Origin of the sequence: Roseomonas elaeocarpi (genome assembly GCF_042433915.1) — a bacterium.
Lineage (GTDB): Bacteria > Pseudomonadota > Alphaproteobacteria > Acetobacterales > Acetobacteraceae > Roseomonas > Roseomonas elaeocarpi.
This window is the reverse complement of the sequence record NZ_JBHLUN010000011.1, coordinates 1-56,057: the sequence shown is the minus strand read 5'-3', so window position 1 is coordinate 56,057 and position 56,057 is coordinate 1. Positions and strand designations below refer to the sequence as shown.

At 70.6% G+C, this 56,057-nt stretch carries 48 protein-coding genes and 1 tRNA gene; 26 read left to right on the top strand and 23 right to left on the bottom strand.

Annotated elements, in window-relative coordinates; translation table 11 throughout:
• Window positions 1-6 precede the first annotated feature (6 nt).
• From ACFFGY_RS16515 to ACFFGY_RS16480, 8 genes are all read right to left on the bottom strand, one after another.
• Entirely contained in the window at window positions 7-1,002 is a 996-nt protein-coding gene (locus tag ACFFGY_RS16515; RefSeq protein ID WP_377045610.1) for an ABC transporter ATP-binding protein, read from the bottom strand.
• A complete protein-coding gene (locus tag ACFFGY_RS16510; RefSeq protein WP_377045609.1) occupies window positions 999-2,867 on the bottom strand; it encodes a dipeptide/oligopeptide/nickel ABC transporter permease/ATP-binding protein in 1,869 nt (622 codons plus the stop codon). Before ACFFGY_RS16510 ends, ACFFGY_RS16515 begins: the two co-directional genes overlap by 4 nt.
• Window positions 2,864-3,814, bottom strand: a complete 951-nt coding sequence (locus ACFFGY_RS16505) for an ABC transporter permease (RefSeq protein WP_377045608.1) — start codon at window positions 3,812-3,814, stop codon at window positions 2,864-2,866. The genes ACFFGY_RS16510 and ACFFGY_RS16505 overlap by 4 nt, the downstream gene beginning before the upstream one ends.
• Window positions 3,814-5,343 carry an ABC transporter substrate-binding protein gene (locus tag ACFFGY_RS16500; protein ID WP_377045607.1) on the bottom strand — a complete coding sequence of 510 codons (1,530 nt, stop codon included), beginning with the start codon at window positions 5,341-5,343 and terminating at the stop codon, window positions 3,814-3,816. Before ACFFGY_RS16500 ends, ACFFGY_RS16505 begins: the two co-directional genes overlap by 1 nt.
• Before the next feature lie 258 nt (window positions 5,344-5,601).
• A complete protein-coding gene (locus ACFFGY_RS16495; protein WP_377045606.1) occupies window positions 5,602-6,657 on the bottom strand; it encodes an NAD-dependent epimerase/dehydratase family protein in 1,056 nt (351 codons plus the stop codon).
• On the bottom strand, window positions 6,654-8,915 hold the full coding sequence (locus ACFFGY_RS16490; protein ID WP_377045605.1) for a glycosyltransferase: 2,262 nt from the start codon (window positions 8,913-8,915) through the stop codon (window positions 6,654-6,656). Before ACFFGY_RS16490 ends, ACFFGY_RS16495 begins: the two co-directional genes overlap by 4 nt.
• An 81-nt stretch (window positions 8,916-8,996) precedes the next feature.
• Complete coding sequence (locus tag ACFFGY_RS16485; RefSeq protein ID WP_377045630.1) at window positions 8,997-10,349, bottom strand: LLM class flavin-dependent oxidoreductase; 1,353 nt, start codon at window positions 10,347-10,349, stop codon at window positions 8,997-8,999.
• 11 nt (window positions 10,350-10,360) lie between these two features.
• Window positions 10,361-10,609 (bottom strand): hypothetical protein, encoded by a 249-nt coding sequence (locus ACFFGY_RS16480; protein WP_377045604.1) that lies wholly within the window; start codon window positions 10,607-10,609, stop codon window positions 10,361-10,363.
• A gap of 52 nt (window positions 10,610-10,661) precedes the next feature.
• On the opposite strand from ACFFGY_RS16480, the gene ACFFGY_RS16475 reads away from it, so the two are divergent.
• The 4 genes from ACFFGY_RS16475 (at window position 10,662) to ACFFGY_RS16460 (ending at window position 14,505) form a co-directional block, all read left to right on the top strand.
• Window positions 10,662-11,237 (top strand): helix-turn-helix domain-containing protein, encoded by a 576-nt coding sequence (locus tag ACFFGY_RS16475; protein ID WP_377045603.1) that lies wholly within the window; start codon window positions 10,662-10,664, stop codon window positions 11,235-11,237.
• A 234-nt stretch (window positions 11,238-11,471) separates the two neighbouring features.
• The gene (locus ACFFGY_RS16470; RefSeq protein WP_377045602.1) at window positions 11,472-13,277 is read left to right on the top strand and encodes a putative bifunctional diguanylate cyclase/phosphodiesterase; all 1,806 of its coding nucleotides are present in this window, start codon (window positions 11,472-11,474) and stop codon (window positions 13,275-13,277) included.
• 76 nt (window positions 13,278-13,353) lie between these two features.
• Window positions 13,354-14,160, top strand: coding sequence for a hypothetical protein (locus ACFFGY_RS16465; protein WP_377045601.1), 807 nt, complete (start codon window positions 13,354-13,356; stop codon window positions 14,158-14,160).
• 78 nt (window positions 14,161-14,238) lie between these two features.
• Entirely contained in the window at window positions 14,239-14,505 is a 267-nt protein-coding gene (locus ACFFGY_RS16460) for a hypothetical protein (RefSeq protein ID WP_377045600.1), read from the top strand.
• 471 nt (window positions 14,506-14,976) lie between these two features.
• On the opposite strand, the gene ACFFGY_RS16455 is transcribed toward ACFFGY_RS16460, so the two are convergent.
• The gene (locus ACFFGY_RS16455) at window positions 14,977-15,318 is read right to left on the bottom strand and encodes a hypothetical protein (protein WP_377045599.1); all 342 of its coding nucleotides are present in this window, start codon (window positions 15,316-15,318) and stop codon (window positions 14,977-14,979) included.
• A 487-nt stretch (window positions 15,319-15,805) separates the two neighbouring features.
• Window positions 15,806-15,879: transfer RNA gene (locus tag ACFFGY_RS16450), tRNA-Gln, on the bottom strand.
• Window positions 15,880-15,965: 86 nt separating this feature from the next.
• On the opposite strand from ACFFGY_RS16450, the gene ACFFGY_RS16445 reads away from it, so the two are divergent.
• The 11 genes from ACFFGY_RS16445 (at window position 15,966) to ACFFGY_RS16395 (ending at window position 29,080) form a co-directional block, all read left to right on the top strand.
• On the top strand, window positions 15,966-17,048 hold the full coding sequence (locus ACFFGY_RS16445) for a Ppx/GppA phosphatase family protein (protein WP_377045598.1): 1,083 nt from the start codon (window positions 15,966-15,968) through the stop codon (window positions 17,046-17,048).
• Between the two features lie 22 nt (window positions 17,049-17,070).
• Window positions 17,071-17,769: an RlmE family RNA methyltransferase gene (locus tag ACFFGY_RS16440; protein WP_377045597.1), complete on the top strand. Its 699-nt coding sequence runs from the start codon at window positions 17,071-17,073 to the stop codon at window positions 17,767-17,769.
• A gap of 134 nt (window positions 17,770-17,903) precedes the next feature.
• The gene (gene guaB / locus ACFFGY_RS16435; RefSeq protein ID WP_377045596.1) at window positions 17,904-19,400 is read left to right on the top strand and encodes an IMP dehydrogenase; all 1,497 of its coding nucleotides are present in this window, start codon (window positions 17,904-17,906) and stop codon (window positions 19,398-19,400) included.
• Between the two features lie 281 nt (window positions 19,401-19,681).
• A complete protein-coding gene (locus tag ACFFGY_RS16430) occupies window positions 19,682-21,061 on the top strand; it encodes an RsmB/NOP family class I SAM-dependent RNA methyltransferase (protein WP_377045595.1) in 1,380 nt (459 codons plus the stop codon).
• Window positions 21,058-21,627, top strand: a complete 570-nt coding sequence (locus ACFFGY_RS16425) for a GNAT family N-acetyltransferase (protein ID WP_377045594.1) — start codon at window positions 21,058-21,060, stop codon at window positions 21,625-21,627. Before ACFFGY_RS16430 ends, ACFFGY_RS16425 begins: the two co-directional genes overlap by 4 nt.
• 131 nt (window positions 21,628-21,758) lie before the next feature.
• Window positions 21,759-23,363, top strand: a complete 1,605-nt coding sequence (gene guaA, locus ACFFGY_RS16420) for a glutamine-hydrolyzing GMP synthase (protein ID WP_377045593.1) — start codon at window positions 21,759-21,761, stop codon at window positions 23,361-23,363.
• Window positions 23,364-23,448: 85 nt separating this feature from the next.
• A complete protein-coding gene (locus ACFFGY_RS16415) occupies window positions 23,449-24,483 on the top strand; it encodes an amino acid ABC transporter substrate-binding protein (protein WP_377045592.1) in 1,035 nt (344 codons plus the stop codon).
• Window positions 24,484-24,759: 276 nt separating this feature from the next.
• Complete coding sequence (locus ACFFGY_RS16410) at window positions 24,760-26,097, top strand: extracellular solute-binding protein (protein ID WP_377045591.1); 1,338 nt, start codon at window positions 24,760-24,762, stop codon at window positions 26,095-26,097.
• 72 nt (window positions 26,098-26,169) lie between these two features.
• Window positions 26,170-27,060 (top strand): ABC transporter permease subunit, encoded by an 891-nt coding sequence (locus ACFFGY_RS16405; protein ID WP_377045590.1) that lies wholly within the window; start codon window positions 26,170-26,172, stop codon window positions 27,058-27,060.
• On the top strand, window positions 27,057-27,971 hold the full coding sequence (locus tag ACFFGY_RS16400; RefSeq protein WP_377045589.1) for an ABC transporter permease subunit: 915 nt from the start codon (window positions 27,057-27,059) through the stop codon (window positions 27,969-27,971). The genes ACFFGY_RS16405 and ACFFGY_RS16400 overlap by 4 nt, the downstream gene beginning before the upstream one ends.
• A gap of 11 nt (window positions 27,972-27,982) precedes the next feature.
• Entirely contained in the window at window positions 27,983-29,080 is a 1,098-nt protein-coding gene (locus ACFFGY_RS16395) for an ABC transporter ATP-binding protein (RefSeq protein WP_377045588.1), read from the top strand.
• Window positions 29,081-29,151: 71 nt separating this feature from the next.
• Here ACFFGY_RS16395 and ACFFGY_RS16390 read toward each other — a convergent pair whose 3' ends face one another.
• The gene (locus ACFFGY_RS16390; RefSeq protein ID WP_377045587.1) at window positions 29,152-30,177 is read right to left on the bottom strand and encodes an endonuclease/exonuclease/phosphatase family protein; all 1,026 of its coding nucleotides are present in this window, start codon (window positions 30,175-30,177) and stop codon (window positions 29,152-29,154) included.
• A 372-nt stretch (window positions 30,178-30,549) separates the two neighbouring features.
• Here ACFFGY_RS16390 and ACFFGY_RS16385 point away from each other — a divergent pair, with 372 nt between their 5' ends.
• Window positions 30,550-32,400 (top strand): ribonucleoside-diphosphate reductase subunit alpha, encoded by a 1,851-nt coding sequence (locus tag ACFFGY_RS16385; protein ID WP_377045586.1) that lies wholly within the window; start codon window positions 30,550-30,552, stop codon window positions 32,398-32,400.
• A 118-nt stretch (window positions 32,401-32,518) separates the two neighbouring features.
• Here ACFFGY_RS16385 and ACFFGY_RS16380 read toward each other — a convergent pair whose 3' ends face one another.
• Both ACFFGY_RS16380 and ACFFGY_RS16375 read right to left on the bottom strand, forming a co-directional pair.
• Window positions 32,519-33,496 carry a nucleoside hydrolase gene (locus ACFFGY_RS16380; protein WP_377045585.1) on the bottom strand — a complete coding sequence of 326 codons (978 nt, stop codon included), beginning with the start codon at window positions 33,494-33,496 and terminating at the stop codon, window positions 32,519-32,521.
• Window positions 33,497-33,578: 82 nt separating this feature from the next.
• Window positions 33,579-34,181 (bottom strand): DUF1989 domain-containing protein, encoded by a 603-nt coding sequence (locus ACFFGY_RS16375; protein ID WP_377045584.1) that lies wholly within the window; start codon window positions 34,179-34,181, stop codon window positions 33,579-33,581.
• Between the two features lie 150 nt (window positions 34,182-34,331).
• Here ACFFGY_RS16375 and ACFFGY_RS16370 point away from each other — a divergent pair, with 150 nt between their 5' ends.
• Together ACFFGY_RS16370 and ehuD are read left to right on the top strand one after the other, a co-directional pair.
• Entirely contained in the window at window positions 34,332-35,177 is an 846-nt protein-coding gene (locus tag ACFFGY_RS16370) for a substrate-binding periplasmic protein (protein ID WP_377045583.1), read from the top strand.
• The gene (ehuD, locus tag ACFFGY_RS16365) at window positions 35,177-35,851 is read left to right on the top strand and encodes an ectoine/hydroxyectoine ABC transporter permease subunit EhuD (protein ID WP_377045582.1); all 675 of its coding nucleotides are present in this window, start codon (window positions 35,177-35,179) and stop codon (window positions 35,849-35,851) included. Before ACFFGY_RS16370 ends, ehuD begins: the two co-directional genes overlap by 1 nt.
• Window positions 35,852-35,942: 91 nt before the next feature.
• Here ehuD and ACFFGY_RS16360 read toward each other — a convergent pair whose 3' ends face one another.
• Window positions 35,943-37,241, bottom strand: coding sequence for an NtaA/DmoA family FMN-dependent monooxygenase (locus ACFFGY_RS16360; RefSeq protein ID WP_377045581.1), 1,299 nt, complete (start codon window positions 37,239-37,241; stop codon window positions 35,943-35,945).
• 417 nt (window positions 37,242-37,658) lie between these two features.
• Here ACFFGY_RS16360 and ACFFGY_RS16355 point away from each other — a divergent pair, with 417 nt between their 5' ends.
• Complete coding sequence (locus tag ACFFGY_RS16355; RefSeq protein WP_377045580.1) at window positions 37,659-38,693, top strand: ribonucleotide-diphosphate reductase subunit beta; 1,035 nt, start codon at window positions 37,659-37,661, stop codon at window positions 38,691-38,693.
• Window positions 38,694-38,851: 158 nt separating this feature from the next.
• Entirely contained in the window at window positions 38,852-39,133 is a 282-nt protein-coding gene (locus ACFFGY_RS16350) for a hypothetical protein (protein ID WP_377045579.1), read from the top strand.
• Here ACFFGY_RS16350 and ACFFGY_RS16345 read toward each other — a convergent pair.
• On the bottom strand, window positions 39,051-39,887 hold the full coding sequence (locus ACFFGY_RS16345; RefSeq protein ID WP_377045578.1) for a tRNA1(Val) (adenine(37)-N6)-methyltransferase: 837 nt from the start codon (window positions 39,885-39,887) through the stop codon (window positions 39,051-39,053). The two genes, ACFFGY_RS16350 and ACFFGY_RS16345, sit on opposite strands and share 83 nt — an antisense overlap.
• A complete protein-coding gene (locus tag ACFFGY_RS16340; protein WP_377045577.1) occupies window positions 39,884-40,111 on the bottom strand; it encodes a putative signal transducing protein in 228 nt (75 codons plus the stop codon). Before ACFFGY_RS16340 ends, ACFFGY_RS16345 begins: the two co-directional genes overlap by 4 nt.
• Window positions 40,112-40,201: 90 nt before the next feature.
• Here ACFFGY_RS16340 and ACFFGY_RS16335 point away from each other — a divergent pair, with 90 nt between their 5' ends.
• The gene (locus ACFFGY_RS16335) at window positions 40,202-41,221 is read left to right on the top strand and encodes a polyprenyl synthetase family protein (protein ID WP_377045576.1); all 1,020 of its coding nucleotides are present in this window, start codon (window positions 40,202-40,204) and stop codon (window positions 41,219-41,221) included.
• Window positions 41,222-41,253: 32 nt separating this feature from the next.
• On the opposite strand, the gene ACFFGY_RS16330 is transcribed toward ACFFGY_RS16335, so the two are convergent.
• The 4 genes from ACFFGY_RS16330 to ACFFGY_RS16315 all read right to left on the bottom strand — a co-directional run bounded on the left by ACFFGY_RS16330 (window position 41,254) and on the right by ACFFGY_RS16315 (window position 46,824).
• Entirely contained in the window at window positions 41,254-42,051 is a 798-nt protein-coding gene (locus ACFFGY_RS16330; RefSeq protein ID WP_377045575.1) for an SDR family oxidoreductase, read from the bottom strand.
• A gap of 238 nt (window positions 42,052-42,289) precedes the next feature.
• Window positions 42,290-43,156 (bottom strand): transglutaminase family protein, encoded by an 867-nt coding sequence (locus tag ACFFGY_RS16325; protein ID WP_377045574.1) that lies wholly within the window; start codon window positions 43,154-43,156, stop codon window positions 42,290-42,292.
• Window positions 43,153-45,672 carry a circularly permuted type 2 ATP-grasp protein gene (locus tag ACFFGY_RS16320; RefSeq protein WP_377045573.1) on the bottom strand — a complete coding sequence of 840 codons (2,520 nt, stop codon included), beginning with the start codon at window positions 45,670-45,672 and terminating at the stop codon, window positions 43,153-43,155. The genes ACFFGY_RS16325 and ACFFGY_RS16320 overlap by 4 nt, the downstream gene beginning before the upstream one ends.
• Window positions 45,673-45,942: 270 nt before the next feature.
• Window positions 45,943-46,824 carry a transglutaminase family protein gene (locus ACFFGY_RS16315; protein ID WP_377045572.1) on the bottom strand — a complete coding sequence of 294 codons (882 nt, stop codon included), beginning with the start codon at window positions 46,822-46,824 and terminating at the stop codon, window positions 45,943-45,945.
• A 153-nt stretch (window positions 46,825-46,977) separates the two neighbouring features.
• Here ACFFGY_RS16315 and ACFFGY_RS16310 point away from each other — a divergent pair, with 153 nt between their 5' ends.
• On the top strand, window positions 46,978-47,607 hold the full coding sequence (locus tag ACFFGY_RS16310; protein WP_377045571.1) for an HAD family hydrolase: 630 nt from the start codon (window positions 46,978-46,980) through the stop codon (window positions 47,605-47,607).
• A gap of 55 nt (window positions 47,608-47,662) precedes the next feature.
• On the opposite strand, the gene ACFFGY_RS16305 is transcribed toward ACFFGY_RS16310, so the two are convergent.
• A complete protein-coding gene (locus ACFFGY_RS16305; RefSeq protein WP_377045570.1) occupies window positions 47,663-49,456 on the bottom strand; it encodes an adenine deaminase in 1,794 nt (597 codons plus the stop codon).
• A 14-nt stretch (window positions 49,457-49,470) separates the two neighbouring features.
• Window positions 49,471-51,072 (bottom strand): ABC transporter substrate-binding protein, encoded by a 1,602-nt coding sequence (locus ACFFGY_RS16300; RefSeq protein ID WP_377045569.1) that lies wholly within the window; start codon window positions 51,070-51,072, stop codon window positions 49,471-49,473.
• A gap of 107 nt (window positions 51,073-51,179) precedes the next feature.
• Between ACFFGY_RS16300 and ACFFGY_RS16295 the strand changes: the two genes are divergently transcribed.
• Window positions 51,180-52,379 carry an amidohydrolase gene (locus tag ACFFGY_RS16295; protein WP_377045568.1) on the top strand — a complete coding sequence of 400 codons (1,200 nt, stop codon included), beginning with the start codon at window positions 51,180-51,182 and terminating at the stop codon, window positions 52,377-52,379.
• On the top strand, window positions 52,376-53,311 hold the full coding sequence (locus ACFFGY_RS16290; protein ID WP_377045567.1) for a nucleoside hydrolase: 936 nt from the start codon (window positions 52,376-52,378) through the stop codon (window positions 53,309-53,311). The genes ACFFGY_RS16295 and ACFFGY_RS16290 overlap by 4 nt, the downstream gene beginning before the upstream one ends.
• 23 nt (window positions 53,312-53,334) lie before the next feature.
• On the opposite strand, the gene ACFFGY_RS16285 is transcribed toward ACFFGY_RS16290, so the two are convergent.
• Window positions 53,335-53,646 (bottom strand): hypothetical protein, encoded by a 312-nt coding sequence (locus ACFFGY_RS16285; RefSeq protein ID WP_377045566.1) that lies wholly within the window; start codon window positions 53,644-53,646, stop codon window positions 53,335-53,337.
• Window positions 53,647-53,741: 95 nt separating this feature from the next.
• Between ACFFGY_RS16285 and ACFFGY_RS16280 the strand changes: the two genes are divergently transcribed.
• Window positions 53,742-54,485, top strand: a complete 744-nt coding sequence (locus tag ACFFGY_RS16280; RefSeq protein WP_377045565.1) for a glycerophosphodiester phosphodiesterase — start codon at window positions 53,742-53,744, stop codon at window positions 54,483-54,485.
• Between the two features lie 28 nt (window positions 54,486-54,513).
• Window positions 54,514-55,746, top strand: coding sequence for a glycosyltransferase (locus tag ACFFGY_RS16275; RefSeq protein ID WP_377045564.1), 1,233 nt, complete (start codon window positions 54,514-54,516; stop codon window positions 55,744-55,746).
• Window positions 55,747-56,057: the final 311 nt, after the last annotated feature.

Below are 56,057 nucleotides of genomic sequence, written 5' to 3'. Positions count from 1 at the left end.
CCCGGATCAGTTCAGTTCTTCGGCCCGCACGCAGGCGACCCGGGCGGCCCCGCCGAACTCGCGGAGTTCCGGCACGGTCTCGGCACAGCGGGGCTGGGCGTGGGCGCAGCGCGTGCGGAACACGCAGCCCGAGGGCGGATTGGACGGGCTCGGCGGATCGCCCGTGAGCAGGATGCGGCGGGTCCGGTGCTTCGGATCGAGCCGCGGCGTCGCCGAGAGCAGGGCGCGCGTGTAGGGGTGGCGCGGGCGGCTGAAGACCTCCTCGGCCGGCCCTTCCTCCATGACGCGGCCCAGGTACATCACCAGCACCCGGTCACAGAGGTGCCGCACCACCGGCAGGTCGTGGCTGATGAACAGCAGCGCCAGGCCGAGCCGCTGCCGAAGGTCGGCCAGCAGGTTCACCACCTGCGCCTGGATCGACACGTCGAGCGCCGACACCGGCTCGTCGGCCACCAGGAACTCCGGCCCCGTGGCCAGGGCGCGAGCGATGCCGATGCGCTGCCGCTGCCCGCCCGAGAACTCGTGCGGGAAGCGCCCGGCATGCGACGGGTCGAGGCCGACCTGCGTCAGCAGCTCCGCCACCCGGGCGTCGCGGCGCGGCGCGTCCATCAACCCGTGGATCAGCAGACCGTCGGCGATCTGCGGGCCCACGCGGCGGCGCGGGTCGAGGCTGCTGAACGGGTCCTGGAACACGATCTGCATGCGCCGGCGCAGCTGCCGCCAGTCCCGTCCCGAGGCCCCCGTCACGGGCACCCCGTCGAAGCGGATGGTGCCACCCGTGGCCGGCATCAGCCCCAGCATCAGCCGCCCCAGCGTGCTCTTGCCCGAACCGCTCTCGCCCACCACGCCCAGCGCTTCCCCGCGCCGGACGCCCGCGTCGATGCCGCGAACCGCCTGCACCGGCCTGGCGCGGCTGAGAAAGCCGCCGCCGAAGGTCTTGGAAAGCCCCTTCGCTTCGATCAGAGGCGCATCCGCGGGCGATGTCTCGATGGCAGCGCTCATGCCACGGCCTCTCTCGGGGTCAGGTCGAGCTCGCGCCAACGGACGCAGCGCACCTCGCGGTTGCCGGCGGCCTCGTCCAGCGGCACGGGCGCGCTCTCGCAGGCCGGCCGGCGGAAGCCGCAACGGGCGGCGAAGCGGCAGCCCACCGGAAAGGCATAGGGCGGCGGCACCACGCCGGGGATGCCTTCGGGCTGCGTGTCGCCCTCCGGCACGGCGTCGAGCAGGGCGCGGGTATAGGGATGCAGCGGCTGCGCGAAGACCTGCGCCACGCGGCCCTGTTCCACCACCTGGCCGGCATACATCACCGCCACCGTGTCGGCGATCTCGGCCACCACGCCCAAGCTATGGGTGATGAAGATCATGGCCGTGCCGGTGTCGCGCTGCAGCTGCGCCAGCAGGTCCAAGATCTGCGCCTGCACCGTAACATCGAGCGCCGTGGTCGGCTCATCGGCGATCAGCAGGCGCGGCTTGTTGGCCAGCGCCATGGCGATCATCACGCGCTGGCGCATGCCGCCCGACATCTCGTGCGGAAAGGTCCGGACGCGACGCTCAGGATCGGCGATGCCGACCTGCCGGAACAGTTCCAGCACCCGCTCCCGCGCCGCGGCGGCGCCGAGCCTCGGCTGGTGCGCCAGGATGGCCTCAGCCACCTGATCGCCCACCCGGTGCACCGGGTTGAGGCTGCTCATCGGGTCCTGGAACACCATGGCCATGGGACCACCGCGCAGCTGGCGCAGCTTTTCCTCGCTCAGCCGCAGCAGGTCCTGCTCGCCGAGCCAGGCCGCGCCGGCCACGGGTCGCGCGGCGGGCGGCAGGAGGCCCATCACCGCGGTGGCGGTCACCGACTTGCCGGAACCGCTCTCGCCCACCACGGCCAGCGTTTCCCCGGCCCGCACCGTGAGCGACACGTCCTGCACCGGCCGGATGGCGCCGCGCGGGGTGGCGATCTCCACCGTCAACCCTTGAACCTCCAGCACCGTGTCGGCGCGGACGGGGGCCGGCGGCACGAGGCCCGGCAGCAGCCGGTCGACGACGCGCAGCCGCGTGCGGGCTGCCGGTGTCCGCGGGTCCACCGCGTCGCGCAGCGCGTCACACAGCAGGTTCATGCCCAGGATCGTCACCGTCAGCGCGAGGCACGGCCAGAGCAGCAGCAGCGGCGCCTGTTCCATGGTGGCGCGTGCGCCGCGGATCATCAGGCCCCAGGACGGGGATGGGGGCACCACGCCCAGGCCCAGGAAGCTCAAGCCGCTTTCCAGCACCACGGCGGAGGCCACCGCGAGCGAGACCTGCACCAGGATCGGCCCGGCCACGTTGGGCAGCACGGTACGCAGCAGGATGCGCCCCGTCGGCGCGCCCAGGGCGCGAACCGCCTCGACGTAGTCGTGCGAACGTGCCGACAACACCTCGGCATAGGTCACGCGCGCGAAGCCCGGCAGGTAGACCACCGACAGCACCAGGATGAGCGTGCCGATGCCGGGGCCCAGCAGCGTCACCACCAGCAGCGCCAGGAGCACGTGCGGGAAGCACAGGATGATGTCCATGCTGCGCAGCGAGAACAGCTCCACCAGGCCGCGGAACCATCCGGCGAGCAGGCCCAGCGCCGTGCCGACGACGCCCGCGATCAGCGCCGAGGCGAAGGCGACGGCCAGCGAGGAGCGCGCGCCCCAGATCAGCCGCGACAGCACGTCGCGCCCGAACTCGTCCCGCCCCAACGGACTGCCGGGGATGCTGCCGGACAGGCGGTGGGCGATGTCCTGCCGCACCGGGTCGGGCAGCGGCAGGATCGGCGCCGCCAGGGCCAGCAGCACCACGGCACCGACGATCGCCAGCGGGAACCAGACGGCGAATTTGCGGGGCAGCCTCATGCGTTGCGGATCCTGGGATCGAGCGCCGCGTAGAGCAGCTCCATGACGAGGTTGAGCAGCAGGAACAGCGCCGAGATGGTCAGCACGATCCCCACCACCATCGGGTAGTCGCGCCCTTCCACCGCGCGCAGCAGCGGCGTGGACAGGCCGGGCCAGTTGAACACGTATTCCACCAGCACCGTGCCGCCGAGCAGCGCGCCCATCTGCAGGCCCAGCACCGTCAGCACCGGGTTCATGGCGTTGCGCACCACGTGGCGCAGCAGCACCCGCATCGGCGTCAGCCCCTTGGCGCGCGCGGTGCGGACGTAGTCGCGCGACAACGCATCCAGCACCGAGGCTCGCGTCATGCGATACACCACGGCGGCCAACCCCTTGGCGATCGCCAGCGCCGGCAGCGACAGCAACACGAAGTGCTGCGTCGGGTTCTGCAACAGCGGCACGTAGCCGCCGGCCGGCATGACGCGCAGCTGCTGCGCCAGGATCAGCACCAGCAGCGTGCCTACCACGAAGACGGGAATGGCCAGCAGCACCGCCGCCACCCAGGACGCCACCTTGTCGAAGACGCCGCCGCGGTTGAGCGCGGCGAAGATCCCCGCCGGCATCGCGACCACCACCGACAGGATCGTGCCCGCCAGGATGATCTCCAGCGTGCGCGGCAGGCGCAGCGCAATCTCCTGCGCCACCGGATAGTCGTCCACCAGCGAGGTGCCGAGATCGCCCTGCGCCAGGCCTTCCAGGAAGCTCGCGTACTGCGACAGGATCGGGCGGTTAAGACCGAGGCGGTCGCGCAGCTCCTCCACCGCGGCCGGATCGGGCGCCACGCCGCCGGAGGACAGGAGCAGTTCCGCAGGGTCACCCGGCACGAGGTGCAGCGCCATGAAGACGATGGTCGCCACCACCCAGACCAGCACCAGCGAAACCCCGATGCGACGGAGGAGCCAGAGCATCAGCCGAACACCACCTCCTCGAGCTGGATCACCGACTGTGTTCCGGCACCGCCGGCGAGGTTGGTGAAACCCTGAAGGTTCTTGACCATGCCGTAGCCCTGCGAGCGCCAGGCGAGGCCGACCATCGGCACCTCCTCCAGGGCCGCGTGCTGCATGTCCTTGTAGATCGCGACGCGCTTGTTCTGATCGAACTCGGTGCGGCCCTTGGCCATCAGCTCCACGGTGCGCGGCGCCTTGAGGCCGAAGGAGCGCCCGTGCGTCGGCGCGAGCGAGGTGTCGAGCACGGCCGACAACCCGTCCGGATCATTGCTGTCGGCCGAGGTGCCGTGGATCGCGATCTCGTACTGCCCGCGGGTGCCGAGATTCACGCGCGTCGCCCAGTCGGGCAGGCGCAGCTCGCACTGGATGCCCACCGCGGCCAGGTGCTGCTGCACCACCTCGGCCGTGTCCTTGTGCATGCCGTAGGTGGCGGTTGCCAGCAGCGTCGTCTGGAACCCGTCCGCCATGCCGGCCTCGGCCAGCAGCGCCTTGGAGCGTGCCGGGTCGTAGTTCCAGCCATGGGCCAGCTGCTCGTCGTACCAGGGCGTGCCTGGGGTGATCGGCACGCCTTCCAGCGACGCGCCGCGGCCGTAGAAAGCGGCCTTCACGATGTCCTCGCGCTTCACCGCATGGGCCACGGCGCGGCGCACGCGCGCATCGGCGAAGGGACCCTTGGAGCCGTTGAACAGGATGTCCATGAACGGCCCGTCCTTGGCGTCGAGCTTCAGGCGCGGGTCCGCCTCGATCGCCGCCATGGACTGCCAGGGCACGTACTCGATCATGTCCACGTCGCCCGACTGAAGTGCGGCCGTGCGAAGGTTCTCGTCGGCGTAGACCACGAAGCGCAGCGTGCGCAGCTTCGGCAGGCCGGGCTTGTAGAACTTGTCGAACTTCGTGAGCTCGATGGAGGAGCCGCGCTCCTGCGCCGTGACCCGATAGGGGCCGCAGCCGATCGGCTCGTTGGCCGCCGACTTCCGCCAGATGACGAAGACGTTGTAGTTGACGAACCAGCTCGGCAGCGGCGCCATCGGTTCCTTGGTGACGATCCGCACCGTGGCCGGATCGGGGATCTCGACGCGCGCGATGCTCTGGAACTGCGCGCGCATGTAGGCGGTGGAGCGTTCGCCGGCGATCTGCTCGATCGACCATTTCACATCCTCGGCGGTCACCGGCTCCCCGTTGTGGAAGACGCAGCCCTGCCGCAGCTTGAAAACCCAGGCGCCGTCGCCGTCCACCGACCAGCTTTCCGCCAGTTCGCCCTGCAGCTCTCCCTGCTTGTCGTAGGACAGCAGCGAGCCATGGGTCAGGAGCTTGATCGTGCCGGCCGAGGCGCCGGTGCTCACCCAGGGTTGCAGGTTGGGCGGAAAGGTCGAAAGGCCGAAGATCAGCGTGTCCGGCTGCTTCTGCGCGCGGGCGGGCATCCGCAGGAAGGGCAGGGCGGCCGCCGCGCCGAGAAGGCTCCGCCGGCTGGTGGTGATCCCGTTGCTCATGCGCCTCGGCCTCCGTTTCGCGGTGATCGCCGGACCAGGGTGCACGAGCGCGGACGCGGCGATGGACGCGCCGGCCGCAACCTGTTCCCCGATCCTCGCGGCGCAGCTTCCGTGAGCACTCCAGCCGCCGCAACCCGGCAGCGCCGGACAAAGCGGCCGTTCGGGCCCCGCGTGGCCGCCGCGCTGCCAGCCAGTTGAACGCTGCGCCCAGGTTTTAGGCAAGCACGAAGCGAGGCCGCTCTTACCAGCGAGCGGGCGCTACGGAGAAAGGCGGTGATATTCCCTGTACCATTGCACGAAGCGTTGCAGGCCGGTTGCCAGCGACACTTGCGGCGCGAATCCCACCGCCGCCCGCAGTGCCGAAACATCGGCCCAGGTGCGAACCACGTCGCCGGGCTGCATCGGCACGTTCCGCCGCAGGGCCTGAAGACCCGTTTCCCGCTCCAGGATGTCGATCATCTCGCCCACCGCCACCGGCGTGTCGTTGCCGATGTTGAAGAGGCGGTGGCTCGCCTCCGGGACGACCCGGCCCGGCTCGTCGGCGCGCTGCGGCGGGCAGCGCAGGAGCCGCGCGATCGCTTCCACGATCTCGTCCACGTAGGTGTAGTCGCGCCAGACCTGGCCGTGGTTGAAGACTTGGATCTCGCGCCCGGCGTGGAGCGCCTCGGTAAAGCCCCAGTAGGCCATGTCGGGCCGGCCCCAGGGGCCATAAACGGTGAAGAACCGCAGCCCCGTCAGCGGCAGGTTGAACAGGTGCGCGTAGGTATGCGCCATCAGCTCGTTGGCGCGCTTGGTGGCGGCGTAGAGCGAGGACGGACGATCCACCGGATCATCCTCGCGAAACGGCACGCGCGTGCTGGCCCCGTAGACCGAGGAGGAGGAAGCGTAGATCAGCTGCGACACCGGGTGGGCGCGCGCGGCTTCCAGCACCTCCAGGAAGCCCGCGAGATTGGCGCGCTCGTAGGCGCGGGGGTCCCGCAGCGAGTAGCGGACGCCGGCCTGCGCGGCGAGGTGAACGACGTGGTCCGGCCGGAACGCCGACCAGGCCTTGGCGAGCGCGCCTGGCTCGGCGAGGTCGGTTTCCACCACCCGGCAGAGCGGATGGTCCAGCAGCGCCGCGACCCGGGCGCGCTTGAGCGACGGATCGTAGTAGCTGTTGAAGCTGTCGAGCCCCAGAACCTCCGCCCCCTCGAGGAGGAGGCGCTGCGACAGGTGTGCGCCGACGAAGCCCGCGGCCCCGGTCACCAAGACCCGCGTGCCCGCGAGACCCCGATCCTGATCCTGGTCCTGATCGGGGCCGGCGGCCGAGGTCACGCCAGCACCGAGGCCAGCCGCCGATCCTCCAGCCAGCCGAGCCGGCTGCCCAGGTCGTCCTCGCGGCACAGCATGACGCGCTTCAGCCCCGCGCCCAGCACCCGGATGTCGTTTTCCAGCACCACCGGGGCGCTCTCGATCTCGACCCGCAGCAACCGGCCATCCGCCGGGATCTGCAGCGGCAGGACGCAGCCGCTCGGCCGGGCACCCGCGAAGCCCACCATGCCGGAGCCGACCTCCTGCCCGTCCACTTCGGCCCGCAGCCAGATGTCGCCGTCACCGGGCGGCGGCATCAGGTCCAAGTAGAGGCGCCAGCTTCCCCCCGTGCCGGACGGCAGGGGCAGGCGCAGCGTGGCCGATCCGCCGCGCGTCCAGACGCCCCAGTCTTCGGGCATGTGCCAGCTCGGGCCGTCGCGCAGCACCTGCCGGATGGCCAGCGCCGGCTGCGGCACCGTTTCCTGCCCGTGGATCATGGCGTAGGTCATGCCCGGCTCCACCGCGATCCGGTCTTCCAGGGCGAGCGGCGGCCGCGCCGCCATGGCCCGCAGGTGGCGCAGCGTCTCGTCCTTCAGCGCGTCCCAGCTGCGCAGGCCCGCACCGCCACGCAGCGCGGCCTCACGCTCCGCCACGAAGGCCGGGTCGGTGATCATGCGCTCGAGCTTGCTGATCAGGTCGGGCTCGTGCTGGGGCGCGAAGTACACCGCGTGGGGACCGCCGGCCTCCGGCAGGGCCGAGTGTTCCGGGATCACGGGAACCTTGCCGTAGGCCCGGCTTTCGGTCACCGGCAGGCCCCAGCCCTCGTAGAAGGAGTTGTACACCGTGAAGCGGCAGCCGGCGTAGAGCGCGCCCAGCACCTCATCGGAAATGCCATGCAGCAGCAGCACGTTGCGGCGCAGCTCGGCGCTGTTGTTCAGCAGCTCCAGCGCGCCCTGGGCGTGCCAGCCCGGCTGCCCGACGCAGACGAGCCGCGGCACGCGGTCGGCGCCCAGCCGCCGGATCAGCGACAGCCAGGCGCGGAACACCAGCAGGTGGTCCTTGCGGCTCTCGATCGTGCCCACGAACAGCGCGTAGGGCTGGCCCGGCCGCAGCCCGCGGATGCCCTCGAGCGCGGCAAGGTCGGGCTCGGTGCCGTCGGAATGCGGGTCGGCGTCGAGGCGCACCACCTCCATCGGCAGGTCGAGGCCGGGCAGCACGCGCCCGAGCTGCGTCCGGCCATCGCGGCGCGTGCAGTCGGAGTTGCACAGGAAGCCGTGAGCATGGATGCCCACCGCGGCGAACCATCGCGCGTAGTCGCGCACCATCTGTTCCTGGCAGTGCTCCGGCACCACCAGCGGCACGCAGTCGTGCAGGAAGGGCACGTAGCGCACCCCACGCTCCCGCTGGATCACCCGCAGGCCGCGGAAGTAGTCCGGCAGGCCCCAGGAATTGCCGAGGTTCACCAGCATCCCGCCGAGCGGGAACTGGTGCCGTGGTGCCGCGGCCAGCAGCTCATCCAGGCGGCGCAGCACGGCGATCCAGGCCGGGTCGTCGGTTTCCGCGCCGGTGTGCGAGGCGTCGATCACCGCCAGCAGCGCCGCCGCCGGCACCGCGCGCCAGGTCGCTTCCCGCAGGTCGTAGGTCACGCAGCCCAGAACCGTGTCCGTGGCGCTTTCCCCGCGCAGCGCGGCGCCGACGATGCCGCACTGGACGCGCTGGATGCCGGTGGGTGTGCGCTTGCCGCGGAAATAATCGAGCAGGTCAGTGACGTCGAAGGCGACGTCCAGCACGCCACCCAGGATCGGCAGGGCCGGGGCGGGCGGCGCTGCGGGCTGGACCGGCGGAACGGCGCGGGGCGCCGGGGCGGGCTCGGGCTGGAACACGGCCGGGGCCGCGGTCCGGTCCGAGGTTGCGGCGGGCGGCTGCATTCGGGACTGATCCTCGGCCCGCTGGCGAGCCGGTGCCGCGGCGGCGGGCACCTCGGCCGCGCGGCCGAAGCTGGCGCCCGGGTTGAGCCAGCGCAGGGTCACCGCGATCTGCCGCTTCACCTCCGGGTCCATGGGCGCCAGGGCCTCGGCGGCGCGGTAGCAGTCGAGTGCCGCGCGTGCGTCCCCGGCTTCGCGCAGGCAGTAGCCCTGCTGCATCAGCAGCGGCCAGGCATCCGGACGCAGCGCCGACACCGCTCTGTAACGATCCGCGGCTTCCCGCCATTCCCCGGCATCGCGATGCGCATCCGCTTCCGCCAGCAGCAGGGCTACCCTGCTCGCCTGATCGCCCGACATCCATCCTCCGCCCGCGCGTTCGCCCAATGCCTATGGCGAGCCGGCGCGCGACGCCAGGGGGGATTGCGCTGAAACCCCGTCTCAGGAGCTATTCCGTGCACGAAACAACGCGGCCGGGTGCGGCGGGCGCAGCCGGGCATCCCCGCCGAACAGCTTCTCGCGATAGGTTCCGGGCGCGTAGCCCTGCTTGAAGGCGCCGCGCCGCTGCAGTTCCGGCACCAGCAGATCCACAACATCCTCCAGGCATTCCGGCACCACGGTGCGCGACAGGTTGAACCCGTCCACGTCCGCTTCCGCCACCCAGCGCATCAGGATGTCGGCCACCTGCGCCGCGCTGCCCACGATTGGCGGCTGCCGACTGCCCAGGACGAAGCTTTCCTCCATCCGCCGCCGGGTCCACACCGAGCCGGCCGCCCTGCGCTGCGCCTCCACGTTGGACCGGATCGCCTCGGTCTCCCCGGCCTGGATCGGCTCGTCGGGGGCGTAGCGGCTGAAGTCGATGCCCAGCGAGGCCGAGGCATGGGCCAGCGCGCCCTCCACGCTGGCGTGGCGACGGTAATCCTCCAGCTTGTCCCGGGCTTCTTGCTCCGTCCGGCCGACGATCACCGTGGCGCCCACCAGCACCTGGATCGGGCGCGGCGCGGCCCGTTCGCGGAGGTCGCGCACCAGGGCGGCCACCTGCGCCATCGCGCCGCCGTTGACGAAGACGCATTCGGCATGGGTCGCGGCGAAGCGCCGCCCGCGGTCGGAAGCGCCGGCCTGGAACAGCACCGGCGTCCGCTGGGGCGAGGGCTCGGCCAGGTGCATCGCGTCCAGCCGGTACTGCCGCCCTTCGTGCCGCACCCGGCGGACCTCCGCCGGATCGGCGAAGATCCCGGCCTCGCGGTCGCGCCGGACGGCCGCGTCGGACCAGCTGCCTTCCCAGAGCTTGTAGACCAGCTCCATGTACTCGTCGGCCATGTCGTAGCGGTCGTCATGCGCCATCTGCCGATCGAGCCCCATCGCGCGCGCGGCACTGTCGAGGTAGCCGGTCACGACGTTCCAGCCGATCCGCCCCCTGGTCAGGTGGTCCAGGGTCGAGATGCGGCGCGCGAACAGGTAGGGCGGCTCGTAGGCGAGGTTGCAGGTGATGCCGAAGCCGAGATGTTCCGTCACCGCCGCCATGGCCGGCACCAGCAGCGCCGGGTCGAGCAGCGGCACCTGCACCGCGCCCCGGATCGCCGCGTCGGCATTGCCACCGTACACGTCGTAGATGCCCAGCACGTCGGCCAGGAACACGCCGTCGAACGACCCGCGCTCCAGCGTCCGAGCCAGCCTGATCCAATGTTCGAGCGTGTTGTATTCCACCGAGTGGTCGCGCGGGTGGGTCCACAAGCCTTGCTGGATATGCCCGACGCAGGCCATGTCGAAGGCGTTCAGGCGGATCTCGCGCACCGAAGCGTCGGTCACAGGTAGCGTCCTCTTTCCAGGATCTCCAGGGTGTACTCCCGGTAGCTCATGCCCAGCTCCTCGGCCCGCGCGAGCCGCCGCAGCAGGACTTCCCGCGGCGGCGTCTTCCAGGCCCGGCGGTGGGCCTGCTGCCAAAGGAGACGTCGCGGCGTGGCGCCGACCTCATGCTCCTCGAGTGGCGGCCCGCCATTGTGCCCGGTTGCCGGGACGGGAAGGGGCATCGCATCCGAGTCGTCGTCGGCCATGCCGGACTCTTCCAGTTGGTGTACGGAGAAAGGGTGGTACTATCTTGGAACCATGTCCACCATGAAAGACGAGGCCGCGCTGGCCGAGGCGCTGGCGCAAGGGTTGCGGGCGGAGCGGGACGCCCGCGGCTGGTCACTGGCGGAGCTGGCCGAACGCTCCGGCGTGTCCCGCGCCATGATCAGCAAGGTCGAGCGCGGCGAGGCCTCGCCCACGGCCGCGCTGCTGGGCCGTCTGGTGGCGGCCTTCGGCATGACCCTGTCCACGCTGCTCGCGAAGGTGGAGGGTACGGCGCCCGGCAGCCGACTGCGGCGCCGGCCGGACCAGCCCTGCTGGCGTGATCCGGCCACGGGCTACCTGCGGCGCGCCGTCACCATACCCGGGGCGGAGCCGGAGATCGTCGAGGTGCTCCTGCCGGCCGGAAAGCGCGTGGACTACCCGGCCGCGACCTATGCTGGCCGTGCCCATGCCCTGCTGGTGCTGGAAGGCCAGCTGCTGTTCCATGAAGGCACCCTGCGCCACGGCTTGGGGGCGGGAGACTCGCTCGTACTGGGGGCGCCCGCGGACTGCGCCTACGAAAACGCGAGCGGCGCGTCCTGCCGCTACCTCGTGGTGCTGAGCCGCCGCTGAGACCTGGCGGCACCAGGGTTCCGCCCCGGAGCCGCCCGACCGGGAGCCCCTCATCCAGCCGCCGATCCACGCAGCGCTCAAGGGCAACCCGCCCGGCCGGACTTCTGCCCAGATGCTGCTTCATCCCACCCCCGCGCGACGCGGTAGGCTGCGGCCGCTTCTGCAGGGTAGAACGGCCCCATTGCAATACTACTATAGGTAGAGTTCCCTCGGACGAACTGTAGAGATCACCCGATGACGGCCCCCGCGATCCCCTTCGACGAGGCGCAAAGACTGGCGGCGCTGAAAGCCTGCCAGATCCTCGATACCCCACGCGAGCCGCGCTTCGACGCGCTGGCCCGACTGACCGCACGCCTCTTCGGGGCGGAGCTCGGAACCGTGTCGTTGATCGACGAGCACCGGCAGTGGTTCAAGGCCACCACCGGGGCGGAGCGGCTGCCCGACATCCCGCGCGAGGACTCGCTCTGCGCCCATACGATCCTGCAGCCCCGCGAGGTCACGGTGGTGGAGGATCTCAGCCGCGATCCCCGCTTCGCCGACAATCACCTCGTGACGGGGCCGCTCAAGGCTCGCTTCTACGCCAGCGCGCCGCTGCTCGATCCGTCCGGCTACGCGGTGGGCACGATCTGCGCCGTGGATCCGCATCCCCAGCGACCGGAACCCTCGGCCGTGGCGGCCATGGCCGACCTGGCGGCGGCGGCCTCCGCGATGCTGCAGCTGCATCGCCGGATGGCGGAGCTGCGCGACATGGCGGACCTCGACCCGCTCACCGGCCTGCTGAACCGCAGCGGCTTCTCGCGCGCGCTGGAGGCCCGGCAGGGCAGCGCCTTCAGCCTGTTCTGCTTCGACCTCGACCGCTTCAAGGAGGTGAACGACCTGTTCGGCCACGCCGGCGGCGATCAGCTGCTGGTGGAGTTCAGCCGCAGGCTTCGCGCGGCGCTGCGGGCCGAGGACGTCATTGCCCGCTTCGGGGGCGACGAGTTCGTGGCGATGATCACCGCCCAGCTCACCGATGCGGAACTCGGCGCCATCGCCACGCGCATCCTGGCAGACCTCGCGGCACCGGTCAGCATCGCCGGCCAGTCCGTGCCGATCCTGGCCTCGATCGGGATTGCCCGCGCCCCGGCCGACGGTTCCGACCCGCTGGCGCTGCTCCACAGGGCCGACGTGGCGCTGTACCGCGCCAAGACCTCCGGCCGGCGGCAGTTCCGCTTCTACGACGCTTCGCTGGAGGCGGACGACGCGGCCGAGGAAGCCTTCCGGGAAGCGGCGCGCACCGACGCCTTCGCGCTGGAGTTCGACCCGATCATCCGGCTGCGCGACGGCGCGGTCACGGGCTACGAGGCCCGTGCCGTCTGGCTCAGGCCCGGCGGGGCGCGGCTGACCGCGGAAGAGTTCGCGCCGCTCGCGGGGCAACAGGGGCTGCTGCTCGGCATCGAGAACCGGGAGCTCGCCCGCGCCTGCGCCGCGGCGGCCGGATGGCCGGGCGGACAGCGGTTGGTGTTCAGGGTGTCGCCGACGCAGCTTCGCTCGGAAGGCTTCGTCACCGTGGTGGCCACGGCGCTGGCCGACGCGGGCCTGCCGCCGGAACGGCTGGAGCTGACGGTGAGCGAGACGATGCTGTCGCAAGGGCCGCCGGAGCTCGCCGAGCGCCTCCACCGCCTCCAGGCCCTGGGGACCGGCCTGTCGATCCATGACTTCGGCGCGAACCAGGCACCGCTCGGCGCGCTGTTCCGTCACAGCTTCACCAGCCTTCGCCTGCCGGCCGCGCTGATCTCCGCAACGGATGCGGCGCCCGGCAAGTCCGCGCTGCTGCAGGCCATCATTCCCCTGTCGCGGGGCCTGTCCCTGGAGCTGGTGGTGCTGGGCGTCGAGACCGAGGAGCAGCGCCAGTCGCTGCTGGCCCTGGGCATCGACGCCGTCCAGCCCCTGACCTTCGACGCACCGGCGGAGCTGGCGATGCCTCGGCCCACCCTTGCGGCAGCCGTGAAGGACTCCTTGGCGAGCGAAGATGGCGTTAACGGTTCCTTAAGTACTTAACGGGATATGAAGACCCGGGCGGGATGGGTCCGGACAAAGGCTCCGGGCGCGGGGCCGGTACAGGGAGCGCGCGTCGATGCCGAAATCCTCCGTCATCTGGGAGCCGCTCTTCCTGGCGGAGCCGCAGCGCTTCAGCCGCATCCTGGAGGAGCCTTCGCTGGAGCAAAGGTTGCGGCGATGGCCCGGCTACGAGGACATGTTCCTGGGCGAGGCGATCCGCGCCGGCGTGATGCGGGATGAGGCGGCACGGGACAGCCTGCTCGAACTCTACCGTTTCGGCCTGAGCAACGGCCTGCCGTCGCGGACGCGACGCGACGCGGTCAGCGGTTTGCGGCTTTACGCGCGCGAGACGTCGCGCCTGCCGGACACGATCTGGCGCCTGTTCCTGGAGATGGACCCCGACCGCCAGGTTGCCGCCGAGGCGGCATCGGGCTGGTTGGACGCCGAACCCTTGGAACCGGTGGCCGGGGCGCTGGCGCGGTTCCTGGCCGACGGCGGCGCCGCGTCCAGGGGTGGCGCGGTCGGCGCGCTGCTCCGCCGCGGGCCGCCGCGCCTTCCGGCGCTGCTGCAGGACCTGCGCGACAGTCTGGAGCCGCAGGAGATCGAGGATGCGCTCTGCTGCTGCGACGGCGCGATGCCGGCCACGACTCGGGCCTTTCTTGCTCACTGGCTCGACAGCCTCGGCGAGGAAGACCAGCTCCGCCGCGACCTGCTCCATCATGCCCTGCAACGACCCGATTCGGAGCAACGCGACGACCGCCACGTGGCCACCCGCTTCCTGCCGCACTCGGCGCAGATCATCCCGATCCGGCAGGCGGCGCGGCGGGGGCCGGCCCGCAAGCCTGCGGGGGAGAACAGGACGCCTAAGTCGGACGGCCACTGAGGCAGGCGGATGGCCGAGGTTTCATGTGACCGGGGCCGCGTCCCGGGCGTTGGAGCGGGTAGTCAGGAGATTGAATCGATGCTGCCGCGCCTTGTTGCCACCACCCTGTTCCTCGGTGCCCTTTCCGTCGGGGGTGCCATCCTCCCCGCCCAGGCCAAGGAAGGGGGCTGCGTCAAGGACGGCGCGGTGGGTGCCGTGGCGGGTCACTTCGTCGGCAGCGGGCATGCCGTGGCCGGCGCCGCGGCGGGTTGCGCGGTGGGTGTTCACCGCCGCCATCAGGCGGAGCAGCGGGACGCCCAGCAGCAGCAACAGCAGCAGAACAACGGCAACAAGCCTCAGAACTGAGGCTCCGGCGCTTTCGCCTCAGGCCGCAGCGAAGCCCTGGTAGCCCTGCCTCGGCCATGACCGCTGAGGCCTCCAGTCCGGAGCGGCGCATTCCTCATCCTCCGCCGCCGGCAGGAGAGGGGTGACCAAGCGGCGCCGTAGTTCCGGATCGGGCGGTGCCGGTCGGTATTCGCTGCGTCCGGCCGGCAGTGGGAAGGGCTGCGCCTCCGATCGGAAGACCTCCCGCTCCGCGATTCGCAGGATCGTCGAAGCATCTCGGTCGGGATGGGCCGCTGCCACTGACCGCAGAACCGCTTGCCTGGCGTCGGCACCCGAGGCGCCATTCCGCAGAGCCTCGGCGTAGCGCCGGGCAATAACCCGCAGGGTCAGGAGGTTCAGGAAGGGGAATGGGGAGAGAGGGTCGCGCATGCCAGGAGTCTAACAACTCCTGAACAAAACAAGAACATTAATCTCTGGCGTCGGCCGGTGTTCTCAACCGGCCTCCACAGGTCCCCGCCACGCCAGCTTCAATGACAGCACGAAGGCCGCGCAACCGTGGCGCAGCCGCTGCAACAGGGTGAAGGCCGGCGCCGGGGTGCCCTGAGGCTCCGCCGGTGGCTCCATGGCATGGATCATGGCCGCCAGCGTCCGCACGCTTTCCTGCTCCAGCAAAGCCGCCGACCAGCCGGGGTGATGCTGCCGGAACAGGCCCACCGCCGCGGCCCACGCCGCCGGCCGCGTCGATCCCGCGGCCACGAGCCGGAGGAACAAGGAGGCAGCCGCACGGGCCGCAACCACGTCGAGGTCAGGAGGAGGAGGGGCCACGTCGTCCATGCCTGGATGTTAGCGCATCCTGGAACGTAAAGGGAACATTAACTCTGCTGCGGGCAATTCGGAGGCCGGGCGGTGTGGCGCCGCTGCACGGATGCGAGGATGGCCGGGATCAGGCTGCGTGCTGTTGCCAGGTCCGCCCGAAGGAAGCGGCTTAGCCAATCCCACGAATCGACGTCCGGCAAGGCGGGATCAGGCGAGTCATGGGTGATCTCCACTGCAGCTTTCGGAAAGCGCATCTGCGAAGGGTTCAGGACAGGACGGAGATTTCCTGCCGCCATGTTCCCTCCATGCGAAGAAGCGCTCCGTGCCGTCGCAGGGGCCAGACTTCCCAGATCGACCTCATCCTGGCCCGGACGAGCGTAAACCAATGCTGGTGTCGGTCCGGGCTCGCGTTTTCAGGTAGTGAAAGGGCGCTGGAGGCGCAGCACAACAATCCGGTCCGGCCGGGGCTGAAAACATTCCGCGCGATCATACATCTGAGGAATGTTGGCTGGGGAACCTGGATTCGAACCAAGACTGCCCGAGTCAGAGTCGGGAGTTCTACCGTTAAACTATTCCCCAGCACCGTCAGGGGTGTTTCCCCGTGCTGACGGCGCGCCGAATAGCATGCGTTCCCGCACCCCGCAACCACCCCCGGACGAAAGCTCTTGCCGTTCGAGGCAGGGGAACGGATCATCGCCCACAGCACCATCATGATGAGCCAGATCACCTCGTCCAGAACCGAACCGGCGGCCGTCCACGCGGCCCTGGACCTGGGCACCAACAACTGCCGTCTTCTCGTGGCCACCCCCGGCGGCCCGGACGGATTCCGGGTTCTCGACAGCTACAGCCGCATCGTGCGCCTGGGTGAGGGGCTGGGGGCGACCGGCGCGCTCAGCCCGGCGGCGATGGACCGCGCCCTGAACGCCCTGGCGGTCTGCCAGGGCAAGCTGGCCCGGCGTCCTCTCCGCTCGGCCCGCGCCGTGGCCACCGAGGCCTGCCGCCGCGCCAGCAACGGCGCCGCCTTCCTCCAGCGCGCCGAGGAAGCCCTGGGCCTGCCGATCGAGGTGATCACCCCGCGCGAGGAAGCGGCGCTGGCGATGGAGTCCTGCGCACCCCTGTTGCGGTGGGGCGACCGGCGGGCGCTGCTGTTCGACATCGGCGGCGGCTCGACCGAGATCGCCTGGATCCGTGCCCCGCAGGAGCCGGACGACCTCCCGTCGTTGATCGGCTACATGTCGGTTCCGGTCGGCGTGGTCACCGTGTCGGAGCAGGCGGGCCGCTTCTGCAACACGCCGGACGGGTTCTCCGCCCTGGTGGAGGAACTGGCCAGCCGGCTGGAGCCCTTCGACGAGGTCCACCGTATCCGCCAGGAGATGCGCGCCGGCGGCGTCCGCCTGATGGGCACCAGCGGCACCGTCACCACCCTGGCCGGCATCGTGCTGGACCTGCCGCGCTATTCCCGTCCGCGGGTGGACGGGCAGGTGTTGCACTGCTGCGACGCCGACGCCGCGCTGAAGTGGCTGCAGGACACCGGCCGCAAGGGCATGGCGGCACACCCCTGCATCGGCTCCGAGCGTGCCGACTTCGTGTTGCCCGGCTGCGCCATCTTCGCCGCCATCCGCCGGACCTGGCCGACCGCCAGCCTGACGGTGTGCGACCGTGGCCTACGGGAAGGGATGCTCCTGCGCATGATGCGCGGGAATCGCGGCCAGCCGGCGCGGCGCGACGCAGCCTTTGCGTCCGCCTGAACGGCGTTCGATAAGCCCCCCGATGAAACCTCCCGTTGAACGCGGCCTCACCACCCGCCTGCGCACCGCCAAGAGCCGCAGCACCTCCTCGCAGCGCTGGCTGGAGCGGCAGATCAACGATCCCTACGTCCGCGCCGCCAAGGCCGCGGGCTGGCGCTCGCGTGCCGCCTTCAAGATCCTGGAGCTGGACGAGCGCTTCAAGCTGTTCAAGCCGGGCCAGCGGATCGTGGATCTCGGCGCCGCACCCGGCGGCTGGACCCAGGCGGCCAGCAAGGTGATCGGCGACCGCGGGCGGATCGTGGCGCTGGACCTCCTGCCGATGGAGCCGATGGCCGGCGTCACCATCCTGCAGGGCGACTTCTCCGAACAGGCGGGCGAGGACGCCGTGCTGGAGGCGCTGGCCGGCCCGGCCGACCTCGTGCTGTCGGACATGGCGCCCAACACCATCGGCCACAACGCCACCGACCACCTGCGGATCATGGCGCTGGTGGAGCTCGCGGCCGACTTCGCCCGGCGCGTGCTGGCACCCGACGGCGCCTTCGTGGCCAAGGTCTTCCAGGGCGGCACCGAGCGGACGCTGCTGGCCGACCTCAAGCGCGACTACGCCCAGGTGCGCCACGCGAAGCCGCCCTCGAGCCGCAAGGACAGCGCCGAGGCCTTCGTGGTGGCGCAGGGCTTCCGCGGCAACAATGCCGCTGGCCGCGACCCGGAGGCCGGCTGAACAACCCCTCAGGGAAGGCGCTGTTGCGGGGCTGCCCTGCGCGTGCGCAACGGCGCTTGCCACGACGCGGGGGAGGGGCGTAGGAGGGCTCGCCAAGGTCGCGGCAGCGCCCGCCCCACGAGAGGCCCCCGCCCATGGCATCAGAGACACTTCCCCGCATCGAGACGCGTCACCGCTTCGAGGAGGCCTTCGCCTTCGACGACGTGCTGCTGGTGCCGGGCTATTCCACCGTGCTGCCGAACCAGACGGACACCCGCACCCGCCTGACGCGCGAGATCGGGCTGAACATCCCGCTGATGTCGGCCGCGATGGACACCGTGACCGAGAACCCCATGGCCATCGCCATGGCCCAGGCCGGCGGCATCGGCGTGATCCACAAGAACCTCTCGATCGAGGAGCAGGCCGCCCAGGTCCGCCGCGTCAAGAAGTTCGAGAGCGGCATGGTGGTGAACCCCGTCACCATCCACCCCGACCAGACGCTGGCCGATGTCCGCGCCCTGCAGGACCAGCACCGCATCAGCGGCATCCCGGTGGTGGAGCGCGACAGCAAGCGCCTCGTGGGCATCGTCACCTCGCGCGACGTGCGCTTCGCCAACGACCCCAACCTGCGCGTCTACGAGCTGATGACGCGCGAGAACCTCGTCACCGTCCTCAACGACGCCACCCCCGACCAGGCCCGCGCGCTGCTGCACAAGCACCGCATCGAGAAGCTGCTGGTGGTGGACGATCAGTACCGCTGCGTCGGCCTGATCACCGTGAAGGACATGGACAAGGCCCGCACCAACCCGACCGCGATCAAGGACGCGCTGGGCCGCCTGCGCGTCGCCGCCGCCACCGGCACCGGCGAGGACGGCATCCGCCGCGCCGAGGCGCTGGTGGCCGCCGAGGTCGACGTGATCGTGGTGGACACCGCCCACGGCCACTCGGCCGGCGTGCTGCGCTCGGTCGAGCGCGTCAAGCAGATGAGCAACAGCGTCCAGGTCATCGCCGGCAACATCGCGACGCCTGAGGCCGCGATCGCCCTGATCGAGGCCGGCGCCGACGCCATCAAGATCGGCATCGGCCCGGGCTCCATCTGCACCACCCGCATCGTGGCGGGCGTCGGCGTGCCGCAGCTGACCGCGGTGCTGGAATCCGCCGCCGCCGCGCATGAGCGCAACGTGCCCGCCATCGCCGACGGCGGCATCCGCACCTCGGGCGACATCGCCAAGGCCATCGCGGCCGGCGCCGACTGCGTGATGATGGGCTCGCTCTTCGCCGGCACCGACGAGGCGCCGGGCGAGGTCTTCCTCTACCAGGGCCGTTCCTACAAGTCGTATCGCGGCATGGGGTCGCTGGGTGCCATGGCGCGCGGCTCGGCCGACCGCTACTTCCAGGCGGAAGTGTCCGACAGCCTGAAGTTCGTGCCCGAGGGCATCGAGGGCCGCATCGGCTACAAGGGCCCGGTGGGCGCGGTGATCCATCAGCTCGTGGGCGGGCTGCGCTCGGCCATGGGCTATACCGGCAGCGCCACCATGGCGGAGATGCAGACCAACTGCCGCTTCCGCCGCATCACCAACGCGGGCCTGCGCGAAAGCCACGTCCACGACGTCGCCATCACCCGCGAGGCGCCGAACTACCGCGCCGAGTAAGCCTGGGAGGGGCCGGGCCAGTCACGGCCCCGCCCTGGTTCTTCCGGCCACCATCAGGCGGTGGCGCCCTCGCGCGTCGGGCTGAGCCCGGCGCCAGGACCGCACGCGGCGCCCCGCCGGCGCCACCTGCCGCCGCAACCGGGCCGCCCCACCGCCACTTTCACCGTCGCGGACCCGCCACCGTCCGGCCCTGAACCTTGACGCCCCGGCACCGGTGGCCGGGCGGAACCCTCCGCCCGTCCACCCGTCCGGGGTGTTCCCATCATGAGCAGCACCACCGCATGACCCCCGCCGCCCGCCTTGCCGCCACCGTCGCACTGTTGAGCGCGATGGAAGACCAGCCTCGCCGTCCGGCCGACGCGGTGGCCAACGAGTTCTTCCGCGCCCGCCGCTACATCGGCAGCAGCGACCGCCGCGCCGTGTCGGAGCGCGCCTGGGCCGTGGTGCGCGAACGCCTCCGCCTCGACTGGCGGCTGCGCAAGCTGGGCGCCGAGCCGACCGCGCGCCTGCTGGTGGCGGCGCAGATGGTGCTGATGGGCGGCGGCTCGCTCCAGGGCGTCGTGGCCGCCTTCAGCGAGCAGGGCCCTTATGCCGAAGCACCCCTCGATGCCGAGGAACGCCGGGTGTTGGCCGCGCTGCGCCCGCCGCTGGTGCGTGCCGAGATGCCGGAGAACCTGCGCCTCAACCTGCCGGACTGGGTGATGCCCGGCTTCCAGGCCCGCTTTGGCGATGCGCTGCCGGCCGCGGCCGAGGCGATGGCGGAAGCGGCGCCGCTCGACCTGCGCGCCAACCTGCTGAAAACCACGCGCGACGGTGCCCTGGCGGCCCTGGCCGCCGAGGGCATCCCGGCCACGCCCACGCCCTTCTCGCCCTGGGGCCTGCGCATCGCCGACCGCCGACCCATCCTGGCGAGCAAAGCCTTCCGCGACGGGCTGGTCGAGATCCAGGACGAAGGCTCGCAGCTCATTGCCCTGCTGGCCGATGCGCGCCCAGGAATGCGGGTGGCCGATTACTGCGCCGGTGCGGCCGGCAAGACGCTGGCCATGGCGGCCAGCATGAACAACCGGGGGCGCATCACCGCCTGCGACGTGTCCGCCCCTCGCCTGACCGGTGCCGCCCAGCGACTCCGTCGCGCCGGTGTGGACAATGCCGAAACCCACTTGCTCGAGGCCGGTGACCGCTGGGCGAAGCGCCGTGCCGCCCAGTTCGACCGCGTTCTGGTGGATGCACCTTGTACGGGCACGGGGACATGGCGCCGCAACCCGGACGCGAGAATCCGCACGGGTGAATTTGACCTTAACGAGCTTGTCACCAAACAGAGAGCAATCCTGGATCGGGCTGCTTCCCTGGTGCGCCCCGGCGGAAAGCTGGTTTACGCTACCTGCTCCGTGCTCCCCGAAGAGGATGAGGCACAGGTGCAGAACCTGCTCGAACGTCGCCCGGAATTCCGTGTCGTGCCGCTGCAAGAGGCCTGGAAACAGAGCCTTGCGGCACTCGGTTCGGTAGTGGACACAGCGCCGGGAGAGGGCGATTTCATGGCGCTGGCGCCGCACAGCCATGGAACGGACGGCTTCTTCTGCGCCGTACTTGAGCGTACCGAAGTTGCCGTTCCCCGGTCCGATACCACAACCCGTGCGAGCAGCGATCCCGCAGTCACATGAACACCTGCATCCGGCGCGCCCGTCCCGAGGATGCCGCCGCCATCGCGGCGGTGCACGTCGCCGCCTGGCAGGATGCTTATGCAGGCCTCCTGCCACATGGCTACCTGGCCGAGCTTTCCCAGCGCCGCATCGCGGCCGGCTACGGCCACGGCATGCTGACCCGGCGCGGCGAGGAAGCGGTGTTCGTGGCGGAAACCGCCGCCGATCCGCGCCGGATCGTGGGCTTCGCCTCCGCCCGTAAGGTCCGCCGGACCGGCCTTGGCGGCGCCGACTTCGCGGAGGGCGAGATCGAGACGCTCTACGTCCTGACCGACTACCGCGATCGGGGCATCGGGCGGCGCCTGATGCGCGCCTCGGCGGCCCACCTCGCCGCGATCGGCTGCGGCTCGGCGATGCTTTGGGTGCTGTCGGGCAACAATGCTCGCTTCTTCTACCGCCACCTGGGCGGGCGGCCGGTGGCACGCGAAGCCATCCAGGTCGGCGGCGAGGCGGTGGAACAGACCGCACTGGCCTGGAACCCGATCGAAACGCTGCTCGCGGCCACAGCCTTCACGCAGGAATCCTGAGGCCAGCCCGGCACCTTTTCCGGTGTCTCGTGGCCGCTACCGGGTGCTTCACGCCCGCTTGACGGGCAGGGCAGGGCTGTTCTGCCGCCGAATGGCTTGACGCTGCCGCCCCGGACATGCTTCGCGCCGCCATGGCCGACCAGACCGCGACGAATCCCACCGCCCCCGTTGCCGAGCCCGCAGCGGGCGGGCACGACCGCATCCTCATCCTCGACTTCGGCAGCCAGGTGACGCAGCTGATCGCGCGCCGCGTCCGCGAGTCCGGTGTCTACTGCGAGGTCTGGCCCTTCACCGCCGCGCCCGAGCGCATCCAGGCCTTCGCGCCGCGCGGCATCATCCTGTCCGGTGGCCCCGCCTCCACCGTGGATGAGGGCAGCCCCCGCGCCCCGCAGCTGGTGTTCGAGCTGGGCCTCCCGGTGCTGGGCATCTGCTACGGCCAGCAGACGATGTGCATGCAGCTCGGCGGTAAGGTCGAGAAGAGCGACCACCAGGAATACGGCCGCGCCTATGTCGAGGTGGCCGAGGCCTGCGCCCTGACGCAGGAGGTCTGGTCCCCCGGCGCGCGCGAGCAGGTCTGGATGAGCCACGGCGACCGCGTCGCCGCCCTGCCCGAGGGCTTCCGCATCGTCGCCACCAGCGAGGGCACGCCCTTCGCCATGGTGGCTGACGACAGCCGCCACTTCTACGGCATCCAGTTCCACCCTGAGGTCGTGCACACCCCGCACGGCGCGCAGCTGCTGCGCAACTTCACCCACGCGGTCTGCGGCTGCGCCGGCGACTGGACCATGGCGGCCTTCCGCGCCGAGGCCATCGCCCGCATCCGCGCCCAGGTCGGCACCGGCAAGGTGATCTGCGGCCTCTCCGGCGGCGTCGATTCCTCGGTGGCCGCGGTGCTGATCCACGAGGCGATCGGCGACCAGCTCACCTGCATCTACGTCGACCACGGCCTCATGCGCGGCGGCGAAACCGAGCAGGTGGTGTCCACCTTCCGCGACCGCTTCAACATCAAGCTGGTTCACCGCGACGCCTCCGACCTGTTCCTGGGCCAGCTCGCCGGCACCACCGACCCGGAGGTGAAGCGCAAGACCATCGGCCGGTTGTTCATCGAGGTCTTCGAGGAAGAGCAGGCCAAGCTCGGTGGCGCCGACTTCCTGGCCCAGGGCACGCTCTACCCGGACGTGATCGAGAGCGTGTCCGCCACCGGCGGCCCTTCCGTCACCATCAAGTCGCACCACAACGTGGGCGGCCTGCCGGAGCACATGCGGATGCAGTTGGTGGAGCCGCTGCGCGACCTGTTCAAGGACGAGGTCCGCGCCCTGGGTCGCGAGCTCGGCATGCCGGAGGCGATCGTCGGCCGCCACCCGTTTCCGGGGCCTGGCCTCGCGATCCGCATCCCGGGCGAGGTCACGCGCGAGAAGGTGCAGATCCTCCAGAAGGCCGACGCGATCTTCCTGGGGGAGATCCGCTCCGCCGGCCTTTACGACGCCATCTGGCAGGCCTTCGCGGTGCTGCTGCCGGTTCGCACCGTGGGCGTGATGGGCGACGGCCGCACCTATGACCAGGCCTGCGCGCTTCGCGCCGTGACCTCGACCGACGGCATGACGGCGGATGTCTACCCCTTCGAAGTGGCCTTCCTGTCGCGCGTTGCCAATCGGATCGTCAACGAAGTGCGCGGGATCAACCGCGTTGCCTACGACGTGACCAGCAAGCCGCCCGGCACCATCGAATGGGAATAATTTAGGCACTTGTGAGCCGAGCTTCGCGAAAGCGAACCTTGCCCCCAATGGTTCCGATTTCCGGAACCGCCGGGGAGTGACCTCCATGCGCCTGATCAAGGCTGCGACGGCCGCCATCGCCGTCGCTCTGGCCGCCATTCCCACCATGCGCGACGCGGCGGCGCAGCAGCCGGCGGCCGACACGATCGGCGCCATCCGTCAGCGCGGCCAGCTGCTCTGCGGCACCGCCGGCAACAATGTCGGCTTCAGCCTGCCCGACAGCCAGGGCGTGATGCGCGGCATCGACTCCGACACCTGCAAGGCCGTTGCCGCCGCCATCCTGGGCGATGCCAACAAGGTCCGCTTCGTGCCGACCACCACGCAGAACCGCTTTACCGCGCTGCAGTCCGGCGAGGTGGACATGCTGGTGCGCTCCACCACCTGGACGCTGGGGCGCGAGGCGGCGCTGGGCCTGGAGTTCGCGGGCGTCAACTTCTACGACGGCACCGGCTTCCTGGTGAAGACGAGCTCCGGCGTCACCAGCGCCAAGGCGCTCGACGGGGCCACCGTCTGCGTGCAGCCGGGCTCCACGACCGAGCTGGCGCTGACCGACTACTTCCGCCTCAACAACATGAAGTTCACCCCCGTGGTGATCGAGAACCTCGAGGAAATCCACAACGCCTTCATCACCGGCCGCTGCGACGCCTACACCACCGACGCTTCCTCGCTCGCGGCATTCCGCTACGCGCAGGGCCCGAATGCCGGGCAGTACACGCTGCTGCCGGAGATCATCTCCAAGGAGCCGCTGGGCTCGATGGTGCGCAAGGGCGACTGGAAGTTCTTCGACATCGTGCGCTGGACGCATTTCGCGCAGCTGACGGCCGAGGAGCTGGGGATCACCTCCAAGAACATCGACAGCTTCATCGACAGCAACAACCCGGACGTCCAGCGCTTCATGGGCAAGACCGGCGACCTGGGCAAGATGATGGGCGTCGATCCCGCCTGGGCGGTGAACGTCGTGAAGCAGGTCGGCAACTACGGCGAGGTCTGGGACCGTAACATCACCCCGATGGGCGTGCAGCGCGGCCCGAACAACCTGTGGAACAAGGGTGGCCTGCAATACCCGCCGCCGATGCGCTGATACTGGATCGCTGAAGCCGGTGCCCTGAACGCGGGGTGCCGGACATCAGGGTGCCGAGCACCAGGGTTATCGAACCCGGTGCTCCGAACCCGCTCCTCCGAACCCGCTCCTCCGAACCCGGGGGCGCCGAACCCGACGGCGGCGGCCAGGCTCCGCCGCCCGGCACTATCCCCCTGTCACAGCCCGGTTATCTGTCATGGGAGCGTCATAGCGGCGCAACAGAAGCATCATCACTCATCGCTAAGCACCGCCCCGATTGTTAACGGGGATTCTCCGATGTTGCGTAGAACCGCTCTGGCGCTCGGCGTCGCCATCACGGCGCTGGCCGCGCCTCATGCCGAGGCGCAGGAGCGCCAGCGCTTCACCTTCTGGTACGGGCTGAGCGGCCAGTTGGGCGACGTGGTGCAGCAGGTCTGCAAGCGCTTCAACGACAGCCAGCGCGACTTCGAGGTGTCCTGCGTCAGCCAGGGCGACTATCCCCGCACCCTTCAGAACGCCATCGCCGCCTTCCGCGCCGGCGAGCAGCCGACGGTGGTGCAGGTCTACGACATCGGCACCGCCGACCTGATGCTGTCCGGCCAGTACGTCCCGGCGCGCGAGCTGATGGCTGAGCAGAAGCGCAACGTCGACTGGAACAACTACCTGTCCCCGATCGCCGCCTACTACGCGACGTCAAAGGGGGAGATGCTGAGCTTCCCGTTCAACTCCTCCACCGCGGTGATGTACTGGAACCGCGGCGCCTTCCGCGACGTCGGCTACGAGAAGCCGCCGGAAACCTGGGAAGACGTCGAGAAGGCGCTGCGCGCCCTCAAGGCCAAGGGCCATGCCTGCCCGATGGCCATCAACTTCGACAGCTGGCCCTGGCTCGAGCAGTTCGCCTCGGTCCACAACCTGCCGATCGCCAGTGAGGATAACGGCTACGGCGGCCTCGACGCCAAGCTGGTGTTCAACGACGGGCTGATCCGCAAGCACTTCAACAACATCTACCGCTGGTACAAGGAAGGCCTGCTGGTGGTGAAGACGCCTGAGACCGGGCAGATCGCCACCGCCGCCTTCGCCGACGGCACCTGCGCCTCGATGTTCAACTCCATCGCCGACCATTCCACGGTGCGGCTGACGGCGAAGCAGGGCCTCGACTGGACGCCGGCGATGCTGCCGCTCTACGCCGGCACCACCCGCACCAACTCCCGCGTCGGCGGCGCCTCGCTCTGGACGCTGAAGGGCCGCCCGGCCGCTGAGTACCGCGGTGCCGCCGCCTTCTTCGAGTTCCTGGCCAAGCCGGAATCCGAGGAGTTCTGGTCCACCAACACCGGCTACATCCCGGTGACGCGCGCCGGCTACGACAAGCTCAAGGCCGAGGGCTTCTTCCAGCGGCCGCAGAACGTGGGCCGCGAGGTCGCCATGGACAGCCTGCTGGTCACCGAGCCGACGCAGTACTCGCGCGGCCTGCGCCTGGGCGGCTTCACCCAGATCCGCGCCATCTACGCCAACGAGATGCAGGCCGCTTTCTCGGGCCAGAAGACCATGGACCAGGCCCTCGACACCATGGTCGAGGAAGGCAACCGTGTGCTGCGCCGCTTCGAGCAGACCTACCGCGGCAAGCAGCTGCCCTGACCGCTTGATCGCTGACCTCGTGATCGCTCCGGCCGCCGCGACGCAAGCGGCGGCCGGACGCGGAGCCCACGCATGAGCAACACCCGACGCGCCCTGTTCCGCAGCCGCTGGCTTCCCTGGGCCCTGGCCCTGCCGCAGCTGCTGGTCATCTTCGTGTTCTTCTACTGGCCGACCGGCGAGGCCTTCTACTGGGCCTTTACGCTCGAGCAACCCTGGGGCGGCGGCAACGCCTGGGTGGGCTGGGAGAACTTCCGCAACGTTTTCGCCGACACGAACTACTGGAACTCGGTCGCAGCCAGCATCCTTTACGCGGCCGCCACCACGGCGCTGGCCATCGCCGCCTCGCTGGTGCTGGCCATGTTCGTGGATCGGGAACTTAAGGGAAGCCGCGGCTACTGCCTCGCGCTGATCTGGCCCTACGCCATCGCGGCACCCGCCATTGGCATCATCTTCCGCTTCGTGTTCGACGCGCGCTCGGGCGTGTTCTCCTTCCTGAACGCCGTCTCGCCCGGCCTGTGGAACCCGGGCCTCAACGGTGCCCAGGCCATGACCATGCTGGTGATCGCCGGCGCCTGGCAGCTCGTCTCCTACAACTTCGTGTTCCTGCTGGCGGGGCTCCAGTCCATCCCGCGCGGCCTCGTGGAGGCCTCCGCCATGGACGGCGCCGGGCCGGTGCGGCGGATGCGCGACCTGCAGATCCCGCTGCTCACGCCGACGCTGTTCTTCCTGGTCATCATCAACCTGACCGACAGCTTCACCAACAGCTTCGCGCTGGTGGACACGATGACGGCGGGCGGCCCCGCCCACGCCACGGAGATCATGGTGTACCGGATCTACGCCGACGGCTTCAAAGGCCTCGACTACTCGGGGGCTGCCGCGCAGAGCATCGTGCTGATGCTGCTGGTGGTGGCGCTGACCTTCGTCCAGTTCCGCTTCGTTGAGCGTCGGCTGCACTACAAATGATCGAACGCCGCCCCTTCCTGAACCTCGCGACGCACGCGATCCTGCTCGCCGGCGTCGTCTGCTTGATGGTCCCGCTCTGGCTCGCCTTCGTGGCCGCCACGCAGGATCTCGCCGGCGTCAACAGCACGCCGATCAACTGGCTGCCCGGCTCCCACCTGCTGGAGAACGTCGCCACCGCCTGGGCGCGCGGCGAGTTCGGCGCCCGCATGGCCACCAGTCTCATCGTCGCGATCGGCGTCATGGTGGGCAAGATCGTGGTCGCCATGCTGGCCGCCTTCGCCATCGTGTTCTTCGACTGGCGCGCCAAGACGGTGGTCTTCTGGATCATCTTCGTGACGCTGATGCTGCCGCTCGAGGTCCGCATCGTGCCGACCTACGCGGTGGCGGCCAATGCGCTGCGGCCCTTCCAGGTGATCCTGGACATCACCGGCCTCAGCACGCTGATCAACATGGCCACCGGCGTCACCGTGTCGCTCGACTGGCGGATGCTCAATTCCTACACCGGGTTGATCCTGCCGCTGGTCGCCACCGCCACCGGCACCTTCCTGTACCGCCAGTTCTTCATGACCATCCCGGAAGAACTGGTGGAGGCCGCCCGCATGGACGGCGCCGGCCCCATCCGCTTCCTGCGCGACGTTCTGATCCCGCTCAGCCGCACCAACATCGCGGCACTGGCCACAATCATGTTCGTTTACGCCTGGAACCAGTACCTCTGGCCGCTGCTGGTCACCACCGATCCGTCGCGCGCCACCGTCATGGTGCAGCTGTCGCGCATGGTGCCGCGCGCCGACGGCGTGCCGGACTGGAACGTGCTGATGGCCGCCGCCCTGATCGTGATGCTGCCGCCGCTGGTCGTGGTGATGCTGATGCAGCGCTGGTTCGTCCGCGGCCTCGTCGCAACCGAGAAGTAGAGGAGGCCACCATGGCCGCCATCGAGCTGCGCGACCTGCGCAAATCCTATCCCGGCGCCGCGGCGCCCTCCGTGCGCGACATCTCGCTCGACCTGCCCGAGCGTGCCTTCGCGGTGATCCTGGGCCCGTCGGGCTGCGGCAAATCCACCATGCTGCGCATGATCGCCGGGCTGGAATCCGTGACCGCCGGCGAGGTCCGCGTGGCGGGTGAGCGCGTGAACGAGCGCGAGCCCAAGGACCGCCACTGCGCCATGGTGTTCCAGAACTACGCGCTCTACCCGCACATGACGGTGGCCGCCAACATCGGCTACCCGCTTAAGGTCGCGGGCGTGCGGCGTGCCGAGCGCGACCAGCGGGTGCGCGAGATCGCCACCACCCTGGCGCTCGACACCCTGCTGGACCGCAAGCCCGGGCAGCTTTCCGGCGGCCAGCGGCAGCGCGTGGCCATGGGCCGCGCCATGGTCCGCAACCCGCGCGTCTTCCTGTTCGATGAGCCGCTGAGCAACCTCGACGCCACGCTGCGCACGCAGATGCGGGTCGAGCTGCGGCGCCTGCATGACCGGCTCGGCGCCACCTCCATCCTGGTGACGCACGATCAGGTGGAGGCGATGACGCTGGCCGACATCCTGGTGGTGATGAACGCCGGCCGGATCGAGCAGGTAGGCGACCCGCGCGCCGTCTACGATCGCCCGGCGACCCGCTTCGTGGCGGGCTTCCTCGGCGCCCCGGCCATGAACCTCCTTGATGGCCGCGTGTCCGGCAACGGGACTCAGGTCACGGTGGGCGAGGGGCTGGTGCTGCCGCTGCCCGCGGTGTTCGAGCCGGGCCGGGCCGTGACCGTCGGCATCCGGCCCGAACACGTGGAGGAGGGGGCGCTGGAAGCGCGCTGCGAGCTGACCGAGAATCTCGGCACCAGCCAGCTCGTCCATGCCCGGCTGCAGGGCTGCACGATCCTGCTGCACCGCCCGCCCGAGCATGTCGTGAGCCGCGGACAGTCGGTGATGCTGTCGCTCCCGCCGCAGCGCCTGCACCTGTTCGACGCTACGACCGGCGCCCGGCTGGAGCCGGAAACGGCCCTGGCCCCGGCACGCAACTACGCCCTGGCCTGAAAGACGGAGGCCGCGACCCAAAACCCGGGGGCATGAGATCGGGGGCCGGGACGAACCGGCCCCCGTCGCGGTCAGAACCGCAGGGTCAGCAGGATCAGCTCGTGATCCGTCAGCACCTTGCCATCCTCGCTGATCGACGGGATCACCTCCGGCGCCTCGACCTCCAGCCCGCGCGTGCAGAACCAGTCGAGCTGCCGCGTTCCGGCCCCGGTGCTCCAGGTGCTGCGCCGCGTCGTCGGCCAGGCGAGATTGCAGCGGCTCCAGTCGTAGCCGCGCGCCGCACTCTCCGCGAACAGCATCTCCCGCGCATCGCCGTGGCCGCCGGCCTGCACCACCGTGTTCAGGTCGCCGCCGATCACCACCGGCAGATCCCCGGCATAGCGGTCGAGCTCGTCCAGTAGGCGCCGCATCTGCGCCGCGCGGCCCTCGAAGTCGCTGTTGCTCTCCAGATGTACGGAGCAGCCCACGAATTCCTGCGTGCCGTGCCGGAAGGTCGCCGCCACCGCCATGCGCGTGCCGACCCGCTTCTGCCCACCCTTGGCCGCGACGTACCAGTCCGCGACCTCGTCGAGGCGGATCACCACCGGGTCGCGGAAGGGCAGGGCGGCAGTGAAGGCATTGCCGTGGAAGCCCATGCGGTTGCCGGGCAGGTCGTCCTCGAACACCACCGGTGCCGGCATCGCCGCCAGTTCCAGGAACTCCAGCGCGTAGCCGTAGCCGTGCCCGAGCAGCCGGGCGAGGTCGCGCGTGGTATGGCGCTGCCCCGTGCGGCGCATCCCGGCATCCATCTCGCTCAGCAGCACCAGGTCCACCGCGTGCCGGCGCAGCAGCTTGGCGGCCGCATCCGGGTAAAGGCAGCGCTCCAGGTTCCAGGCCGCGACGCGCAGCGTTCCGCCCGAGGGGCCGGTCTCCGGCACGTTGCCCACCTCGACCTGCCGCATCGCCGGGACGCGGCTCATCAGCTCGGCATGGGCTTCGCGCGTGGCGGGCGCTTCCAGGAAGCGCTGCCGCGTTTCGGCCGGCACGGCGGTGAGGGCGAGGCTGCGCTCCCGGAAGCTGCCGAGCATCGGCGCCATGGTGAAATTCTGGTCCAACATCCTGCCTCCGGGCAGCCCGCAACAATCGGCCGTGCCCCCGACGGGCAGGCCGCGTGACCCCGGCTAACCATCTCCACCAAGACAGGCCAGTGAAGCTTCGATGGCAGTCGCCGCCCCCGAATCACCCCCTGTGGATTACGGGGAAAACGGGGATGGGTGGGCTCACCGAGGGGAGCTCGTCCGGTCCACCCAGGCCGAAAAGGCAGGTTTTCCAGCGAGTCGCCGCGGCGCACGGTTTCGTGGCTTCCCACACCAGTTCTGGTCGGACTTCATTGGCGCTCCACCAGATGTGGTGCTAGGGAAGCTCTCCGCCCAGACGAAGGGCACCCCCACCGCCGCGTGCTGATGCCCAGCTACAGGGAAAGGAAAGTCATGTTCGACGCCGTTCAGCTCGAGGGTCATGGCCAGGTCCAGGTGGACCGCTCCCGCGACGCGCTGCTGACCGATTTCGGCCGGGCGACGCTCGACGACCGCTACCTGATGCCGGGCGAATCCTACCAGGACCTCTTCGCCCGCGTGGCCAGCGCCTACGGCGACGACGCCGCGCATGCCCAGCGCATCTACGACTACATCTCGCGCCTGTGGTTCATGCCGGCGACCCCGATCCTGAGCAACGGCGGCACCACGCGCGGCCTGCCGATCTCCTGCTTCCTCAATGAGGCGAACGACAGCCTCGACGGTATTGTCGGCCTGTGGAACGAGAACGTCTGGCTCGCCTCCAAGGGCGGCGGCATCGGCTCCTACTGGGGCAACCTGCGCTCGATCGGCGAGAAGGTCGGGCAGAACGGCAAGACCTCGGGCATCGTGCCCTTCATCCGCGTGATGGACAGCCTGACGCTGGCGATCAGCCAAGGCTCGCTGCGCCGCGGCTCGGCCGCCGTGTACCTGCCGGTCTCGCACCCGGAGATCGAGGAGTTCGTCGACATCCGCCGCCCCACCGGCGGCGATCCGAACCGCAAGGCGCTGAACCTCCACCACGGCATCCTGATCCCCGACGCCTTCATGCGCGCGGTGGAGGCCGATGAGGAATGGGCGCTGACCTCACCGAAGGACGGCGCCGTGGTGCGCAAGATCTCGGCTCGTTCGCTGTGGATCCGCATCCTGCTGGCCCGCATCGAGCAAGGCGAGCCCTACATCATCTACTCCGACGCCGTGAACAACGCGCGCCCCGAGTACCACAAGCTCGCCGGGCTGGAGGTGAAGACCTCCAACCTGTGCTCCGAGATCACGCTGCCAACGGGCCGCGACCAGCACGGGCAGGACCGCACCGCCGTCTGCTGCCTGTCCTCGCTGAACTTCGAGACCTGGCACGAGTGGAAGGACGATCCGCGCTTCATCGAGGACGTGATGCGCTTCCTCGACAACGTCCTGCAGAACTTCATCGACACCGCGCCCGACAGCATGGCCCGCGCCCGCTATTCCGCGATGCGCGAGCGCTCGGTGGGGCTCGGCGTGATGGGGTTCCACTCCTTCCTGCAGGCCAACAACATCCCCTTCGAGAGCGTGATCGCGAAGGTCTGGAACAAGCGGATGTTCAAGCACATCCGCGAGCAGGCCGACGCCGCGAGCCGCACGCTGGCGGCCGAACGCGGGCCTTGCCCGGACGCCGCGGAGTACGGGTTCAACGAGCGCTTTTCCAACAAGATGGCGATCGCGCCCACCGCCTCGATCAGCATCATCTGCGGCGGCGCCTCGGCCGGCATCGAGCCGATCGCGGCCAACGTCTACAACCACAAGACGCTGTCGGGCTCCTTTATCGTGCGCAACCCGCACCTGAAGGCGGTGCTGGCGAAGCACGGGCGCGACGACGACGACACCTGGACCACGATCACCGTGACCAAGGGCTCGGTGCAGCACCTCGACTTCCTGACCGAGCAGGAAAAGGCGGTGTTCAAGACCGCCTTCGAGCTGGACCAGCGCTGGGTGATCGAGCACGCGGCCGACCGCACGCCCTTTATCTGCCAGGCGCAGTCGGTGAACCTTTTCGTGCCGGCCGACGTGCACAAGCGCGACCTGCACCAGATCCACTTCCAGGCGTGGAAGAAGGGGATGAAGTCGCTCTACTACTGCCGCTCGCTCTCGATCCAGCGCGCCGACACGATCAGCGAGAAGGTGGCCATCCGCCCGAGCCTTTCGGCGGCCGAGCCGATCAACATCGTGGCCACGCCGCGGCCGGTGGCGGCGGAAACCACGAACTACGAGGAATGCCTCGCCTGCCAGTAAGGGCAGCTGCCCGACGGGCCGGGCTTGTCGGCCAGTCGGGTTTCGGGGGCGCAGACCGCCATCAGGCGTCGGCTCCGGGGGCGGAGCGCCGCTTCCCGGATAAGGCCAGTCCCGGCGTTCAGCGGCCCGCTTCCCAGGCCACCAGCGCCTCGGCGTAAAGCTTCAGGAACGCCGCGTTGTCGGCCTCGACGCAGACCGACTGCGACGGCAACCCGTCCCACGGCCCCGGCGGGTAGCGCACGCCCTCAACGCTCTGGATCGTCTGCCCGGTCGCGATGCCGTCGGTGACCACGCGCACCGGCCCGCGCCGCTCCCGGAACAGCGCCGGCTCGATGGCGCGTGCGACGGCCAGGGCGTCGTGCGCGTTGATCCCGTCGATACCGTCGCGCGTGCGATAGAGATGCTCGTAGAAGCGCGTGATCTCCCACAGGAAGCCGCCGACTCCCGGCGCGCGGTCGCGCAAGCCGGCCATGTAGTCCGGCCCCATCACGCAGAGCGTCGTCACGTCGAGGCCCACGATCCGCACCGGCCAGGGCGCTGTCAGCACCCGGTCCGCGGCATCCGGGTCGTTCCACACATTGGCTTCCGCCACCGGGCTGACATTGCCGGGCCGTCCGGCCGTGCCGAAGGCGCCGCCCATCACCACCACCTCGGCCGCCAGAGCGGTGATCTCCGGCGCCCGCTCGATCGCGAGCGCCAGGTTGGTCAGCGGCCCCACCGCGATCAGCGTGACCTCGCCCGGTGCCGCTCGAAGCTGCTCCACGATGAAATCCGCGGCATCCTTGGCGTGGGTTGCCCCGAGGCTGTCCAACCCCTCCAGCGCCACGTCGCCGAGCCCGTTCTCGCCGTGGATGAAGGTCGGGAAATCGCGTGGCGGCTTGCTCAAGGGGCGCTCAGCCCCGCGCGCCACCGGGGCGGCGAGGCCGAAGCGGCGGCGCAGGTAGAGCGCGTTGCGCGTCGTGGTCTCCACCGAGGCGTTGCCGAAAACGGTGGTGATGCCGATCAGCTCCAGCGCCGGGCTGGCGGCGATCAGGGCCAGGGCACAGGCGTCGTCGATGCCCGGGTCCGTGTCGAAGATGACTTTCTTGGCGCACATGGCACCATTTCAACAACGGCGGTGCGGCCGCTGTCCAGGCCGCCCCGGCATCACGACCGGGGCGCAGCAGCCGCCCGCGGCCTCAGCCCAGGCGGTAATGCGCCTCCACCGGCTGCCGCAGGGCGCCGTTGATCGGCGTCACGTCCTGCGGGCAGGCGGAGAACACGATCCACAGCGGCATCTCCGCCCGCAGCACCACGGCGTCGCCCGGCCGCGCCGTGGGCGGAACCCGGTCCAGCGCGCCGTCGGCCGTGATCGGCACGTTCATGAACAGGTTCAGCGGGGCAGGGGTGATCGGCACCGCCAGGCCCACCGCCGCCAGCGCTGTATGGAGGTTGTTCTGGCAGCTCGCATGGCCGTCCGCGCAACCCAGCTCGCGGTAGATCTCCGGGCTGCAGGCCGGCAGCAGCATGTCGTGCACGCCGGGCGAGCGATCCTCCACCAGGGTCAGCATCGGCCGCCGCTTCGTGGACACGAACACCATGCCCGGCCCCACCAGCCAGCGGCTGTTAACCGAGCGCGTGTGCTCCATCGACAGGTACTCGCCGAGGTCTCCGGCCGCGAAGGCCCAGGTGTCGAGCACCTGCGTCCCGTGCGTGTTGATCACGGTGATGCTCTGCCCCGCTTCGAGCCGCTGCGCGCGGCCGGAGCGGGCTGGGATGGTCTGCAGGTCGTCTGGGCTCATGGCGCGACGATAGCCCGGCCACGCTTCCGCGCCAGCCACGTCCGGAACCCCGTGCCCCGATCCCTGCCGCAACGCCGGCTCCAGTTTGGGCCACCGCTCTGGCCCCGGTCTTGCAGGACACGGCGCCGCAAACAGCGGAAAGCGCCCCGAATGCGGATCGTCCTTGCCCGGCTCCTGGCCGGAATGCTCGCCGTCGCACCGATCCTGGCTACCGCGGCGGCACCAGCGCGCGCCGCCGACCTGCTGGATCAGGTCCGCTCGCAGGGGGAGCTGGTGATCGGCACCTCCAACGACGCGCCGCTGAGCTTCGTGGACCCGGAGACCAAGGGCGCGGCCGGCGTCCTGCCCGACATCCTGCGGGAATTCCTCAGCCGCAGCGGCATCAAGGCCGAGCTGAAGGTCGTGGCCATGCCCTTCAACAGCCTGATCCCTTCGATCCAGAGCCAGCGGATCCAGCTGATCGGCGACGCCATGTACGTCCGCCCGGCGCGGCAGCAGGTGATCGACTTCACCGACACCACCTTCTTCAACCCGGAATCGCTCGACGTCGCGCCCGGCAATCCGAAGAAGCTGCACAGCCTGGCCGATCTCTGCGGCAAGACCGCCGGCAGCTACCAGGGCACGACCTATATCGACCTGCTGCGACAGGCGAGCAGCCGCTGCCCCTCGGGCACCACGATCGACATCCGCCAGTACCCGACGATCCAGAACGTCCTGGCCGACCTTTCCGCCGGGCGCATCGACGCGGCGGTGGTGGACGGCAGCCTGTCGGCCTACGCGCTGAAGCAGAACGCCGAGCTGCGCTTCGAACTGGTGGGCGACTACGTGCCCGACGAGAAATCCGCCTCCAACTGCGCCTTCGGCATCGCCAAGGGCAATGACGGCTTCCTCAAGGCCTTCAACACCACCTACGCCGCGATGAAGGCCGACGGCACCGCCGCGAAGATCTTCAACAAGTGGGGCCTCACCCCCACGGAGTTCTTCCTGAACCCGTAATGCTGGCCGATCTCCGCAGCTGGGCGCCCGACCTCTGGGCGGGCGTCCAGCTGACCGTGCTGCTCACCCTCGGCGGCATGGCCATCGCCCTCGTCCTGGGCCTCCTGTTGGCCCTGGCGCGCCTGAGCCCGCGCCGGGCGCTGCGCTGGCCGGCCACCGTCTTCGTGGAGGTGATCCGCGGCTCGCCGCTGATCCTCCAGCTCTTCTACATCTACTACGTCCTGCCGCTGCTGGGCCTGCGGCTGACGCCGATCCAGGCGGGGCTCGCGGGGCTGGCCATCAACTACGGCGCCTATCTCAGCGAGGTCTTCCGCGCCGGCATCGCGGCGATCCCGCGCTCGCAGAGCGAGGCCGCCGCGGCGCTCGGCCTGCGGCCGCGACAGGCGATGCGGCTGGTGATCCTGCCGCAGGCCATCCGCATCGTGGTGCCACCGGTGGGCAACTACTTCGTGTCGATGTTCAAGGACACCGCGCTGGTGTCCACGATCTCGATCGCCGAGCTGATGTTCCGCGGCCAGCTGATCGCCTCGGACACCTTCAAGTACATGAGCATCTACACGGTGGTGTTCCTGATCTACCTGGTGATCAGCATCCCCGCGAGCCTCGGCGTCCGCTGGCTGGAACACCGCCTCGACCCGGCGCGGGTCCGCCCGGCCGCTCCGGCACCGGCCTGACCAGGGGGCGGGGTGGCCATTCTGCCCCGCGGCCGCCCCCACAGATCGTGTGCCTCCGCAGCGCGTTGGCCCTGGCCCTCGCGCGGCGGCATCAGAACTCCGCCAGCGTGTCGCGCAGCATTGCGTGCTCGTAGCGCGTGCGGACCAAGCCGCGCCGCTGCAGCGCCGGCACCAGCCCTTCCGTGATCTCCACCACGGCGCGGCGGCTGGTGCGCTGGAAGGGCGTGCTGATCAGAAAGCCGTCGCCGCCGATCGCCTCCATCGCCTCGCCCATCTGCGCCGCGATGGCATCGGGCGTGCCCACCAGCCGCAGGCCCCCGTCGTAGCGCTCGGAGGCGAGCTGCCGCAGCGTCTTGCCGCTGCCCCACTGCGCGAACTTGTCGAGCGACCCTTGCTCGCCGTTGGTGGTCAGGTGCGGCAGCTCCTGGTCGAGGTCGAAGCGCGAGAAGTCGATATCCGTCACCGTGCCCATCGCCGCGAGCGAGGCCTCGATGAACCACGGCGCATTCACCATGCGGCTGTAGCGCGCCTCCGCCTCCTCGGGCGTCTCGCCCAGGACCGGGTAGATCAGGAACAGCACCTTGATGCTGTCCGGGTCACGCCCCGCCGCCGCCGCCCGCGCCCGGACGTCGTCGCGGTAGCGCTTCATCCCTTCCACGCCATTGGCCGTGGCGATGATCGAATCCGCCGTGCGCGCCGCGAACTCCCGACCGCGCGGCGAGCCGCCGGCCTGCACGAAGACCGGCCGCCCCTGCGGCGAGCGCACCGTGTTCAACGGTCCGCGCGAGCGGAAGTACTTTCCTTCGAAATGAATGGGCGCGACCTTGCGGTGGTCGGCGAAGACCCCGCTTTCCCGGTCCAGCACCACGGCGTCGGGCTGCCACGAGTCGAAGAGCTGCCGCACCAGCTCCACGTACTCGTCGGCCATGTCGTAGCGCGCCTCGCGCGGGGGCAGGGCCTCCAGGCCGAGGTTCTGCGCCGCGCTGTCCTCGCCCGAGGTCACGATGTTCCAGCCGAAGCGGCCGCCCGACAGGCTGTCGATCGTGGAGGCGAGGCGCGCCAGCAGGAAGGGCGGGTAGGCCATGGTGGACATGGTCGCCACCACGCCGAGTCGCGTCGTCGCGGCGGCGATCATCGCGGCCAGCGGCAGCGGATCGTGCTTGGGCGCCTGCAGGGCGTGCCGCAGCGTGGCCTCCGCGGTGCCGCCCCAGGCCTCGGACACCATCAGCGTGTCCTCGAGCATGATGTAGTCGAAGCAGGCGCGCTCCATCGCCTGCGCCATGTCGAGGTAGAGCCTGCCGTCCCAGCTCGGATCGGCGGCCGAGAAGGGCTGGTTCCATTCCCCGGCCGAGAAGTTGGCGAACCATCCGAGGTGGAAGCGCTTCGGCACGGCGGGATCTCCTGACGAGGTGACGGGGCCACGGGGGCTGCCCCTCGGGACTGACCCGCGGGGCTGCCTTACGGGGCTGATCCAACTTGCAAGACGCGTGCCCGCGTCGCCCCATCGCCGCGCGCCCGACCTGCATTGGCGAAAACGGGGCAACTTCAATCGTCTGAATGCCGGCCTTCACCGGCTGGGCCAGCCCGGCCTACCTCCAGCCTTGCCCAGACGGAGGCGCCCCAGCATAATCGAGGCGATGCGCCGGACCCCCGCATAGACCCGCCCGGCAACCCTCGCGGGCGCTGTTGAGCTTCCACCCGCCCCCTGCGCGGCGGATCAGCCTGCGCCCCCGGATCAGCCCCCGAACGACACCCGGCTTTGGGTCCCGCACCCAGGCCGCTCCCCGACCGCAAGAGACCGACACCGATGCCCGACGGACACCAGACCGCCTCCGCCTTGCCGGAGCAGTTCAACCTCCTGACCTCGAACCCGGTCTACAAGCCCTTCCGCTACCCCTGGGCCTACGACGCCTGGCTGACGCAGCAGCGCGTCCACTGGCTGCCGGAGGAGGTGCCGATGGCCGATGACGTGAAGGACTGGCAGAAGAACCTGACGGACATCGAGCGCAACCTCGTCACGCAGATCTTCCGCTTCTTCACGCAGTCCGACGTGGAGGTGAACAACTGCTACATGAAGCACTACTCCCAGGTGTTTAAGCCGACGGAAGTGCTCATGATGCTGTCGGCCTTCTCGAACATCGAGACGGTCCACATCGCCGCCTACTCGCACCTGCTGGACACCATCGGCATCCCCGAGACCGAGTACCAGGCCTTCCTCAAGTACAAGGAGATGAAGGACAAGTTCGACTACATGCAGAGCTTCTCGGTCGAATCGAAGACCGAGATCGCCAAGACCCTGGCCGCCTTCGGCGCCTTCACCGAGGGTCTGCAGCTCTTCGCCTCCTTCGCGATCCTGCTGAACTTCCCCCGCTTCAACAAGATGAAGGGCATGGGGCAGATCGTGACCTGGTCGGTGCGCGACGAGACGCTGCACTGCCTGTCGGTGATCAAGCTCTTCCACACCTTCGTGGCCGAGAACCCGGAGATCTGGAACGAGGAGCTGCGCCGCGACCTGCGCGAGATCTGCGCCACCATCGTGGAGCACGAGGACGCGTTCATCGACCTCGCCTTCGAGATGGGCGACGTGGAGGGCCTGACCGCGCCCGAGGTCAAGCGCTACATCCGCTTCATCGCCGACCGCCGCCTCCAGCAGCTGGGACTGGACACGATGTACGACACGGACCGGAACCCGCTGCCCTGGCTCGACGAGATGCTCAACGCCATCGAGCACACCAACTTCTTCGAGAACCGGGCCACCGAGTATTCCAAGGCCTCCACCACCGGCAGCTGGGAAGAAGCCTTCGCCGACAGCGTGTTCCAGGACGGCGCGGCGGCCGGCTGAACCCGCAGGACACGCTCGGGCGGGAAGTGACGCCACCAGCGACACGACCTGTCGGAGCGGGTTCCGTCCTGCGGGCGGAGCGGCTACTCTGGTTGTAATGCCCTGGGCCGTTCTCGTCCCGGGCGTTGCAGACCCAGTTCACGAGGCACCGGCCGTGCATGGCTGAAGGTAACCAAAACAACGACGGCACCCGCTTCGTGCCACCCACCACGCCGGCACCGCGGCAAACTCGGCGCCTCACGGACAAGATCCTGATCGCCTTTCATCATGCCTGCGACCAGAGCGAGTTCGAGGTCGCGGAGGAACTCCTCCGCCTCTTGGAGATGATGCTCACCCGCCGGCCGCTTCAGCCCGACGTCAACCGTCGCAAGAGCATGGAGAGCCTGGTGGCGGCGCATGAACGGCTCTGGCTCCTGCGCCACCCCGAGGAAGGGGGCTGAGGCCGGGCAGGGGCGCCGCGTCGCGCAGGATCGCCTGGGCCTCCCCGGTCCAGTCCCGGCCGTGATGCAGCACCAGCCCCGGCAGCACCCTGTCCGGTCCCCGGCCGCCCACCCGGCCGAGCAGCAGGACACGCCGCGCCGCCTCGCCGGCGCGTGGCCAGAGCGGCAGCACCGCCAGGCTTCCGAAACCAACCTCGCGCAGCGCACCGAGACCGTCGAGCAGCCGCGACGCCGGCAGGATCAGCACCCCCGTACCGCCGCGCCGCACCCCGCGTGACAGGGCCGCGGTCCAGCGAAGCAGCGGCACCGCCGCGCACTCGTGCATGGCAGCGGCCCGTCGCGCATCGGGCGAGGCCCGCCCGTCTTCCCAGTAGGGCGGATTGGCCATGCCGTGATCGGCGATCGGCAGGTCGCGCAGCGCCGCTCGATCCACGATATCCGCCTGCCTGACGGTGCCGCGGTCCGACCAGCCGTTCAGCGCCAGGTTTTCCGCCGCCAGCGCGGCCAGTCCGGCGTCGCGCTCCACCGCCACCACGGAACTGCCGGGAACCCGCGCCAGCAGGCACAGCGCCGCCGGGCCGCTGCCGGTGCCCAGCTCCAGCACGCGCTCGCCTGGCCGGGCCGGAACCGCCGCTGCCAGCATCACCGCGTCCAGCCCGGCCCGCAGCCCGTCGGCCGGCTGGCGCAGCCGCACGCGGCCGCCGAGCAGCCTGTCCTCGCGCATCTCCGGCGCGTCCTGCGCGGGATCGTTCAATCCTGCAGCATCCCGCCTTCGGGCAGCTGCGCTTCCCGCAACACGGCACGGGCCGCTGCCGCATCCCGGTCGCTCACCGCCAGCCGGCGCGGGAAGGCGCCGATCCCGCCTTCCAGCGCGCTGATCTGCGCGTCCAGCACCACGGACGGGATGCCGGCATCGCGCAGCAGGGACTGCAGGAAGCTCAGACGCACCGGGTCCGCCCCGGTCGCCAGGATGTGCATAGGCCTGTTTCCGATCACTGCCCCCTCTGCCTTGGCGTGGCACCAGGGGGTGTTTATGGTGCGGCCAGTCAAACCAAGGTCAATCCCCGCTTGAGCGTTGTTGTCACTCACACCGCCTCTGACCTGAATCCCGAGGCCGCGCTCACGACGCTGACCGATCTGGTGCGCGACGACCTTGAGCTGTGCAACCGGCTGATCGTCGAGCACATGGACAGCCCGGTGGCGCTGATCCCGCAGCTTGCCGCCCATATCGTGGCCGCCGGCGGCAAGCGGCTGCGCCCGCTGCTCACCCTGGCGGCCGCCCGCATGTGCGGCTACCGGGGCAAGCGCCACGCCGCGCTCGCCGCCTGCGTCGAGTTCCTCCACACCGCGACGCTGCTGCACGACGACGTGGTGGACGAGAGCAACCTCCGCCGCGGCCAGGCCAGCGCCAACGCCCTGTTCGGCAACAAGCCTTCCGTGCTGGTGGGCGACTTCCTGTTCGCCCGCGCCTTTCAGCTGATGGTGCGCGACGGCTCGCTGCGGGTGCTGGCGATCCTGAGCCAGGCGGCGGCCACGATCGTGGAGGGCGAGGTCCTCCAGCTGGTCACCCAGAACGACACCGCCACCACCGAGGAGCAGTACCTCCAGGTGATCGCCGGCAAGACCGCCGCCCTGTTCGCCGCCGCCACCGAGATCGGCGCCGTGGTGGCCGACCGGCCCGAGGCCGAGGCGCTGGCGCTGCACCGCTACGGCCACGACCTCGGCATGGCCTTCCAGCTGGTGGACGACGCGCTGGACTATTCCGCGCGGCAGGCCGAGCTCGGCAAGACGGTCGGCGACGATTTCCGCGAGGGCAAGATCACCATGCCGGTGCTCCTGGCCTACGAGCGCGGCACGGAGGAGGAGCGCGTCTTCTGGCGCCGCGTCCTCGAGGAGCGCGAGCAGACCGAGGCCGACCTGCCGCAGGCCCTGTCGCTCATGCAGCGCCATCGCGCCTTCGAGGACACGCTGGCCCGCGCCAACGACTATGGCCAGTCGGCGCTGGAAGCCCTGGCCTGTTTCCCCGACGGGCCGGAGCGTCGCTCGCTGGCCGAGATCGTCGGCTTCTGCATCGCCCGCGCGCGCTGAGGCGCGCGGGGCGTTGAGCCAGGCGCCGGCGCTCAGCCGCGCCCCAGGAAAGGCATCTGCGTCGCCATCACCGTGATGGTCTGCACGTTGGCGTCCAGCGGCAGCGAGGCCATGTAGGCCACGGCGCGCCCGACATTGGCCACGTCCATGCGCGGCTCCACCATCATCCGGCCGTCGGGCTGCAGCACGCCGTTGTTCATGCGCTCGGTCATCTCGGTGGCGGCATTGCCCACGTCGATCTGCCCGCAGGCGATGTCGTGCTTGCGGCCGTCGAGGCCGATCGACTTGGTCAGCCCGCTGATCGCGTGCTTGCTGGCGGTATAGGGTGCGCTGCCCGGACGCGGCACATGCGCGCTGATCGAGCCGTTGTTGATGATGCGCCCGCCGCGCGGCTGTTGCCGCTTCATCATGCCGTAGGCCGCCTGGGCGCACAGGAAGGCGCCGGTGAGGTTCGCCGCGACCACGCCGGCCCAGTCCTCGAAGCGGATCTCGTCGAAATCCACCGCGGGGCTGCCGCGGCCGGCATTGTTGAACAGCAGGTCGACCCGGCCCCAGCGCCGTTCCACCGCCGCGAACAGCGCCGCCACCGAGTCCCGGTCGGCCACGTCGGTCGCCACCGGCAGGCAGCGCCCCGCGGCCTCGCCGGCAAGCGCGGCCGTCGCTTCCAGCGCGTCCTGCCGCCGCCCGGCCAGCGCCACCGACCAGCCATCGGCCAGCAGCGCCAGCGCCGCCGCGCGCCCGATGCCCGAGCCCGCGCCCGTCACCACCGCGACCCGCACGGTTCCGCCCGCGCAGGTTTCCGGACGGGCTGCGTCGTTGGTTTCGGACATGATGACCTCCCTGAAAATTCCCGACATGGAAGCCCATCCGCGGCGATCGGGCGAGAGGCCGGGGCCACGGATTTCCGCCGCTCGCGGAAGGCACGGCCCGATCGCTGCCCGGGCGACACCGGGGGACGCCCGGCACGTCGCGCCGGCACCCGGCAGCACGGGGCAGGGGCCGCATCCGGCGTCCGGCAAAGGGATGATCCCACGGCTGCGCGGGCCCGGAGGTCCTCGCGCAACGCCGTCAGTCGGCGACGGGCGCCAGGTCCACCCCGACCTCCAGCCGGTGCCGCCCGCCGCCTAGAATAATTCCGCGCAGCGGCGAAACATCGCCGAAGTCGCGTCCCCAGCCGAGCACCACGTGTTCTTCCGCCAGCACTAGGTCGTTGGTCGGGTCGAGGTCGATCCAGCCGTGTTCCGGCCCCATCCAGGCGCCGACCCAGGCATGCGACATGTCGGCCCCTTCGCGACGCGGCTGCCCTGGCGGCGGATAGGTGCGGATGTAGCCCGAGGTGTAGCGCGCCGGGATGCCCAGGCTCCGCAGCCCGGCGATCATCAGGTGCGAGAAGTCCTGGCACACGCCTTCGCGCCGCCGCAGGATCTCCTCCACCGGCGTGGCGATGCCGGTGACGCCGGAGCGGAAGCGGAAGTCCCGGCGGAAGCGCGCGTTGAGGTCCAGTAACCCCGCCAGCACCGGCCGGCCGGGCGCGAAGGAGGGCAGGGCGAAGTCGCGCAGCGCGTCTCCCACCGGCACCATCGGGCTCGGGCAGGTGAACTCCGCCACTTCCGCCTCCGTCGCGGCCCATCCCGCCACCCGCTCCCACGGCGGCGTGGCTTTGACCGGCGGAGGATCGGGGAAGCGCACCTCCACCTCGGACTCCGCCACCACCTCGAAGCAGTCGTGGGCGCTGTCGAGAAACAGCCAGGCGACGCGGTTGCCGAAATGATCCAGCCCTTCCGTCACCCGCGCCGCCTCGGGCAGGGAACGGATGGTGTCGCGCAGCACGTGCTGATGCGGCAGCGGCCGTGGCGACAGGTAGAGCATGTGCGTCGCCATCTCGACCGGGTGCTGGTAGCTGTAGCCCGTCCGGTGCCGGACCCGCAGGATCATGCCGCCCCCCGCAGCGCGTCAGGGTGCCGCGCCGGCCCGAGGCTGTGCAGCGGCGGCAGCAGCGTGAAGTAGCGGCGCGAGATCGCCTCGGCCAGCGCCGCCGCGCGCCCGGCCACCACCGCCAGCCGTGCCGAAGCGCCGACGCCCTCGGCCTCCACGATCGACACCATCTCCTCCATCAGCAACGCCGCCTCGGCCGCCAGCGGCCCGCCGTTTTCCTGGCTGTTCCCCGGGGCATCCACCCGGGCATCCAGCGGAACCTCCTCTGCTTCCTTTCCCTGGCTTCCCGGGGCTCCGCCGCCGCCGACCTGTTCCAGCAGCCGGCGCGCCTGCTCGAACTGGAAGCCCAGCCCGCGCGGGTTGCCGTTGTCCGACAGCACCAGCCGCAGCACCGGCCCCGGCTGCGGCGCCGCGAGGTGGCGGGTGCGATAGGTGATCACCGAGTCACACAGTTCCAGCGCCAGCCGCAGCCCTGCCTCCTGCCGTGCCGGCGGCTGGTCCAGCGCCAGCGCCAGGGCGCCCGCGATGCTCTGCGCCCGCTCCACTCGCCGCCCGAGGTCGAGAAAGGTGTGCGCCCCGCCGCGCACCATGTTTTCCGCAGCCACCCCCGCCACCGCGGCGGCGTAGCGCAGCATGGCGCCGGTCAGCCGCGACAGGTCGCCCAGGTCGCGAACGCCGGGCAGGCTGCCGCGCATTTCCCGCAACGGGTGAAGGAAGGCGTCGTGCATGTCGCCGGTCTGCCGGTCGCGCGTGGCATCCACCAGCCGGGCGATCCGGTCGAACATCCGGCTCAGCGTGCCGTCCGGCGCCGCGGCGCGCAGCAGGGCGCGGCGCAGTGCCGCCGTGTCGCCCGCCACCGGCGCCTCGGCGGCCGTGGCCATGCCGACCTCCACCAGGCAGCGGGTGAGGGTGGCGAGCTCCGCCATCTCGTGCGGCAGCAGCGCGTCGCGTTCCAGCCGCGTCAGCGCGGCGCGGGCGAGGCGCGCAGCATTGTCCAGCCGCTCGACGTAGCGGCCGAGCCAGAACAGGTTGTCGCCAGCGCGCGAGGGGATCCCCATCATCACCGCCCGCGCTGCCGGGGCACGCGCGGCCACGCGGCTCGTGACCGGCTGGTCCTGCTCCTCGTCGAGAACCCAGACATCCTTGCACAGCCCGGCCTCGGGCACCCGGGCGCCGGGCAGTGCCCCAGGATCGGCGCCGGGCGGCAGGCGGCGCGCGAAGCCGCCCGGCATGACGTGCCAGCCTGCGCCGTCGGCCATCAGGAACATCCGCAGCTGCACAGGGCCCGGCTCCTTGCCGCCGGCCGACCAGAAGGGGGCCTGCGAGGCCTCCGTCCGCCGCACGGCAACCCATTGCGCCGGGGCAGCCGCCGCTTCGGCCCAGCCCTCGGAAGCCGGGCGCATCGCGCCGTCCGGATCGGCCGCCGGGCGCAGCAGCCAGGAGGACGCTTCCCGCGCTACCCGCTCCCGCGACGCGGAATCGGTCATCGGCAGGGTTTCCAGTGCCGGCAGCAGCAATGCCTCGCCGAGCAGGTGGCGGCACAGCGCGGGCAGGAGCGGCGCGAAGCCCGGCGCTTCCACCAGAGCCGCGCCCGGGTCGTTGACCAGCCGCACCGCGCCGTGCCGGGCGGCGTCCATCAGCCCGACCACGCCATTCGCGGCCGGTGCGTCGAATTCCAGCGGGTCGAGCATCCATCCCGGCATCCGCCGCAGCAGCACGCCCACCGGCTGCAGCCCCTGCAGGGTCTTCAGGAACAACCGCCCGCGCCGCACGCTGAGGTCGCCCGGCTCCACCGGCAGGCAGCCCAGGGCGCGCGCCAGCGTCACGTTCTCGGCCCAGCTCGGGTCGCCGACGCCGGGCGTCAGCAGCGCCACGGCATCGTCCTCATGACCCGGCGGAGCGGCCTCGCGCAGGGCATCCTGCCAGGCTTCCACGAAGGGCCGCAGCGGCCGAAGTGCTGCGCGATGAAACAGTTCCGGCACCACGCGCGGCAGCAGCCGCCGGTTTTCCAGCGCCTGCGCCAGCCCCGACATGCGGGCGGTGGAATCGCCCACCACGCGCCACTGCCCGTCGCGGTCGCGGCGCAGGTCGGTCGCCAGGGCCGAGAGCAGCGCCACTTCGGGCAGCCGGTCCGGCACGTGGCAGGGGCGCAGGAAGCCCGGGTTGCGGAACACCAGCTCCGGCGGCACCAGCCCGTCGCGCAGCAGCGCCTGCGGGCCGTAAAGGTCGCGCAGGATCAGGTCCAGCAGCCGCGCCCGCTGCGCCAGCCCGGCCTCCAGCGCGGCGAACTCCGCGGCGGCGATCGGCATGGGCAGCAGGTCGCACCGCCAGGCGGAGGCCACCCGTTCCTCCGATGGCAACAGCGCCGGGATGCCTTCTTCCAAGGCGCGGTCGAGGCTGCGCGCGCGGCTCGCCAGCTCCTCCTGCGGCAGGGGCGCGAGCGAGCCCAGCACACCGCGCCAGTGCGGCCGCACCCGGCCGGTGCCGTCCACCATCTCGTCGCTGACGCCGGACATGCTAGCGGCCGCCCGTCACGACGGCCGGCCGGCGCGCCGGCCGTCGAGGCGTACCCAGCCGGAGGGGTAAGCGGCGCAGCCAGGCCGGAACCCGCTCGCCGGTCAGGACGCCGGGGTGGCGCGCAAACGGGGGTGGGGGCAGGAACGGGCGAGGCTCGCGCATGGGGAGTTCTAGCCGCGGGTCGCGCCATCGCGCCAGCCACCGGCCCGCACCCCGCGGCCCCCGCTCTCCCGCCCCGTCGCGCTCTCCCGCCCCGTCGCGCCCTCCCGTCACTTCGCCTCGCTGGCCGTCATCGTGCCGCGATCGAGGCGGGACACCTCCATCTCGAAGGAAAAGCGGCTTTCCACCGGCTCCAGCCACCCGGTCACGGCCATAGCGGCATCGGGCGCCGGGGCCGCCGCCAGCGGCACGTGGCCTTCCGCGGTCAGCAGGCCCGAGGTGGCATCGAGGCCGATCCAGCCGGCGCCCGGCAGCCAGGCCTCGGCCCAGGCATGCAGGTCCGCCCGGTCGCCTCCGTTCTCATCCGCCAATTGCACGAGGTAGCCGGAACAGAAGCGTGCCGCGAAGCCCAGCGCCCGCAGCAGCCCGACCATCAGCCAAGCGGAGTCGCGGCAGGAGCCCTGCTCGGCCTCCAGCGTTTCCTCCGGGCTCCAGATGCCGGGCTCGGCGCGTTGGATATAGGCGACGCGGCGATTGACCAGCGTATTGGCCGCCACCAGCACCTCCACCGTGCCGCTCGCCCCGCGCCCGAACTCCAGCAGCAGTGCCGCCACGGCGGGCGAGGGCGGTCCGTCCTGCCGGTAGGGCGCCAGCATCGCCTCCAGCATCGCCGGGTAGCGGAAGGGCCAGCGCGCCGCCTCCGGCTCCAAGAAGAAGTCGAAGGGGTTGAAGGGTGTCAGGTCCAGCGACAGGTCCACCGTCAGCCCGAAGCTGTCCACCGGATGCCCCATCAGCACCCGTGCCAGCGCGTTGCCGGCCGGGTCGCGCAGCCAGTGGATGCTGCGCGGGTGGGGCGACACCATCAGCGAATAGCCCAGCACCGCCGTCCGCGCGTGCGGCGCCGGGCGGAGGCGCACGGTCTGGGGCCCGAGCGAGACCGGACGGGCATACTGGTAGAGCGTGCGATGGGACAGCGCGACGATCGGTGGCATGGGAACTGGGGAACTCTCCCGGAAGAAGGCGGGGCGCGCAGGGGCGCGAAGGATCCGGCCGGCACTGGCCCCGCCGCGTGGGCCGGCGCGTCTTGCCGGAAATCGGGGGAGCGGCGTATCGCTTGCCGCATCCCCAAGGACGGATAGCCTCGCATGATCGCCGCCGCGCGCAAAACGGTAATCTTCGACCTCGGCGGCGTGCTGATCGACTGGGACCCGCGCCACCTGTACCGCAAGCTGTTTCCCGGCGACGAAGCCGCGATGGAGCGCTTCCTGGCGGAGGTCTGCACGGGCGCCTGGAACCTCCAGCAGGATGCCGGCCGGTCCTGGGCCGAGGCCACGGCGGAGCTGCGGGCCAAGTTCCCGGAACAGGCACCGATGATCGACGCCTACCATCACCGCTGGCCCGAGATGATCGCGGGCTCCATCGAGGGCACGGTGCGCATCCTGCGGGAATTGCACGTCGCCGGCACGCCGCTCTTTGCGCTCACCAACTGGTCGGCGGAAACCTTTCCCGTGGCGCTGGAGCGCTTCGACTTCATGGCGCTGTTCCGCGGCACGCTGGTGTCGGGCGCGGAAAAGCTGATCAAGCCCGACCCGGCGATCTTCCGCCTGATCCTCAGCCGCTTCGAGATCAACCCGGCCGAGGCCGTGTTCATCGACGACGTGCCCCGCAATGCCGAGGCCGCCACGGCGCTGGGCATCCATGGCATCCGCTTCACCTCGCCCGAGGCGCTGCGGGCCGAACTGCGCAGGCTGGGCTTCCCGCTGGCCGAGGCCTGACCCAACCCGCCAGGTAGCCGCCGCCGGGTGGGGCGGACCGTTCAGGCCCCGCCGTTCAGTCCAGGACGCGGACCGGCCGGTTCGGCGCCCGGACCTCGCCCGTCCCGCCGTCGGTGATGCCGAGGTCGGTCGGGTGCGGCCCCGGGTTGCAGGCCAGCGAGATGCCGGTGACGCCGCGGAACACCCGGAAGGGCGGTTGCCACTGCATCACCGAGTCCGCCGCGGCGCGCAGTTGCGCGAAGGTGCGTGCGGTCTCTTCCGGCGGCGTTTCCGCCAGCAGCCCCGCGATCGGCAGCGGCATCACCGCCGTCACCGCGCCGCCCGCCGCCACCGACATACCGCCGCCGCAGGCGATCAGCGCGTTGGCCGCCGCCGCCATGTCGGCGGGATCGCGCCCCATCACCAGCAGGTTGTGGTTGTCGTGGCTGATCGTGGTGGCCACCGCGCCGGTCGGCTCACCCCAGCCATCCATCAGGCACACCATCGGCGCCGGGTCGCGCCGGCCGTGGCGGTGGAAGATCGCCACGAAGCAGTGCCCGGCCGGCAGGACCGCCGCGCCGTTCTGCACCTCCACCTCCACCTCGGCCCAGTGGACCACGCGGGCGCCGCCCACCACCGGCAGCACCGCCCGGCCATCCCGCACGCCTTCCACGGTCAGCCGGAAAGCCTCGGGCGGCTGCGGCGAGAGCTTCACCGTGTCGCGCGGCGCGTCGGCGAGGTCGCGGGGCAGCGCCTCGACCATGCGGCCATCCTCGGCCACCAGCCGCCCCTCGACGTAGACGCGCTCCACCGTGACGGCGTCGAGGTCGCTCAGCACCACGATCTCCGCCCGCCGACCCGCCGCTACGATGCCGATGTCATCGCGCTTGAGACGCAGCGCGGAGTTCAGCGTCGCCAGCCGGATCGCCTCGACGGGACGCAGGCCGCGCGCGATGAGGCGGGCCAGCGTGTCGCGCAATCCGCCTTTCTCCACCAGCTCGTCGGGAAAGATGTCGTCGGTGCAGGCGACGACGCCGGCCGGAAACACCGGCAGGGCGCGGATCGCCGCCACCGCACCGGGCAGCACGTTGTCGTGGCTGCCGCGCAGCTCCACCGTCAGGCCGGCCCGCAGCTTCGCCAGCAGGTCCTCGCCGGAGGTGATCTCGTGGTCCGAGCTCACGCCCGAGGCGGCGTAGGCCTGCAGGTCCCCGCCCGCGAGGTCGCGCCCGTGGCCGTTGACGTTCTTGCTCGACGCCAGACCGGCCGCAACGATGCCCTCCATCCGCTCCGAGCCGGACAGCACGCCGGCCATGTCCATGACCTCGGCCACGCCCGCGATCTCGGGCCAATCCAGCATCTCGCGCATCTCGGCAGGCCCGATCTCGGCGCCCGCGACTTCCAGCCCCGGCGCCGAGGGCACGGAGGAGGGCGCCGCCACCAGCACCCGCAGCGGCAACCCGCGCGAGGCCTCGACCGCCCAGCGCACGCCCGCCACGCCCACCACGTTGGCGAGCTCGTGCGGGTCCCACACCGTGGTGGTCACGCCGTGCGGCACCACCGTCGCGGCGTAGTCCGCCGGGGCCATGAAGGAGGATTCGAAGTGGAGGTGGTTGTCCACGAAGCCCGGCGCCAGGAAGCGTCCCGACACGTCGTGCACGGCTGCCGCGTCGTCGCGCGATCCGGGCGGATGCACCGAGGCGATCAGCCCGCCCACGATGCCGACATCCGCAGCCCGCAGCTCACCGGTCGCGACATCCACCACCGTGCCGCCGCGCAGCAGGAGGTCGAAGGGCAGGGCGCCGCGCGCCGCCTGCACCGCGCGGCGACGCACCACCGCCGGGATCGGCGCCTGGGGCTGGAAGCCCGCCACGGCCCCCGCCACCCTCACTGGGCCACCCGGACGCTGGTGGCCAGCGTCATCTCGTCGGTGCGCGCCTCGTAGCTGAGCCCTTTGCGCATCGCCCAGGTGTTGGTCTGGAAATACAGCGGGATGATCGCCTGGTCGCGCAGGATCGCCATCTTCGTGGCCTCCTGGCTCAGCTTGGCGCGCTGGGCGTCGTCCATGGTGGTGCGGACCTGCTCGATCAGCCGGTCTTCCTCGGGGTTGCTGAAGCGGCCGCGATTCTGCGCGCCGAAGCCCTTCGAGGGATCAAAGGTGTGGACCTGGGTTTCCAGCATCCCCAGCACCTCGGGATTGGGCGAGAAGCCGGTGAAGTTCACCGAATACTTCATCTGCGCCGCCTCGCTCAGCCACGGGCCGCGGGGCTTGGTTTCCACCGTGGCCTGGAGGCCGAGGCGGCTCCACATCTGGCCGATCGCCTGCACCACCTGCTCGTCGTTGACGTAGCGGTCGTTGGGCCCGTTGATCTGCAGCGCGAAGCCGTTGGGGAAGCCGGCCTCGGTCAGCAGCGCCTTGGCGCCGGCGAGGTCGAAGGGCTCGGGCTTCTGAAGCTCCGGCGAGGTGCCGAAATAGCCCGGCGGCGCCAGGTCGTTGGACGGCAGGCCCTGACCCTGCATCACCCGCGACACCAGCGCCTCGCGGTTGATCGACTTGCTCAGCGCGCGGCGCACCCGCACGTCGCGCAGGGGGTTGGGAATCGTGCCGCCGTCGCGCCCGTGCACGAAGGGCGAGTTCTCGCGCCCGCTGTCCAGCGTCAGGAACATCAGCCGGTTCGAAGGACTCGACGACACGGCGAAGTTTGCGTCGGCCTTCAGGCGATCGAACTGGTCGGTCGGCACCACCTCGATCAGGTCCACGTCGCCGGCCCGCAGGGCCGCGACGCGCGACCCGGCATTGGGGATCGGCCGGAACTCCACGCGCCGGAAGGCGGGCTTGGTGCCCACGAAGCCGTCGTAGCGGTCCATCACCGCGATGCCGCCGGGGCTCCAGCTCACGTAGCGATAGGGGCCGGTGCCCACCATGCCCTTGCCGGCGTTGAAGTCGGCGGTGGAAAGCCCCTCGGCCGCGTGCTTGGCCAGGATCATCACCATGGACAGGTAGTTCGCCATCAGCGGCGTCGGCTCGGCCGTGTGGATGCGCAGCGTCTGCGCGTCCACCTGCTCCACCGACTTGATGGGACGGGTATAGGTGTTGAGCGAGGAGGGCGAGTTCGGCACGTCGCCGGCGCGGGCCAGCGTGAAGGCCACATCATCCACCGTGACCGGCGTGCCGTCCTGGAAGCGCACGCGGGGATCGAGCTTGATCTCCCAGGTCAGCGCGTCCACCGCGCGCCAGCTCGTCGCGATGGCCGGGCGCAGGACCTGCTGCGCGTCCTGTTCCATCAGCGGCTGGAAGTAGTGGCGGCCATAGGCGTAGTTGGTGATGACGCTGGCGAAGTGCGGGTCGATGCTGGTGGGCCCACCCTCCACCGCGATGCGCAGCGTGTCGTTCGCGGGCGCCTGGGCGGCGGCGGGCGCGGCCGATGCCAGCGCGATGGCCGCCGCGGCGGGAACGAGGGAAGCGAGCAGGGCGTCGCGCAGGCGCATGGGTCGGGGGCGTCCGGTGGCGGTGAAGAACCTCTCGTGCCATGATCCCGCGGGGGCGGAAACGCAAGACCGATACGCCGCCCGACCGAGCCGAACACGGACACCGCATGACGAAGCCGGACGACCTCGCCGCCCTGATCCCCGCCATGACCGCCTGGCGCCGCGACATCCACGCGCATCCGGAGCTGGGCTTCACCGAGCACCGCACCGCGGCCATCGTGGCGCGCGAGCTGCGCGAGGCCGGGATCGAGGTCGCCGAGGGCATCGCCACCACCGGCGTGGTCGGCACGCTGCGCGGCCGCGGGGCCGGCGGGAAGGGCGGTGCCTCGGGCAACCGCGCCATCGCGCTGCGCGCCGACATGGACGCGCTCGCCATGCCGGAGCTGACGGGCGCGCCCTACGCCAGCACGGTGCCGGGCGTGACGCATGCCTGCGGCCATGACGGCCATACCGCGATGCTGCTGGGTGCCGCGAAGTACCTCGCCGCCCATCCGGAGCGCTTCTCCGGCACCGTCCACTTCATCTTCCAGCCGGCTGAGGAGTCGCTGGGCGGCGCGCGGGAGATGATCGCCGAAGGGCTGTTCGACCGCTTCCCCGTCGACGCGGTCTACGGGCTGCACAACGTGCTCGACCGCGAACCCGGCGTGATCGCGGTGCCCAGGACCCGCGCGCTGGCTTCCTCCGACACCTGGGAAGCGCGCTTCACCGGGCAGGGCGGCCACGGCGCGCGGCCGCATCTGGCCACCGATGCGCCGCTCGCCGCCGCGCAGTTCATCGCGGCGATCCACTCGATCGTGGCCCGCAACGTCGACCCGCTGCAGAGCGCCGTGGTGTCCGTCGGCCATATCGCGGCCGGCGACAGCAAGGCCCCCAACGTCATCCCGTCCGAGGTCTTCGTCAGCGGCACCGCCCGCGCCTTCCGGGAAGAGGAGCGCCAACTCCTGGCCCGCCGCATCCCGGCCATCGCGGAAGCCATCGCCGCCGCCAACGACGTTGCGGTCGAGGCGACCTACCACTGGCGCAACCCGCCCACGATCAACCACCCGGAACAGAGCGCCGTCGCCGTGCGCGCCGCGGCCGCCACGGTGGGGGCGGAGCAGGTGGTGGACGACCCGGAGCCGATCACCCCTGGCGAGGATTTCGCCTTCATGCTCCAGGCCCGCCCCGGCGCCTACGCGTTCATCGGCATGGGCCCGCCGAAGCACCCCGAGGGGCAGCAGCACAACCCGCACTACGACTTCAACGACGCCATCCTGGCCCATGGCGCCGCCTACTGGTGCAGCCTGGTGGAAACCGAACTTCCATGAGCGACGCGCGACGCACCGTCGTCATCGACTGCGACCCGGGAACCGACGACGCGGTGGCGCTGTGGCTGGCCATGGCCTCGCCCGAGATCGACCTGCGGCTCGTGACCGTGGCGGGCGGCAATGTCGGGCTCGACCTGACGCTGGCCAATGCCCGCGCCGTCACCGGCCTTGCCGGCCGGCCCGTTCCCGTGGTGGGCGGCGCCCGGCGCCCGATCCTGGGGGAATACCGCTCGGAAACCAACGTCCATGCGGTGAACGGCATCGGCGGCATCACCCTGCCGGAAGGACCGCCCGCCGCCCCCGGCATCGCCGCCGACGCGATCCGTGCGCTGCTGCGCGACGCCGCACCGGGTGAGGTCACGCTGATCGGCCTGGGCCCCGCCACCAACCTGGCGCTGGCCCTGGCGCCGGAGCCAGAGCTGTTCAGCCGCGTGCGCGAGATCGTGCTGATGACGGGCGCCTGGGGCGAGGGCAACTGGACCCCTTCGGCCGAGTTCAACGCCGCTTCCGACCCCGAGGCCCTGGCGATGGTGCTGGCCACCGGCCTGCCGGTGTCGCTCGTTACACTGGACCTGACCGCTCAGGCCCTGGTGACCCCTGAGGTGATCGCGAACCTGCGGGAGGCCGGCAGCAGCCGCTGCCTCGCCACCGCCTGCGACGTGCTGGCGGCCATCCCACGCTCGAAGCGCTTCAACGGCCGCGGAACGCCGCTGCACGACCCCTGCGCCGTGGCGCTGGTGCTGTGGCCGGAACTGTTCACCTGCCGTGAGGTGTCGGTGACGGTGGAATGCGGGGAAGGGCCGGGCCGTGGCAGGACCCATGTGGACCGGTGGAACCGGACGGGTCGTCAGCCCCACGTCACCCTGGCCGAAACGCTGGACGCGCCGACCTTCTTCAGCCGCCTGGGCGCGCGGCTGGCAACGCTGCCGTGAGCGGAAGCACGGCTGCCGCCGGTTCAGCTCAGCGCGGTTGTGGTCACTTCTTCCGCCGCCGGCGACTGCTCACGCAGCCAGGCCTGCGCATCCTCGCCGAGACCGGCTGAGACGACGTCGGAGGCAGCCTGGAGAACCATGATCCAACCCTGCATGCCGCTGCGGCGGAGGGCGCCCCGAAGATGGTCCGACAGGTAGCCGACCGACACGTCGCTCGAAACGAACAGCGTGTTGGCGGCGACAACCCAATGGCTTTCCGATACTTCCCAGATCGCGGCCTCGAGAACCTCGGCGCCGCCGCTGGGAAGGTCATGCAACACCAGGCAAAGAGGCATTGTCCGTCCCCACATCGTAAAAGTTGAAGCCTCGTTAACTTCAACCCGATGCGGGTGCCAGCGACAAGTTTTCAAAACGCGGGGAGCGATTTTTCGTGGCGACAAAGGTCATTGCGCATCGCGGCAGTGCATTCCTGAACGTCGAGAACAGCACGCGTGCATTTGAAAGTTCAATACAACTTGGGGTTGATTTCATTGAGTGCGACATTCACTCATCAGTAGATAATGAGCTCTTTGTTCTGCATGATGCAACACTTGAGCGTACAACCGAAGGATTCGGACCGGTTCGGCTGCAACCTGCCGAATATTTAGACAGGCTCCGCCTGCGCGGCGCCGGTGGGGATCGTATCCCGAAGTTGAGCGAGGTGGTCGCACTTCTTGCCCCCACCGGCACCGGCCTGCAGATCGAGATCAAGACCGACAATTCAGGGCAGCCCTATCCCGGCATCCTGGAACGCACGCTGCGCTGCCTCGACGCCGCGAACCGCCGTTCCCGCTGCGGCATCATCGCCTTTCACGCCCCGACCGCCGCGGCGGCGGAAGCGGCCGGCGGCCTCGATCACGTGGCCTGGCTCTTCGGCCCGTCGATGCTGCGCGAACTCGGCGCGGCGGGTGTGGTTGGCGTCGCGAAGGCGCACGGTCTGCGCGCCGTGGAAACCCATGTCGACGCCTTGGATGCGGAACTCACGCGGGTGCTGCGAGATGCCGGGCTGCGCATCGCGGTGTGGGGCGCCAATCACGCCGACAGCGCCGCGAGGATGCTGGCGCTGGGCGTCGACATGATGGCCTCCGACGACGCCGCGACCGCCCTGCGGGTGCGGGCGGAAGCGGACCGCTGAGCGGCATCGGCGGGAAAGGGAAGCCACCGTGAAGGCCCTGATCGTTCACCAGAACTTCCCCGGCCAGTACGCCCACATCGCCCCCGCGCTGCGCGACCGGGGCGACGAGGTGGCGGTGATTTCCGCGCGCGAGCACCCGGCGGCGGCGGGGCTGCGGCTGCGGACCTACGCGCCGCCCGCCGCGGCGGCCGAGGAGGTGCGCTACGGCCGCTTCGCTGAGAACGCCCTGCGCCGGGCCGAGCGCGTGGCGGAGGAAGCGCTGGCGCTGCGCCGCGAGGGCTTCCGCCCCGACGTCATGGCCGCACATCTCGGCTGGGGCGAGGCGATCTTCCTCAAGGACGTGTTCCCCACGACGCCGCTGCTGCTCTACGGCGAGTTCTTCTACAGCCCCCAGGGCGCCGATGTCGGCTTTATGCCAGACGAGCCGGTCACGGTGCAGACGGCCATGCGGGTGCGCGCGATGAACGCGCCCCTGCTGATGGCGATGCAGGCTGCCGACTGGGGCATCTCGCCCACCCGTTGGCAGCGCGACCGCATGCCGCCCTGGTTCCGGGAACGCACCAGCCTGGTGCATGACGGCGTGGACACCGCAACCTGCCGCCCTGACCCGGAGGCCAGCTTCACCCTTCCCAATGGCGAGGTCCTGCGCGTCGGGGACGAGATCGTAACCTACGTGTCGCGTGGGCTGGAGCCTTACCGCGGCTTTCCGACCTTTGCCCGCACCCTGCCGAGGCTGCTGCGGGAACGCCCCAATCTGCGCATCGTGGTGGTGGGCGACGACCAGCCGCACTACGGCCGTGCACCCACGGACGGCGGCACCTGGAAGAACAAGATCCTGGCCGAACTAGGCGAGCTCGACCCCGCGCGCCTCTTCTTCACCGGTCGCATTCCCTACGCCGCCCTGCTGAACCTGTTCCGGGTGAGCATGGCCCACGTCTACCTGACGGTGCCCTTCGTGCTCAGCTGGTCGACGCTGGAGGCGATGGCCTGCGGTGCGCTGCTGGTCGCCTCCTCCACCCCGCCGGTCACGGAGGTTATCCAGGATGGCCGCAACGGCCTGCTGACCGACTTCCACGACAGCGAGGCCCTGGCGGAACGGCTGCTCACCGTCCTGGCCGACCCGGCCCGCTACGCTTCCCTGCGCCAGGCCGCGCGCCGCACGGTCGTGGAGCGCTACGACCTCGCCCGCATCTGCCTGCCGCGGCAGCTGTCACTGATCGACGCGCTCGCCGCGCGGCGCCGCCCGTCGACCTTTGCCTGAGGCGCTTGGCGGCGCCTGCCTGCTGGGGCGACGGCCCGCCGAGCAAAGCCGCTCACGCCCTGGGCGCCCCCTACGCCGGTCGGCAGCTGTTCCCTTCCGCGACCGTGGGTGGTGCCCGCGTGCGGGCGCTCCCGTGGGGTGGAGCGCCCTGCTGCCCTGCTGCCGTGTGTGCTTCTACTGTTCGTGGAAGGCCTTGTGGAAGCTGTCGAGGAGGGGCTGGATCATGTAGCGGGCGAAGGATCGCTCGCCGGTCTTGATCTGGGTATCGACGGGCATGCCGGGGCGCAGGGCGACGTTGTCGAGGGCCTTGA

Bases quoted from the DNA above. Each gene is read 5' to 3' on its own strand.
- ACFFGY_RS16475 (WP_377045603.1), top strand. From the start codon at position 10,662: ATGTCCACCATGAAAGACGAGGCCGCGCTGGCCGAGGCGCTGGCGCAA.
- ACFFGY_RS16320 (WP_377045573.1), bottom strand. From the start codon at position 45,672: ATGTCCGGCGTCAGCGACGAGATGGTGGACGGCACCGGCCGGGTGCGG.
- guaB (WP_377045596.1), top strand. From the start codon at position 17,904: ATGGCATCAGAGACACTTCCCCGCATCGAGACGCGTCACCGCTTCGAG.
- ACFFGY_RS16500 (WP_377045607.1), bottom strand. From the start codon at position 5,343: ATGAGCAACGGGATCACCACCAGCCGGCGGAGCCTTCTCGGCGCGGCG.
- ACFFGY_RS16460 (WP_377045600.1), top strand. From the start codon at position 14,239: ATGCTGCCGCGCCTTGTTGCCACCACCCTGTTCCTCGGTGCCCTTTCC.
- ACFFGY_RS16470 (WP_377045602.1), top strand. From the start codon at position 11,472: ATGACGGCCCCCGCGATCCCCTTCGACGAGGCGCAAAGACTGGCGGCG.
- ACFFGY_RS16385 (WP_377045586.1), top strand. From the start codon at position 30,550: ATGTTCGACGCCGTTCAGCTCGAGGGTCATGGCCAGGTCCAGGTGGAC.
- ACFFGY_RS16290 (WP_377045567.1), top strand. From the start codon at position 52,376: ATGAGCGACGCGCGACGCACCGTCGTCATCGACTGCGACCCGGGAACC.
- ACFFGY_RS16355 (WP_377045580.1), top strand. From the start codon at position 37,659: ATGCCCGACGGACACCAGACCGCCTCCGCCTTGCCGGAGCAGTTCAAC.
- ACFFGY_RS16295 (WP_377045568.1), top strand. From the start codon at position 51,180: ATGACGAAGCCGGACGACCTCGCCGCCCTGATCCCCGCCATGACCGCC.
- ACFFGY_RS16515 (WP_377045610.1), bottom strand. From the start codon at position 1,002: ATGAGCGCTGCCATCGAGACATCGCCCGCGGATGCGCCTCTGATCGAA.
- ACFFGY_RS16490 (WP_377045605.1), bottom strand. From the start codon at position 8,915: ATGTCGGGCGATCAGGCGAGCAGGGTAGCCCTGCTGCTGGCGGAAGCG.
- ACFFGY_RS16410 (WP_377045591.1), top strand. From the start codon at position 24,760: ATGTTGCGTAGAACCGCTCTGGCGCTCGGCGTCGCCATCACGGCGCTG.
- ACFFGY_RS16285 (WP_377045566.1), bottom strand. From the start codon at position 53,646: ATGCCTCTTTGCCTGGTGTTGCATGACCTTCCCAGCGGCGGCGCCGAG.
- ACFFGY_RS16325 (WP_377045574.1), bottom strand. From the start codon at position 43,156: ATGATCCTGCGGGTCCGGCACCGGACGGGCTACAGCTACCAGCACCCG.
- ACFFGY_RS16310 (WP_377045571.1), top strand. From the start codon at position 46,978: ATGATCGCCGCCGCGCGCAAAACGGTAATCTTCGACCTCGGCGGCGTG.
- ACFFGY_RS16455 (WP_377045599.1), bottom strand. From the start codon at position 15,318: ATGGACGACGTGGCCCCTCCTCCTCCTGACCTCGACGTGGTTGCGGCC.
- ACFFGY_RS16395 (WP_377045588.1), top strand. From the start codon at position 27,983: ATGGCCGCCATCGAGCTGCGCGACCTGCGCAAATCCTATCCCGGCGCC.
- ehuD (WP_377045582.1), top strand. From the start codon at position 35,177: ATGCTGGCCGATCTCCGCAGCTGGGCGCCCGACCTCTGGGCGGGCGTC.
- ACFFGY_RS16400 (WP_377045589.1), top strand. From the start codon at position 27,057: ATGATCGAACGCCGCCCCTTCCTGAACCTCGCGACGCACGCGATCCTG.
- ACFFGY_RS16510 (WP_377045609.1), bottom strand. From the start codon at position 2,867: ATGAGGCTGCCCCGCAAATTCGCCGTCTGGTTCCCGCTGGCGATCGTC.
- ACFFGY_RS16340 (WP_377045577.1), bottom strand. From the start codon at position 40,111: ATGCACATCCTGGCGACCGGGGCGGACCCGGTGCGTCTGAGCTTCCTG.
- ACFFGY_RS16315 (WP_377045572.1), bottom strand. From the start codon at position 46,824: ATGCCACCGATCGTCGCGCTGTCCCATCGCACGCTCTACCAGTATGCC.
- ACFFGY_RS16330 (WP_377045575.1), bottom strand. From the start codon at position 42,051: ATGTCCGAAACCAACGACGCAGCCCGTCCGGAAACCTGCGCGGGCGGA.
- guaA (WP_377045593.1), top strand. From the start codon at position 21,759: ATGGCCGACCAGACCGCGACGAATCCCACCGCCCCCGTTGCCGAGCCC.
- ACFFGY_RS16405 (WP_377045590.1), top strand. From the start codon at position 26,170: ATGAGCAACACCCGACGCGCCCTGTTCCGCAGCCGCTGGCTTCCCTGG.
- ACFFGY_RS16425 (WP_377045594.1), top strand. From the start codon at position 21,058: ATGAACACCTGCATCCGGCGCGCCCGTCCCGAGGATGCCGCCGCCATC.
- ACFFGY_RS16375 (WP_377045584.1), bottom strand. From the start codon at position 34,181: ATGAGCCCAGACGACCTGCAGACCATCCCAGCCCGCTCCGGCCGCGCG.
- ACFFGY_RS16480 (WP_377045604.1), bottom strand. From the start codon at position 10,609: ATGGCCGACGACGACTCGGATGCGATGCCCCTTCCCGTCCCGGCAACC.
- ACFFGY_RS16380 (WP_377045585.1), bottom strand. From the start codon at position 33,496: ATGTGCGCCAAGAAAGTCATCTTCGACACGGACCCGGGCATCGACGAC.
- ACFFGY_RS16505 (WP_377045608.1), bottom strand. From the start codon at position 3,814: ATGCTCTGGCTCCTCCGTCGCATCGGGGTTTCGCTGGTGCTGGTCTGG.
- ACFFGY_RS16370 (WP_377045583.1), top strand. From the start codon at position 34,332: ATGCGGATCGTCCTTGCCCGGCTCCTGGCCGGAATGCTCGCCGTCGCA.
- ACFFGY_RS16415 (WP_377045592.1), top strand. From the start codon at position 23,449: ATGCGCCTGATCAAGGCTGCGACGGCCGCCATCGCCGTCGCTCTGGCC.
- ACFFGY_RS16430 (WP_377045595.1), top strand. From the start codon at position 19,682: ATGACCCCCGCCGCCCGCCTTGCCGCCACCGTCGCACTGTTGAGCGCG.
- ACFFGY_RS16300 (WP_377045569.1), bottom strand. From the start codon at position 51,072: ATGCGCCTGCGCGACGCCCTGCTCGCTTCCCTCGTTCCCGCCGCGGCG.
- ACFFGY_RS16390 (WP_377045587.1), bottom strand. From the start codon at position 30,177: ATGTTGGACCAGAATTTCACCATGGCGCCGATGCTCGGCAGCTTCCGG.
- ACFFGY_RS16465 (WP_377045601.1), top strand. From the start codon at position 13,354: ATGCCGAAATCCTCCGTCATCTGGGAGCCGCTCTTCCTGGCGGAGCCG.
- ACFFGY_RS16440 (WP_377045597.1), top strand. From the start codon at position 17,071: ATGAAACCTCCCGTTGAACGCGGCCTCACCACCCGCCTGCGCACCGCC.
- ACFFGY_RS16350 (WP_377045579.1), top strand. From the start codon at position 38,852: ATGGCTGAAGGTAACCAAAACAACGACGGCACCCGCTTCGTGCCACCC.